Genomic DNA, 56819 nt, shown 5'->3' with positions numbered 1-56819 from the left:
TTTCTGATCACGATCGTCTTTCATCATCAGCCAGATCGGGAATAGATTCTGCGCAGTCAACTCCCAGCAGCAACGGTAGCCCCCATGTCCAGCCAACAACAAAAGCCCGCCTCCCCTGCCCTCGACACGCTGATCCAGCGCTCCGGCCTGCCCGGCCCATCCCTCAGCGAAGCCCAGGCCCATGCGCTGCTGCAGGCGCACTACGGCCTGGATGGCGAGCTGACTGCGCTGGGCAGCCAGCAGGACCTGAACTTCCGCGTGGACTCGGCGCAAGGGCGCTTCGTGCTCAAGGCTTGCCATGGCAGCTACGCCCAGGTCGAATTGCAAGCACAGCACGCCGCCCTGGCCTACCTGCGCGAGCAGGGCTTGCCAGTGCCGGCCGTGCAGGTTGCGCAAGCGGGCGAGACCTTGCTGGCGGTGGACATCGACGGTCAACCCCTGCGGGTACGCCTGCTCGAGTACATCGACGGCCAGCCACTGACCCGCCTCGCGCACATGCCGCCACGCCTGATGGCCGAACTGGGCAGGCTGTGCGCACGGCTCGACCAGGCCCTGGTCGACTTCGACCACCCAGGCCTCGAGCGCACCCTGCAATGGGACCCGCAACATGCCCAGGCGCTGATCGAGCACCTGCTGCCGGTGCTGCAGGACGCCGGGCAGCGCAGCCGCATCGAGCAGGCCACACGTCTGGCCAGCGAACACCTGGCCCCCTTGGCGGACCGGCTGCCGACCCAGGCCGTGCACCTGGACATCACCGACGACAACACCGTGTGGGCCCACGATGAACACCGCCAATGGCAACTGCAGGGGGTGATCGACTTCGGCGACCTGTCGCGCACCTGGCGCATCGCCGACCTGTCGGTGACCTGCGCGGCGTTGCTGCACCATGCCGAAGGCGACCCGCTGCGGATCCTGCCGGCAGTCAGTGCCTACCAGGCGCTCAACCCGCTGACCGAAGCCGAACTGCGTGCCCTGTGGCCATTGGTGCTGAACCGTGCAGCAGTGCTGGTACTGAGCAGCGCCCAGCAATTGGCCGTGGACCCGGACAACCAGTACACCCGCGACAATGTCGCCCATGAATGGGAAATTTTCGATACCGCCACTGCCGTGCCATTGAGCCTGATGCAAGCGGCCATTCTGCAGGCCGCCGGCCTGCAAGCCGACGCAGCGGACTTCACTGGCTGTACACCACTGCTGCCCGAGCTGGCCGGGCAGCCCGTCACCCGCATCGACCTGGGTGTGCTAAGCGTCCATTGCGAAGCCGGTAACTGGGAGCAAGCCGGCTTCGACCAGCATCTGCTGACCTCGCAGCCGGCGCCTGCCTGCAGCCTGCACGGGCAGTATCGCCTGTCGCAAACCCACATCGACCGCCCCGAAGAGCCTGCCACCTGCGCGCTGGGCGTAGAGCTGCATGTGCCCAACGGCAGCCTGGTACAGGCGCCCGAGGCGGGCACCTGGCAACGTCATGGCGACGGTCGCGGCTGCCTGCGCACACCTCACTGGGCCCTGTGGTTGCAAGGGCTGGAAGAGGCTCCGGCTGATGGCCAGGCGTTGGCCAAAGGGCAATCCCTGGGCAGCAGTTGCGGCTTCCTCAGTGTCCAGCTGTGCCTCGACACCCACATCCAGCCACCGTTCTTTGCCACACCGTCCCAGGCTGCTGCCTGGCTGGCCCTGTGCCCGTCGCCTGCCACGCTGCTGGGTTTCGATTGCGCTGCCGACCCCTTGCCCGACCCGCAGGCCCTGCTGGCCCGCCGTGACGCCAGCTTCGCCCGCTCGCAGAAACACTACTACGCGCAACCGCCGCAGATCGAACGCGGCTGGCGCAACTACCTGATCGACCTGCAGGGTCGCTCCTACCTGGACATGCTCAACAACGTCGCCGTGCTGGGCCACGGCCACCCGCGCATGGTCGCCGAATCGGCGCGCCAGTGGTCGCTGCTCAACACCAACTCACGCTTCCATTACGCCGCCATCACCGAGTTCTCCGAGCGCCTGCTCGACCTCGCTCCCGAGGGCTTCGACCGGGTGTTCATGGTCAACAGCGGCACCGAGGCCAACGACCTGGCAATCCGCCTGGCCTGGGCCTATAGCGGCGGCCGCGATCTGCTCAGCGTGCTGGAGGCCTACCACGGTTGGTCGGTGGCCACCGATGCGATATCCACCTCCATCGCCGACAACCCGCAGGCGCTGGAAACCCGCCCGGACTGGGTGCACCCGGTAGAGGCGCCGAACACCTTCCGCGGCCGGTTCCGCGGTGCCGACACGGCCGCCGACTACCTGCGCGACGTCGACGCCAAGTTGGCCGACCTCGACGCCCGAGGCCGCCAGCTGGCTGGCCTGATCTGCGAGCCGGTGTACGGCAATGCCGGGGGCATCTCGCTGCCGGCCGGTTACCTGCGCGAGGCCTATGCCAAGGTCCGCGCCCGCGGTGGGGTGTGCATCGCCGATGAGGTGCAGGTCGGTTATGGCCGCTTGGGCGAGTACTTCTGGGGCTTCGAGGAACAGGGTGTGGTGCCCGACATCATCACCATGGCCAAGGGCATGGGCAACGGCCAGCCGTTGGGCGTGGTGATCACCCGCCGCGAGATCGCCGAGGCCCTGGAAGCCGAGGGCTACTTCTTCTCCTCGGCCGGCGGCAGCCCGGTCAGCTGCCGCATCGGCATGGCGGTGCTGGACGTGATGCAGGAAGAAGGCCTGTGGGACAACGCCCGCGACACCGGGCGCTATTTCAAGGCGCGCCTGCAGGCACTGGTCGACAAGCACCCGCTGGCTGGCGCGGCCCATGGTTCGGGCTTCTACCTGGGGCTGGAGCTGGTACGCGACCGTGCAACCCTGGAGCCGGCCACCGAGGAAACCATGCTGCTGTGCGACCGCCTGCGCGAGCTGGGCATTTTCATGCAACCGACCGGCGACTACCTGAACATCCTCAAGATCAAGCCGCCGATGTGCACCACCCGGGCGAGCGTCGACTACTTCGTCGACAGCATCGACCGGGTGCTTGGCGAAGGGCTGTAAGGAATGGCGTAAGGGCTGAGGTGCCGGGTTTTAGATTTTCAGCGCCTGGGCGATCGAGCGCCGCCCGCGCGGCGCATCGCGAGCTGCGCTCGCTCCTACGTTTGTTTCGGGCCAATTTTTCCTGGGGGATTTGCGCGCGGACGCCTTGGCGCACGGCGCGATATTGCGTCGACCCCACAAGGCGGTCGCGCGCGCCCGCCACAGGCGTTACTGGCCAGAAACAAACGTAGGAGCGAGCGCAGCTCGCGATGCGCCGCGCGGGCGGCGCTCGATCGCCCAGGCGCTGAACATCTCCAGACCAACCTTTAGCAACCCAGATACATTCCCTCCACTCAATCCATTACTCTTTCTCACAACCTCCCCCGACAGTAGGTTTCAATCAGCATGGCCTTCAGCAGCGACTCCCTGGCAATTTTCCTCGCGGTGCTGGAAGCGGGCTCGTTCTCTGCCGCCGCCCGCAAACTGGGGCGTGTGCCGTCGGCCGTGAGCATGGCCATCGCGCAACTGGAGGCCGAGCTGGACCTGGCCCTGTTCGACCGGGCCACACGCAAGGCCTTGCCCACCAGCGCCGCCCTGGCCCTGGAGCCGCAGGCGCGGCAGGTGATCTGCCAGCTCAACCTGCTCGATGCGCAAGCCCTGCAACTGCATCAGGGGCTGGAAAAACGCCTGACCATCGCCATGGCCCCGGAACTTCAGACCGGCCGCTGGAGCCAGCCGCTGGAAACCCTGGCGAAGGAATTTCCCAGCCTGGAGATCGAAGTGCGCTCGGCGACCCAGACCGAGGCAGTGCGCTTGCTGCATGAAGGCAGCGTACAACTGGCGCTGGTGTTCGAACGCCCGGGGATCGATGAGCGCGAGTCCTTTCTCGAAGCCGGCAGCCAGTTGCTGGTGGCCGTGGCCTCGCCGCGCCATCCGGCAGGCAGCAACAGCGGTACACCACTGCCTGAGGAAGCGTTTGCCGAACAGCGGCAGATCATCGTGGCCTCGGGCAAGGCCACCGGCTCGGACCCGCGCATGGTGCTGTCGCGGCGCATATGGCTGACCGACAGCTACCTGGCGACACTCGATCTGGTGCAGTCCGGCCTGGGCTGGGCCTACTTGCCACAGCCGCTGGTGGAGCCGCTGATTGCCTCGGGGGCACTGGCCGAGGTGCGCTTTGACAACATGGCCAGCCGCTTGCGGCTGTGGGTGGACATCATCTGGCTGAAACCACGACCGTTGGGCTTGGGCGCCAGGCGTTATCTGGAGGTGATGCGTCAGCTCTTCGACAAAGAACCACCCAGGGCTTGAAACGGCGCGGGCCATGTGGGAGCGGGCGTGCCCGCGAAGCAAGCACCGCGGAGTTTGGCACCGGCTTTGCCGGTGTTCGCGGGCATGCCCGCTCCCACAGGGATCACATCAGGGCTGAGGTGCCACCAGGCGATACCCCACCCCGGCCTCGGTAATGATGAACCGTGGCGCCGTCGGGTCATCGCCGAGCTTCTGCCGCAAATGCCCCACCACGATCCGCAGGTAATGGGTATTGTCGACATGGGTCGGCCCCCAGATGTCCTTGAGCAGTTGCTGCTGGGTAATCACCCGCCCCGGATGCCCGGCCAGTTGTGCCAGCAGTGCGTACTCCTTGCGCGTCAGTGCAATCTCCAGACCATCCAGCGTCACCTTGCGAAAGGCGAAATCCACCACCAATGGCCCGAAGCTGGCCGTCACTTCGCTGCCACCCGACTGCGGCACCTGGCGCAGCAGCGCGCGCACCCGGGCAAGAAACTCCTGAATGCCGAATGGCTTGGTCACGTAGTCATTGGCGCCACCATCCAGCGCGTCGACCTTCTGCACTTCGCTGGCCCGCACCGACAGCACCAGCACGGGCACTGCGCTCCACTCGCGCAACTCACGCAGCACCTGCTGGCCATCCATGTCCGGCAGGCCGAGGTCGAGCACCACCAGGTCGGGCTTGGCCAGCGCGGCCTGGGCCAGCCCTTCGTTGCCGGTGGCGGCCTCGATCACCTTGTAGCCCTGGGAACTCAGGCTGATGCGCAGGAACTTGCGGATCTGCGGTTCATCGTCGATGACCAACAGGGTGGCGGATTGGCTCATGGGATTTCGCTTTCGGCTTCAGGTTGCTGGGGCAGCGGCAAGCATAGAGTGATGCAGGTGCCATGGCCATCGATGCCTTCGCTGACCAGGATCTGCCCACCATGGGCACCGATCATGCCCTGGCAGATCGCCAGGCCCAGGCCGGTGCCCTGGCCGCCGCGATCGCCGCGGGCAGCGGTGTAGAACATGTCGAAGATCTTCTCCCGTTCAGCCACCGGAATGCCGGGGCCCTGGTCGCTGACGGCGAAGTGCAACTGCTCGCCGTGCACCGATACCCGCAATTCCAGGCGGCCTTGCGCGGGCGAAAAGCGCGCGGCGTTTTCCAGCACATTGATCAACGCCTGCTCGATCAACGCGGCATGCACGAACAGCAGCGGCAGTTCAGCGGGCACGTCGGTATGCACGCGCAACGGCGCCAGTACCGCGCGCAGGCGGTTGAGGGCACTGCCGACGATATCGGCGGGGGCCACCCAGTCGCGGGCAAGCTTGAGGCCGCCGTGGCCCAGGCGAGTCATGTCGAGCAGGTTCTGGATGTAGCGGTCCAGGCGTTCAGCCTCGTTGCGCGTACCTTCGAGCAGCTCGCGGCGATCTTCGACGGGGATCGCCTCGCCCAGCGCCAGCAAGCTGTCGATGCTGCCGCGCATGGCCGTCAGCGGGGTGCGCAGATCGTGCGACACCGAGGCGAGCAAGGCGCTGCGCAGTTGCTCGGTTTCGCCGTGCAGGCGGGCGGCTTCGAGTTGTTCGGCCAGCCGGGCACGGGCCAGGGCCTGGGCCAGGGGTTGCCCCAGGGCCATCAACAGGCGCCGGCGCTGGGCGCTCAGCGGCTCGCCGGAACGCGGGCGCACGCCAAGCAGGGCCAGGGGTTGGTCGTCGACTGCCAGCGGCCACCACCACCAGCGGCCATTGGGCAAGGTATCGCTGCCGTGGCCGGCGGCCTGGCCGTGCTGCCAGGCCCACTCGGCGGCAGCACGTTCGTTGTCGCTCAAGGCCTGGGCTTCGCCGCTGGCCAATTGCAGCAGGCCTTCGCTGTTGCGCTCCAGCAGGCACACCTGCACGTCTTTCCAGCCATTGAGATGGCGACCGGCCGCGTTGAACACCGCCTGACGGTCGGTGGCCACGGTCAAGCGGCGCGACAGGTCGAGCAGTTGGTTGGTCTGCGCCTGGGTTTCCCGCAGGGCCTGCAGCTGGCTGCGCTGGCGGGCCGCGAGGTTGCCGGTGAGGGCCGCCATGAGCAGGAAGAACACCAGCGTCAGCACGTCTTCTTCGCGCTGGATGCTGAACGAGAAGTTCGGCGGAATGAACAGGAAATCGTAGGTCAGGAACGACAGCGCCGCACAGGCCAGCGCCGGGCCCAGGCTGCTGCGCACGGCCACCAGCAGCACGGCGGCGAGGAACACCAGCGAGATGTTGGGTAGCGCCAGCACGCTCGATACGCCCCAGGCCAGGCCCGCGGCCAGCGCCGTGGCCAGCAGCGCCAACAGGTAATGGCGCCAGACCCACACCCGGCTGACCGCCGCACGCGCCGGGCGTGCCTGGCTGTCGCGGTCGAGCACGTTGATCTCCAGACCATGGCTTTCGCGCAACAGCCGGGTAGCGACACCGGCACCGAACAGGCGCCGACGCAGCCGATCACGGGATTGCCCGACCAGCACCAGGCTGGCACGGCGCTCGCTGGCGTGCTGGATCAAGGTCCGCGCCACCTCGCCAGCGCGCAGCAACACCACCTCGCCACCCAGGCGCTCGGCCAGTTGCTGGGCCACCTGCAGGCGCTGGCGCGCAGCTTCGTCACGCAGCCGGCCGTTGTCGACGTGCACCAGGCTCCACGGCAGGTGGCGGCGCTGGGCAACACGGCTGGCGTGGCGCACCAGGCGTTCGGCCTGGTCATCGCCATCCACGCCCACCAGCAGGCGCCCGCGCAAAGCCGGCGCCGCTTCGCCGCGCAGGCGGTAACCGTGGGCCAGGTCAGCGTCGACCTGAGCGGCGGCGGTCTGCATGGCCAGCTCGCGCAGGGCGGTAAGGTTGGTTTGCGAGAAGTACGCGTCGATGGCCGCCCGTGCCTGCTCCGGCACGTAGACCTTGCCTTCGCGCAGGCGTTCGAGCAGTTCACGAGGTGGCAGGTCGATCAGCACCAGCTCGAATGCTTCCTGCAGCACCCAGTCGGGCAGCGTTTCGCGCACCTGCACGCCGGTAATGCCGCGGACCTTGTCGTTAAGGCTTTCCAGGTGCTGGACGTTGACCGTGGTGTACACGTCGATACCTGCGGCGAGCAGCTCCTGCACGTCCTGCCAGCGTTTGGCGTGGCGGCTGCCGGGGGCGTTGGTGTGTGCCAGCTCGTCGACCAGGACCAGGCTTGGCGCGGCCTGGAGCAGGCCGTCGAGGTCCATTTCCTCAAGGGTGACACCGCGGTACTCGCTGCGCAGCAGGGGCTGCTGGAGCAGGCCGCCGAGCAGCGCTTCGGTCTCGGCTCGGCCGTGGGTTTCGACCACCCCGGCCAGCACCTGCACACCTTGGCGTTGCTGGGCATGGGCGGCCTGGAGCATGGCGAAGGTCTTACCGACGCCAGGAGCGGCGCCGAGGAAGACCTTGAGGCGGCCGCGACCGCTGCGTGGGAGGTTGGCCAACAGCGCGTCTGCGCGGGTGGAGTCACTCATGTTTATTCCTGTTTCCTGCAATCAGCACACTTCAGGCGCAAACGCCGTAGCTGTGGGAGCGGGTTTATCGGGGCGCCGAAAAATCCGCTCCCACAGGTTCTCTGCTAGCCGTTCAAGTCATTTTTCAATGGCCTAGCTGGTCCAGGGCCTGGTTCAAGGCCAGCACATTGACCACCGGCGGCCCGATCAATGGGTGGAGGGTGGCCTCTTCCAGCAAGGCTTGCAAGCGCTCTACTGGCACCTGCCGCGCTGCGGCTACCCGGGGAATCTGGTAAGCCACCGCTGCCGGTGGCAAGTGCGGGTCCAGGCCGCTGCCCGAGGTGCTCAGCAGTGCCTGGGGCACCGGCCCCAACTGCGCCTGGTACAGCGTCGCAGCATCGCCTTTGACCCGTTCGGCCAGCGCCGGATTGCTCGGGGCCAGGTTGCTCGCGCTACTGGCCACGGTGGCAAAAGCACCCGCCGAAGGCCGTGAATGGAACCAGCCATCGCCCTGGAAATCCTGGGCAATCAAGGCCGACCCCCGCACCTGCCCGCGCTCATCGTGTACCAGGCTGCCATTGGCCTGCTCAGGGAACGCCAGCTGGGCAACTCCGGTCACCGCCAACGGGTACAGCGCGCCGGTGACCACGGTCATCAGCAGAATCAGGCTCAACGCCGGGCGTACGTAATGGTTCATGATGGCCTCCTCAGACCAGGTGCAAGGCATTGAGCAGCAGGTCGATCAGCTTGATCCCGGCAAATGGCACGACGATGCCACCCAGCCCGTAGATCAGCAGGTTGCGCCGCAGCAGGTGCGCCGCGCTCGCTGCCTGCACGCGCACACCCCGCAGCGCCAGCGGAATCAGCACGATGATGATCAGCGCGTTGAACACGATGGCCGAGAGGATCGCGCTCTGCGGGCTGGCCAGCTGCATCAGGTTGAGCACCCCCAGCTGCGGATAGATGGCGGCGAACAGCGCCGGCAGGATGGCGAAGTACTTGGCCACGTCGTTGGCGATGGAGAAAGTGGTCAGCGCCCCGCGGGTCACCAGCAACTCCTTGCCCACCTGCACCACGTCCAACAGCTTGGTCGGGTCGCTGTCCAGGTCGACCATGTTGGCGGCCTCACGCGCCGCCTGGGTACCATCGTTCATGGCCATGCCGACGTCCGCCTGGGCCAGCGCCGGGGCGTCGTTGGCACCGTCACCGCACATGGCCACCAGGCGGCCATCGTTCTGCTCCTGGCGAATGCGTGCCAGTTTCTTCTCCGGCGTGGCTTCGGCGAGCACATCATCCACCCCCGCTTCGGCAGCAATGGCTGCAGCGGTCAGCGGGTTGTCACCGGTCACCATCACCGTGCGGATGCCCAGCTTGCGCAGCTCGGCGAAACGCTCGCGGATGCCCGGCTTGACCACGTCCTTGAGGTGAATCACGCCGAGCAGGCGCTTGTCCAGGCACACCAGCAGCGGAGTGCCACCACTCTGGGCGATGCGCTCCACTTCACGGGCCAACGCGGCGGGCAGGTCGAGGCGCTGCATGCCGACGAACGCCAGCACCGCATCGACGGCACCCTTGCGGTAGCGGTGCTGCTGGAAGTCGATGCCCGACAGGCGCGTCTCGGCGCTGAAGGCGATTGCCTGGTACTGCCCGGGCGACGGCTCGATGAAGTCGTGCAACTGGCGCAGGTATTCGACGATCGACTTGCCCTCGGCGGTGTCATCGGCCAGCGAGGCAAGCAAGGCGCCCTCCCCCAGTTCCTTGGCGGTCACCCCTTGGGCGGCGTGCAGGGCGCTGCAGCGGCGGTTTCCGAAGGTGATGGTGCCGGTCTTGTCGAGCATCAGCGTATGCACGTCGCCGGCCGCCTCCACCGCTCGCCCGGAACGGGCGATCACATTCAGGCGCACCAGGCGGTCCATGCCGGCGATGCCGATGGCCGAGAGCAGCCCCCCGATAGTGGTGGGAATCAGCGTCACCAGCAGCGCGGCGAGGAAGATCAGCGGCAGGCTGCCACCGGCAAAACGGGCGAACGGCTGCAGGGTCACCACCACGATCAGGAAGATCAGGGTCAGGCCGATCAGCAGGATGTCGAGGGCGATTTCGTTGGGGGTCTTCTGCCGCTTGGCGCCTTCAACCAGGGCGATCATGCGGTCCAGGGTCGATTCGCCGGGGTTGCTGGTGATGCGGATCAGCAGCCAGTCGGACACCAGCCGGGTGTTGCCGGTAACGGCCGAACGGTCGCCCCCGGATTCACGGATGACTGGCGCAGATTCGCCGGTGATGGCCGCTTCGTTGACCGCCGCGATGCCTTCGAGGACCTCGCCGTCACCGGGGATCATCTCGCCGGCCACCACGCGCACCACATCGTCCTTGCGCAACGCCGTGGCAGCGACGCTCTCGAAACTGCCATCGCGTTTGCGCCGCTGCGCCATCAAACCCTGGCTACCGGCCTTGAGGCTGTCGGCGCGGGCCTTGCCACGGCCTTCGGCGAGGGCCTCGGCGAAGTTGGCGAACAGTACGGTGAACCACAGCCACAGGGCGATCTGCGCGGCAACGCCGGTGCTGACGCCATTGCCAGGCGCGAAACACAAAGCGGTAGTGAGGATGGCCGTCAGGGCGACCACCAACATCACCGGCGCGCGCTTGAGCTGACGTGGGTCGAGCTTGACGAAGGCCTGCACCAGCGCTGGGCGCCACAGGGCGGCGAAACGGGTCTGGTCCTTGGCGCTGTGCGAGGTTTTCACTTCGGGAATGGGCATGTTCATGGATGATTCCTCAGAAACCCAGGCTCAGTTGTTCGGCGATCGGCCCGAGGGCCAGGGTCGGCAGGAAGGTCAGGCCACCGACCAGCAGGATGGTTACCAGCAACAGGCAGGCGAACAGCGGGCCGTGGGTAGGAAAACTGTTCAGGCCCTGGGGCGCGCTCTTCTTCGCCGCCAGGCTGCCAGCCAGGGCAAGGATCGGCAGGATGTAGCCGAAGCGGCCAATCAGCATGGCCAGGCCGATCATCACGTTGTGGAACACGGTGTTAGCGCCAAATCCGGCGAAAGCCGAGCCATTGTTGGCGGTGGCCGAGGTATAGGCGTAAAGCAGCTGACTGAAGCCATGGGCGCCCGGGTTGCTTACCGCGCTGGCTGGCCCTGGCAGGCTGGCGGCGATGGCCGCGAGCACCAGTACGCCAACTGGCATCACCAACAGGGTCGCCACCAGCAGCTGCACTTCCCGCGCCTGCAACTTCTTGCCCAGGTATTCGGGCGTGCGGCCGATCATCAGGCCGGCCAGGAACACAGCAATCAGCACGAACAGCAACATACCGTAGAGCCCCGCACCGACGCCGCCGAAAATCACCTCGCCGACCATCATGTTGACCATCGCGACCATGCCGGTCAGCGGGTTGAGGCTATCGTGCATGGCATTGACCGAGCCGTTGGAGGCTGCGGTGGTGGTCACCGTCCACAGCACCGAACCGGTGGTGCCGAAGCGGCTCTCCTTACCTTCCATGGGCGCGCTCTGTTGCACCTGGGCGCTTTCCAGTGCCGGGTTCGGCTGAAGTTCCGACCACAGCGCAGTGGCGCCGCCAAGCAGGAACAGGCCGAACATGCAGGCAATGATTGCGCGGCTCTGGCGCAGGTCCTTGACGTAGTGACCAAAGGTGAACACCAGTGCCACCGGGATCAGGATGATCGAGGCCACCTCGAACAGGTTGCTCCAGGCCGTGGGGTTCTCGAACGGGTGCGCCGAGTTGACGCCGAAGAAGCCGCCACCGTTGGTACCCAGCTGCTTGATGGCGATCTGGCTGGCGGCCGGGCCCAGCGGGATGGTCTGGTCAGCCCCCTGCAGGGTCACGGCGTGGGCGTAGTCGGCGAAGGTCTGAGGCACACCCTGCCAGACCAGCAGCAGCGCCAGCAGCAGGCACAGCGGCAGCAGGCCGTAGAGGGTGGCGCGGGTCATGTCGACCCAGAAGTTGCCCAGGCTGGTGGTGGAACGGCGAGCGATGCCGCGGCACAGCGCGACCAGCACGGCCAGGCCGGTGGCGGCGCTGACAAAGTTCTGCACGGTCAGGCCGAGCATCTGGCTCAGGTAGCTGACCGAGGCCTCGCCACTGTAGGCCTGCCAGTTGGTGTTGGTGACGAAACTCACCGCCGTGTTGAACGCCAGCGACCATTCCTGGCCGGGCAGGTGCTGGGGGTTGAGTGGCAGGTAGCCTTGCAGCAGCAGCACGGCGAACAGCAACAGGAAGCCCGCCAGGTTGAAGGCCAGCAGGGCCAGGGTGTACTGCTGCCAGTTCTGCTCCTGGTCGGCGCGCACGCCGGCCAGGCGATAGCAGCCCCGCTCAACCGGCCCAAGCACGGGCGTCAGCCAGGTGCGCTGCCCTTCCATGACCTTGTAGTAGAAGCGCCCAAGCCAAGGTGCCGGCAACAGCACGATGGCGAAAAAAGCCACTAGCAAAGCGTAATCGTAACTGTGCATGGCCGCTCCCTAGCTGCGATCGGCGCGCAGCAGCGCCACCAGCAGGTAAACCGCCAACGCCACTGCCAGTAGCAGTGACAGACCGTCGAGCATGTACATGAGTGGAACTCCCCTTTTGGCGGCTTGTACCGCTTTGGGGGAATTGTCCGAGCGAGGGGCGTAAAGGGGCGAGACCAGGGGGTGGGGGTGGGAATAAAGAATGCGTAAAGATGAGATTTTTTGAATGCCTGCACTGGCCGCCCCGATTTACCCGCGAAGCGGCCAGTACAGGTTTACTGCTGGGCCTGCGCCGAATTGCGGCTCCAGTCCAGCAGCAGGCTGTAGCCGACCGCCAGCAAGGTCGGGCCGATGAACAGGCCGATGAAACCAAAGGCGATCAAACCGCCGAACACGCCGAGCAGCACGATCACCAGCGGCAGGTTGCCGCCGCGACTGATCAGGTACGGCTTGAGCACGTTGTCCACGCCGCTGATGACGAAGGTGCCCCAGATGCCCAGGAACACCGCCATGCCGTACTCACCCTTCCACACCAGCCAGCCGGTCGCCGGGATCCACGCCAGCGGTGGCCCCATAGGAATCAGGCTGAGCATGAAGGTCACCAGCCCCAGCACGATCGCCCCGGGCACCCCGGCGATCAGGAAGCCGATCAACGCCAGCAGGGCCTGGGCCGCAGCCGTGCCGATCACGCCGTTGACCACCCGTTGCACGGTGCCGGCCACCAGCTCCAGGTAGTAATCGGCACGCTCGCCCACCAGCCGGTTCAGCAGACGCAACACGAATGCCGACAGGCGCGGCCCGTCACGGTAGAAGAAGAACACGAACACCAGGCTCAGGGTCAGCTCCAGCACACCGCTGCCGATCTGCGCACTGCGCGCCAGCAACCAGTTACCGACTTGCCCCAGGTAAGGTTTCACCGACGCCAGCAGGGCTGCGCCTTGCTGGTCGAGGGATTGCCACCAGCTGACCAGGCGCTCGCCAACGAAGGGAATGCCGCCGAGCCAGTCAGGCGCATCGGGCAGGCCATCGACCTGCACGTCACGGACAAAGGCGGTGGCATCGCGGATGTGGTCGGCCAGGTTGAAGCCCAGCCACACCAGCGGCAAGGCGACGATCAGGATCCAGGCCGTGGTCAGCAGGCTGGCGGCCAGGGTTTCGCGCCCCCCCAGCAGACGCGTCAGCAGGCGCATCAGCGGCCAGCTGGCAAAGGCCAGGATGGCCCCCCACAACAACGCGGATATGAACGGTGCCATGACCCACAGGGCGGCACCGAGCAGCGCCAGCAGCAGAATCTGGATCAGCAGGCGGTCATTGTTGGCCATGGTGGCGCTCACTCAACGAATCAGTTCCAGGTGCAGGCCATCGGTAGGTGCAGTGCCGACTTCGAGCCGGCCTTCACGCACGCCAGCTTTGACCAGTTGTTCGCGCCAGGCCCCAGCCTGGGCGCCACTCAAGCTCGCGCGCAAGGTGCTGTCAAGGTTCAGACTGCGTGCCAGCAAGGTCACCCAGCTGTCCCTTGGCTCAGCCAGGTCAGGGTAGTCGAGCTTGCCGGTGTCGCGCATTTCCCGCAGCACGGTGGCGGCGGTGGGCAGTATTTCACCCAGCGGGCTGCTGGCGACGAACTCTTCCACATGCAGGTAGGCGCGGCGGTTACCACGGGTGACGCTGTACAGCGCAACCAGGGTGTCGGCCTCCTCGGCCGAGCGGCGCAGGAGGATGAACGCCTGCTGCTCGTCACCGCCGTTCAACCGGGCATTGGCGAACACATCGTTGGCCCACAGGCTGCCTTCGCCACAATCGCGGCCCTGGCACCAGAACAGCGGGTAGCCGCCGTCATGCTGCAGCGTTTCGCGGGCGCTGGTGAAGGCTTCGCGGGCACTGCGCTCGACCGGCAGCTCGTAAGTGACCGAGCTGACCTGGCCGCGGCTTTCGATCTTGTCTTCGACGCGCAGGCGGCCGCTGATCTTGCGCAGCGGGCCCATGGGGTAGACACGTTCCTGCTCCACGGCCGGGCGCTGGTCGACCACCTTGGCGTCCACCGGCACCGGCAGGCTGCCGGCCCAAAGCAAGGGGCTGGCCAGCACTAGGCAGGCGGCGAAGGCAGTACGGATGGAAACGGGCGCACTCATCGGCGACCCATGCGGCGCGGCGCGCCGGGTTGAAGCTCCAGGATATCTGGCAGTTGCATGGTTGTCTCCCTGTTCAACCCGCCCAGCCTCGGCACTTGCCCGGTGCAAGTCAAGCAAAGCCAAAGAAGCGATTGAAACAGTCTGCGACAAGGGCCGCACCCTGTTCATCGTTCAAGTGCAGGTGATGCCCGCCGGGCAACAGCGTCTGCGCAAAGGGTAGCTGCTCCAGCAGCTCGGTGTGGCGCGCCAGCATCCCGTCAGCGGCCACCACCAGGCTGGCCGGGCAACTCACCCGCCGCACGTAGGCCATGGCCTGGGCCTGGCTCAGGCGCACCGGCGAGGGCAAGGTCAGGCGGCTGTCGCTGCGCCAGCTGTAACCGCCGGGCACCGGCATCAGGCCGCGTTGGGCCAGCAGCTCGGCGGCTTCCCGACTGACCGCGACCATGCCCTTCATGCGCGCCTGCACGCCCTCCTCCAGGCTCGTGTAAACGGACTTGCGCTTGCCGTCCAGGCGCAGCTGGGCCTGAAGGGCCATGCCCAGGCGTTCAGCGGCATCCTGCTCGGCACCCGTGGGGGGAATGACTCCATCGATCAAGGCCAGATGGCTGACCCGGTCGGGCAAGGCACCGGCCAGCTGCACCGAAATGATCGCGCCCAACGAATGCCCGAGCAGGGCAAAACGCTGCCAGCCCAGCTGTTCGGCAACCCGCAGCACATCGTGGGCGTAATCGGCCAAGGCATAACCCGCGCCCAATGGACGGTGCTCGGAATAACCGTGCCCGGCCAGATCGAGGGCGACGATGCGCAGCCCGTTCAACCGCGGTGCCAGGCGGGCGAAGCTGTTGGCGTTGTCCAGCCAGCCGTGCAAGGCGATCACCGGCAGTCCATCGTCCGGGCCGAACAGGTGGGCGGCCAGCTCGATATGGCCCAGGCTCAGGCGGACTTCCTCGACCTGGGTGCTCATGCCTGGCTCCAGCGGTCGAACAGGCCCTTGATCAGGCTGGCGGTGTCGGTCGGCCGTTCCAGCGGGAACATGTGCCCGCCCGGCACGCTGTGATACTCGCCCCGAGGCATGCCGCGCACCGCCAGTGCATGGTGGCGGCGGATGACCGTGCTGCGCTCGCCACGCACCATCGCCAGCGGCACCTGCAACTGGCGCGCGGGCGCCGGGCTGGCGTGGGGGATGCTGCGGTAGATGCTGATTTCCGTGGCCGGGTCGAAGCGCAGGCGCAAGCCATCCTCGCCCACTTGCAGGCCATGCTCGAGGTAGGCCTCCAGGCAATCCGGGTCGAAGTGGCGAAACAGCGACTTGCTGGCAAAGTAGGTACGTGCGCTGTCACGGTCGGCGAAGGCTTCACGCCGCCCGAGGGTGCGGCCAGCCGGGGTGATGCGGTCGATGAAGCCGAAACGCTTGGCGGTGCGCAGCAGCCATTGGTCAGCACGGGTCAGCACCGGTGAGTCGAGCATCACCACGCCACGGTACAACTCGGGCCGACGCAAGGCCGCGTGCAGATGCAGCACGCCACCCAGAGAATGACCGACACCCCAGACCGGCCCCTCCTGCTGCGCCAGGTGGTGCAGCAGTTCATCGACCAGGTTCTGCCAGTTGTCGTCCACCGGAAAGCGCGGGTCGTGGGCATGCTGGGCCAGGTGACTGACCTGATAATCCGGCGCCAGGGCGGCGAACAGCTTGCCGTAGGTGGCCGAAGGAAAACCGTTGGCATGGGCGAAGAAGATCTGCTGCGACATGGCGCCTGGTCCGGACGGGGATGATGGCCCATTGTCGGCATCGCGCTGGCACACGGCAACGTCTGTAATTGTCATCGCCAAGGGCAATCAGGTCATGCCGACTTGTCGAAACTGGCCAGCGAACGGCGCAGGCATGCCTGCATGTAGGTAATCTGGCTCTCCAGTGCCTCACGGGCCAGGCGTTGGTCCTTGAGATCGAGCTGCAGGCGGCGCAAGGCCAGGCAGCTGGTCTGCAGCAGTTGAGACATACGCATGCAGGATTGCTGCAAGTCGTGCAGGTCCTGCTCGACATACAGGTTATCCAGTGGCTGCTGCTCGATCTTGTCGCGAATTCTGCCCATCAGGTGATAGAGCTTGGCGTCGGCTGCTTCTCTCAGCAGGCTGTACTGGGCGAAATCGAGTCGCTCGTTGCGCTGCACGGCTTCAATCGTGGGTTGCAGGTCCACAGAGCGCAAAAGCTCGTACATCAACCCGATCATTCGGCGCTCCCTGTCTTTTTGTTTAGCGGTGACTCCGGCGCCAAGCATCCATTGGATCCAAAATATTGGCAACTGACAAAAATGCCAGTTGCTCCCGCTCAGTCAGGCGCATTAAGCGCGCGCAACGTCATCAGCCCTGCCAGCGGCCAGCCACCTTCCAGCACCGCCAGACTGGCCGTGCTCATCCCTGCCGGCTGCTGTACATGGCCATGCTCCAGCATGCCGACCAGCGAACCCACCAGTGGCTGGTGACTGACCAGCAACACATGCTCCAGCCCCAGGCGCTCGATTTCGCCGATCACCTGCCGCACATCGCTATCGGGTGTCAGCCACGGCACGGTGCGCACAGGTTCGGCGAAGCCCAGGGTGTCATGCACCAGGGCCGCCGTCTGTTGCGCACGTACGTACGGGCTGGCAATAATCGCCTGCAACGGCTGGCCCAGCAGGTGCGCCGCACTGCGCAGCACCTGCTCGCGCCCATGGGCCGTCAGGCGCCGCTCGGCGTCGCTGTTGGCCCGCGGCTCCGCCTCGCCGTGGCGCAGCACCCACAGCTTCACAGCTTGGGCTCCTCGTCACGCACCGGGTGCGGCGCCGGCGCCACGGCATGTGGCGCTTCGCCTTGCGGCGCACGCGCTACCGGCCAGTCGGCGAATGGCCAGGGCTTCTGGTCAGTGTGGAAGGTACCGAAACGGCCGATCTGCGCCAGGTACTGGCTGAGGCTGTCACCAAAGTTCATCAGGCTGGCGCTCGGCGCGCCATAGATCAGGCGATAGATCAGCTGCACCAGCACCAGGCCGCCGAGCAGCAGCTCGGCCAGCTGCCAGACCACCAGGAACACCAGCATCCACAGCACCCGCAGGATGATCGACTCGCGCTGGGCGCGCTCGGGGGTATCGTTCATGTGCTGCTCCTTTGCTTAATTGAAACCGCTGATGGAAATGAAATCGACGTCGGTCTTGGGCTCGGCGCGCATCAGGCGTTCGATCACCTGGGTCAGCGTGCGGCCTTCGAACAGGATGGCGTGCAGCCCGGCCACCAGCGGCATGTACACCTGCACCTCCTCGGCCTTGGCCTTGAGCACCTTGAGCGTGTTGACCCCTTCGGCCACCTCGCCCAGGCGGCTGACCGCCTCGTCCAGGCTCAAGCCCTGGCCGAGGGCGTGGCCGACCTGGTAGTTGCGGCTCTTGGGCGACGAGCAGGTGACGATCAGGTCACCGACACCGGCCAGCCCGAGGAAGGTCATGGGGTTGGCACCCTGGCTGACGGCAAAGCGGGTCATTTCGGCCAGCGCGCGGGTGATCAGCATGCTCTTGGTGTTCTCGCCCATGCCCAGGGCTACGGCCATGCCGGCGATGATGGCGTAGACGTTCTTCAGCGCGCCGCCCAGTTCGACACCGAAGCGGTCGCTGCTGGCATAGACCCGGAAGGTGCGCCCATGCAGCACGTCCTGCACCTGTTGGCACAGTTGTTCGTCTTCACTGGCGACCACGGTGGCGGTCAGGGCGTGCTCGGCAATCTCGCGGGCCAGGTTGGGGCCGGACAGTACGCCGATGCGGGCCTGGGGCGCGATTTCCTCGAGGATCTGGCTCATCAGCTTGAAGCTGTGCGCCTCGATACCCTTGGTCAGGCTGACCAGGCATTTGCCGCGCAGCAGCTCGGCATGCGGCGCCAGTACGCTGCGCAGGGCACTCGAAGGCAGCGCAACGAAGATCAGGTCGCAGGCTTGCAAGGTGGCCAGCAGGTCGTTGACCGGCTCGACACCGTCCTGCAGGCGGATGCCCTTGAGGTAGCGCGGGTTCTCGCGGTTGACCCGCATCGCCTCGGCCTGCTCGGGGTCGCGCATCCATTGAAGCACCGACACGCCATTCTCGGCCAGCAGGTTCGCCACAGCGGTGCCGAAGCTGCCGCCTCCCAGAACTGCAACAGGTTGCTGTTCAGTCATATTCAATCCGTTAAAGCCATTAAGTTAAGTGGCGACCCAGCCATTATACGGCGCGCCTGCGACAGAACCAGTGGTGGGGCTGGTTCGCCCTGGGATATTCGGCGCCTGTGAGATCGAGCGCCGCCCGCGCGGCGCATCGCGAGCTTTGCTCGCTCCTACGTTTGTTTCGGGCCAGTAACGCCTGTGACAGGCGCGCGCGACCGCCTTGTTGGTACGACACGATATCGAGTCATGCGCCAAGGCGTCCGCGCGCAAATCCCACAGGATAAACTGGCCCGAAACAAACGTAGGAGCGAGCAAAGCTCGCGATGCGCCGCGCGGGCGGCGCTCGATCTCACAGGCGCTGAAACCCTCAAGACATGCCTCCCCCGCCCCAAACATCACGCCAGACCCGCAAATCCCCCGCAGCCCACTGGCAAAACCCTCCCGGTCGGTTACCATGCCTGTTTCAATCCTGAGACAAGGCTGTCCTGTGTTCCCTGGCCCGCCCCCCTACCCTCGCCTGTTACTCCTGACCGCCCTGCTCGGCGGCTCGGCCATGGCCGACGACTTGTTCATCGACAACTCCGACCTGCCGCAGGTTCTGACCGCCACACGCCTGAAACAATCCCCGGCAGCAGTGCCGGGCAGCATGACCGTGCTCGACAACGAACTGATTCGCGCCAGCGGCGCGCGCGATATTCCCGAACTGCTGCGCCTGGTACCGGGGATGATGATCGGCTATGGCGCCGGCAACCAGCCAACCGTCAACTACCATGGCAGCAACGTCAACGAAGCACGGCGCATGCAGGTGCTGATCGACGGCCGCTCGGTATACCGCGCCGGCCTCGCCACAGTGGACTGGAGCGACATTCCGGTGGCCATCGAGGACATCGAGCGCATCGAGGTGTTCCGCGGCCCCAACACCGTCAGCTACGGCGCCAACGCGCTGATGGCAGTGGTCAACATCCTCACCCGCAACCCGGCCGACAGCCACGGTACACGGATGAAACTGACCCGCGGCCAGGACGGCATCAACGACTATTACCTCAGCCACGGCTTCGGCTGGGACGGTGGCGACCTGCGCCTGTCGGTGTCCGGCCAGCAGGACGACGGCTTCGATGAGAACCAGTTCGGCCAGGACTATCGCGACAGCCGCCGCCTGAACCGCTTCAACCTCAGTGTCAGCCACGTGCTGGCACCGGACCAGACCCTGGAATGGCAACTGGCGGCCAAGGAAGGCAGTAACCAGCGGCCGTATACCTATCAGCCGGTGTTCCCCTACGTCACCCAGACCGGCGACAACGCCGACGTCAACGCCAAGGACTATGCCGGCTCGGTACGCTGGAACATAGACTTCAACCCCGAGCACAGCCTGTATGTGCAGGGATCGGCCCAGCATTTCGACCGCCAGCAGGTCTGGCGCGCCTGCGACGCCGCGCTGTCGTTCAGCCCCGAGCTGACCCGCTTGTGGCAGATGAACCCCGACTTCGCCGAAAAGGTCGCCCGCGGGGCGAACAACCCGCCGAGCAGCAGCAACCCTGAAGAACAGGCGCTGGTCGATGCGATCAAGGACCAGTGGAACAACCAGGGCGGCAAGAACGTGGTCTGCGGTGATGTCGACCAGAGCACCCGCGAAACCCGCTATGACCTGGAAGTGCAGGACACCCTGAGCCTCACCGACAGCCTGCGCCTGCTCAGTGGCATGAACTACCGCTATGATCGCGCCGATTCGCAGACCTACTTCAACGGCAGCATCGACGACCAGACCTGGCGCCTGTTCGGCCAGCTGGAATGGCGCGCCGACGAGCACTGGATTGTCCAGGGCGGTGCGATGCTCGAGGATTCGCGGCTGTCCGGCAGCTCCCTGACCCCGCGCATGGCGGTCAACTACCTGATCACCCCGCGCCACGGCCTGCGCGCGGTGTACTCCGAGGCGGTGCGCTCGCCAGACATGTTCGAGAACAACGTCAACTGGAGCTACACGGTCAAGAACCTGACCCCCGCAGCGTTCGGCCAGCGCAATGCCGAGTACTTCGTCAAGACCCGCGGCCCTGGTGACCTCGAACAGGAACGCATGCGCTCACGCGAGCTGGGTTACAACGGCTACTTCAGCGACATCGACCTGACCATGGATGTGAAGCTGTTCTACGACGAGATCACTGGAATGATCAGCGAGCCCCTGAAGAACAATCAGTACATCGCCAGTAACGCCAACAAGGCTCGCTTCACCGGCAGCGAGGCGCAGTTCGACTGGCGCCTGGCGCCCCGCGATCGCCTGCGCCTGACCTATGCCTATGTCGATGCCTGGGCCAGCAACCCCGCCGACAGCGCCAACACGGCCCGCAACAGTGGTTCGGCCGGGTGGATGCGTGAATGGGGTGAAGGCTGGTCCAGCGCGCTGTTCTACTACGGTGACGATGCGCTCAACCAGTATCGCTACGAGCGCCTCGACCTGCGCGTGGCCAAGCGTTTTCGCATCCAGGGCAGCAACCTGGAATTGGCCGCGCTGTGGCAACAACGCCTGGACGACGAGCCGACCACGTTGATTCAGAACCGTTATGACAGCCGCCATCGCCTGAGCGTCAGTGCGGAGCTGGAGTTCTGATGGCCCGGCTGCTGCGCCTGCTGCTGATCTGCCTGTGGCCACTGGGTTCGCTGTCCGCCAGCGAAATCCTGCTGGTTGGCGGTGAAGATCAGCCTGGCGTGCGCAGCTTCGTCGAAGCCCTGCAAGGCCGCCGCAGCCATGACCAGGTGCACTTTCGCAGCGTCGCCGAGCTGAGCCGCCCCGGCCAGCTCAAGGCTGACGTGCGCCTGGTGCTGCTCGACAGCGCCGCGCTGGAGTGGCGCCTGGCTGAAAACAGCGGGCCGCCTGCCCTGGCCATGCGCATCAGCCGGGTACAGGCTGAACAACGCCTGGGAAAGTCGCGCCCCGCGTACCTGACGCTGCTGTGGAGCGACCCGCCCCTGGCCCGGCAGTTGCGCCTGGCCCGTTACCTGTTGCCGCAGGCCCAGCGCATCGGTGTGCTGTACGGTGAGCACAGCCACTTCCTGCTCGACGAACTGCGCCAGGCGGCACGCCCGCTGGGCCTGGAAATCGTCGCCCAGGACTGGCCGGACCAGCGCGACAGCCGCCCCTTGCAGCACCTGCTGGCCAGCAGCGACGTGCTGCTCGGCCTCGATGACCCCGAGCTGTACAACTCGAAGACGGCGAAGAACCTGCTGCTCAGCAGCTATGGCCGGCAGATGGCGCTGATCGGCCCGAACGCCGGTTTCGTCCGCGCCGGCGCCCTGGCCAGCACCTACAGCGACCAGGATGACTGGCTGGCCGTGCTCGACCAGTTGCTCGACCAATCCCCGGCGCGCTGGCCGCGCAGCCTGTACCCGACACGCTACGGCGTCAGCGGCAACCAGCAGGTGGCGCGCGCCCTGGGCCTTGAACCGATCGATCCGAAAGCCACCGCCAAGGCCCTGGCCGAAGGAGAACCCACCCCATGAGCAAACGCCTGAGCTGGGACATCCACACCCGCACCCAGATCATCAGCCTGGGCCCGGCACTGTTGCTGACCTTGCTGTTGATCAGCTTCTTCACCTTCGTGCGAATCCAGGATTTGCGCCAGGAGCTGAACCACACCGGGCAGCTGATTGCCAATCAGCTGGCGCCTGCATCCGAATACGGCGTCATATCCGGTAACAATGAAGTGCTCGAAGGCCTGATGCGCGCCACCCTGAGCATTCCGCACGTGCGTTTCCTCGAGGTGCAGGACAGCCGCAACCACATCCTGGTGTACGTCGAGCAGCAGGACGAGAGCAATAACCGGGCGCAGCAGGTGGAAGTGTTCCAGGCGCCGATCCGTCTGCAGCAGATCCGCCTGGACAGTGACTTCCTGCAACAGGGCAAGGCGCCGGCACCGGCCATCGGCGACGACTACCTGGGCCGGGTGATCGTCGGCATGTCCGACGATGCCTTCAGCCAGCGCCAGCAGGAGATCGTGATCAAGGCCGGCATCCTCGCGCTGTTCGCCCTGCTGTTCACCTTCCTCCTTGCCCGCCGCCTGGCCCTGAGCCTGGCCAAGCCGATCAGCGACATGGGCCACGCGGTCAAGGCCATCCAGCAGGGTGAGTACAACGCGCCACTGCCAGTGGTCGACGACAGCGAGCTCGGCCACCTGGCGCGCCACATCAACAACCTGGCCAACGCCCTGGACCAGGCCAGCGCCGAACAGAAACGGGCCATCGCCCAGTTGATCCAGGCACGCGAGGAAGCCGAACAGGCCAACGGCGCCAAGTCGGAGTTTCTGGCGATGATGAGCCACGAACTGCGCACCCCCATGAACGGTGTGCTGGGCATGCTGCAATTACTGGAAACCACCCAGCTGACCAGCGAACAGGCCGAATACACGGCGGTGGCCAGCGAGTCCACCGGGCACTTGCTGAAAGTCATCAATGACATCCTCGACTTCTCGCGGATCGAACGCACCACGCTGGAGCTGGAGCACATCGACTTCAACCTGGGCGAGCTGATCGCCAGCAGCGTCCAGTCATTCCAGCACAGCGCCCAACAGCGCGGCCTGGAGCTGCACCTGCAACTGCCGGCGGAGGGCGCACAGCCGCAGGTGGTAGGCGACCCGACACGCATCCGCCAGATTCTGCTCAACCTGATCGGCAACGCCCTGAAGTTCACCGAGCGCGGCCAGGTTCAGGTCGAGGCGCGCTGGCAGCTGCTCGACCGGCAATTGCTGTGGTTCACCTGCAGCGTGCGTGACACCGGCATCGGCATCGACAGCGAACGCCTGGAAATGATGTTCGTCGCCTTCCAGCAAGCCGACAGCTCGATTTCGCGGCGCTATGGCGGCACTGGCCTGGGCCTGTCGATCGCCCGCACCCTGGCCGAACGCATGGGCGGCAAGCTGCGCGGCGAAAGCCGCGAAGGAATGGGCTCGACCTTCACTCTGGAAATGCCCCTGCCCCTGGCCAGCAGCGCACCGGCAACGCTGCCAGGCGCCTCAGCGAGCAGTACGCCGCTCGAGGTGGGTAAACGCATCCTGCTGGTGGAAGACAATCCGGTCAATCAAAGCGTCATCGAAGCCATGTTACGTAGCCTGGGGATGGAGGTCAGCGTGGCCCACGACGGTTTGCAGGCAGTGGAGCAGGTCAGCCAGCATCAGTTTGCCGCAGTGCTGATGGATTGCCGCCTGCCCCAGGTGGATGGCTACGAAGCCACCCGGCGTATCCGCCTGCTGCCGGCCTGCGGCCAATTGCCGATCATCGCCCTGACCGCCAATGCCTTGCAGGGTGACCGCGAGCGCTGCATGGCCGCCGGCATGAATGATTACCTGAGCAAACCGTTCCGCCGCACCGAGTTGCAACGGGTATTGCAGCGCTGGTTGCCTGGACGAACAGCGGCGACTGGCGATAAATGCTAAAGTGCGGCAGTCTTAAGTACTGGACAGGACCTAATTCGGACCTGAAAATAGACGTTTCAGTGCACACCTGTACTTCTTTCACCAGGTGCGCTGTGACTTTCACCACAACGCAATAGTCTACCTGTAGGCTGCCGTCCCAGAAGCAAGACGGGTCGGCCGGGAAGATTCATCCCCTGCCACAGGGGGTTATTGAGGAGCTCGCATGACCAAACAACACGCCTTTACTCGGGAAGACCTGCTGCGCTGCAGTCGCGGTGAGCTGTTCGGCCCAGGTAATGCGCAACTGCCCGCGCCGAACATGCTGATGGTCGATCGCATCACCCATATCAGCGAAGAAGGCGGCAAGTACGGCAAAGGTGAATTGGTCGCCGAGCTGGATATCACCCCGGACCTGTGGTTCTTCGCCTGCCACTTCGAAGGCGACCCGGTGATGCCAGGCTGCCTGGGCCTCGATGCCATGTGGCAGCTGGTCGGTTTCTTCCTCGGCTGGCAAGGCCTGCCGGGCCGTGGCCGTGCGCTGGGTTCGGGCGAAGTGAAATTCTTCGGCCAGGTACTGCCTACCGCCAAGAAGGTCACCTACAACATTCACATCAAGCGCGTCCTCAAGGGTAAGCTGAACATGGCCATCGCCGATGGCTCGGTCAGCGTCGACGGTCGCGAGATCTACACCGCCGAAGCCCTGCGTGTCGGCGTGTTCACCTCCACTGACAATTTCTAAGGGTTATTCGCATGCGCCGCGTCGTTATCACTGGTCTGGGCATCGTATCGTGCCTGGGCAATGACAAAGCTACCGTAACCGAAAACCTGCGCAACAGCCGTCCGGGTATCCGTTACAACCCGGAATACAAGGAAATGGGGCTGCGTAGCCAGGTTTCCGGGTCCATCGACCTCAACCTCGAAGAACTGATCGACCGCAAGGTCTACCGCTTCGTCGGCCACGCGGCTGCCTACGCCTACCTGGCGATGCAGGATGCGATCAAGGATTCCGGCCTGACCGAAGAGCAGGTGTCCAACCCGCGTACCGGCCTGGTTGCCGGCTCCGGCGGCGCCTCGACCCTGAACCAGATGGAAGCGCTGGACACCCTGCGTGAAAAAGGCGTCAAGCGCGTCGGCCCGTACCGCGTCACCCGCACCATGGGCAGCACCGTTTCGGCGTGCCTGGCCACCCCGTTCAAGATCAAGGGCATCAACTACTCGATCTCGTCGGCTTGCGCCACTTCCGCACACTGCATCGGCACCGCCCTGGAGCAGATCCAGTGGGGCAAACAGGACATCGTCTTTGCCGGTGGTGGTGAAGAAGAGCACTGGAGCCAGTCGTTCCTGTTCGATGCCATGGGCGCCCTGTCGACCAAGCGCAACGAAACCCCGGAACTGGCTTCGCGCGCCTACGACGCCGACCGTGATGGCTTCGTCATCGCTGGCGGCGGCGGCATGGTCGTGGTCGAGGAGCTGGAACACGCCCTGGCCCGTGGCGCCAAGATCTACGCCGAAATCGTCGGCTACGGTGCCACTTCCGACGGCTACGACATGGTCGCGCCGAGCGGCGAAGGTGCCATCCGCTGCATGCAGCAGGCCCTGTCCACCGTCGACACCCCGATCGACTACCTCAACACCCACGGCACCTCGACCCCGGTCGGTGACGTTGCCGAGATGAAGGGCGTTCGCGAAGTGTTTGGCGACAAGGCACCGAAGATCAGCTCGACCAAGAGCCTGTCGGGCCACTCGCTGGGCGCCGCTGGCGTGCACGAGGCGATCTACTGCCTGCTGATGATGGAAAACAACTTCATCGCCGGCTCCGCCAACATCGACGAGCTGGACCCGGAAGTCGCCGACCTGCCGGTACTGCGCAAGACTGAAGAAAACGCCAAGATCGACACGGTCATGAGCAACAGCTTCGGCTTCGGCGGCACCAACGCTACCCTGGTGCTCAAGCGCTGGACTGGCAAGTAAGACGCTGCTGCGGCAAGTGAAACGCCCCGACTGGTTCGGGGCGTTTTCATTTGTGTTGCCTGCACTGGCCTCTTCGCGGGTGAACCCGCTCCCACAGGGACCGCACAAGCCTTGAGAGCTGCTCAATCCCTGTGGGGGCTTGCCCCGCGAAGAGGCCAGTACAGGCTATAGACTATGGCTTGGGCAACACTGCCAGGAAGTTATCCCGAGCCACCATGTTGGCCACCTCTTCGGGCAGGGCATCGAGGAACGGCCTGAAGCCATGCATCTGCTCCCCCAGGCTGCCAAACCGCCCCACCACATCCGACCCCAGCATGAATCGGTCCGGATGGCGCTCGACCAGCGCCACCCACTCCTTGCGCGGTACGCCCTGCTCGTCCAGCAGATAGGGCTCCAGCACACTCCACGACAAATCCACATACAAATTCGGATAGTCCGCCAGCAAGCGCGTCAACACGGGCAACAGAAAGTCCATCCGCGCCTGGTGCCGATGGATCTCCGCACTGCTCCCGGCATGCGCCCAGATGAACCGGGTATGCGGATGATTGCGCAAGGGCTCTTCGATTTCGGCCAGGTACAGCGGATTGCGCTCGCGCTTGGAGGTGATGTTCGAATGCAGCAACACCGGCATATCGCGCTCGGCCGCCAGGTGATAGATGCGAGTCATCGCTTCGTTGTTGGCCCGTGGCGTATCGCCACTGGTCAGCGCAGTCAGGTCGTCATGCCGGGTGAACACTTCGCCGATTCCCTGCCACAGCCCGGGGTGGAGTTCGAGCATGCGCTCGATATGGCTGACGGCATTCTTGTCCACCGGGTTGAAGCCCGCCAGAAACGGGTGAAAACGCTTTCGCTGCTCGGCCGGCAGCTTTTCCAGCGCAGCAGCCACATAGGTATCGGTGGCGCTGTACCAATAGGCATCGGCGTCGTCGCCGGCGTAATAGCGCGGGCGCTTGGGCTCGTCTTCATGCCATTTCTTGGCCACCGGGATGCCGGAAATCATCGAATGCTCGACTCCTGCCTGATCCATGGCCTTGATCAGCGCCGGCATGCCCTCGGTCTCCTGAAAGAAATCCACATAGTGCAGATGGGCATCGCTGTAGCGGTAGTCACGGGCCTGGGCCATCTGGCATAGCCAGCCAGACAACAGCATGCAGGCCAGCACTCTGGCAATCATGGGCTACATCCTTTTCCTGGCATGAACAGGGTAGACCGGGCAGGCAGCGCAACGGTTCAGCATTACCCGGCAAACCGTTATGCTTGGGGCATTTCCTACCCACCTGGAGCCCGCCATGAGCAGCCCCCTGATCATCCGCCCACGCGCCGAATCGGTCGAGGGCCAGCCGATCCTGCGCCCGCTGCCCTCGGCCCAGTGCCGCAGCGTCGGCCCGTTCGTGTTCTTCGACCACATGCTCGAGACCGACTATGCGCCAGGCCATGGCATGGATATCCGCCAGCACCCGCATATTGGCCTGTCCACACTGACGTATCTCTTCGAAGGCGCGATCCTGCACAAGGACAGCCTTGGTTCAGAGCAGCGCGTACTGCCGGGTGATGTGAGCTGGATGACCGCCGGCAAAGGTGTGGCGCATGTCGAGCGTACGCCTGCGGACGCCCTGGCCCATGGCTCACGCTTGCATGGGCTGCAGGTGTGGCTGGCGTCGCCACGCGAGCATGAGCAAGGCGAACCGAGCTACAGCCACCATCCGGCGGCGAGCCTGCCGGTCAGTGACAACCTGGGCGTGCGCATCTGCATGATTGCCGGCAGCGGCTTCTGCATGGAATCACCGGTACCGGTGCTCTCCCCTACCCTTTACGCGGACGTGCTGATGCAGCCGGCCACTACCCTGGTGGTACCCGACGAACATGAGCAGCGGGCGCTGTATCTGCTCGACGGGGAGCTGTACATGAACGGTGAACCGGTCGAGGCCTGCAGCCTGATGGTGTTGCCGGCAGGGGAAGCGGTCACACTGTATGCCGAGGAAGAATGCCAGCTGGTACTGATTGGCGGCGAACCGCTGGATGGGCCGAGGCGGATGAACTGGAACTTTGTGGCCAGTGATGCGGAACTGATCGAGCACGCTCGGGCCAAGTGGGCTGCGGGGGATTGGCCGGTGGTGCCTGGGGAAACTTCGAGAATCGAGTTGCCTCGCTGATTTTGGGGCTGCTTTGCAGCCCATCGCCGGCAAGCGCGGCTCCCACAGGTACTGCACAGGCCTTGATGACAGTGCTGCCCCATGGGAGCCGCGCTTGCCGGCGATGGGCCGCAAAGCGGCCCCTGCGATGTCAGCGCTGGAACACTTCAGTAAGCAGGTTGTGCATCGAGCGGAACGCCCGCTCCGAGGTGCGACGGTCATACTGCATCTTGCCCGGCACATTGGCATTCGGGTCGGTGAACGAATGCACCGCACCACCGTAGCTCAGCAGTTGCCAATCCACCTTGGCCGCGTTCATCTCGGCCTCGAACGCCGGCAATTGCTCCTTCGGCACCAATGGGTCGGATGCACCGTGCAATACCAGCACCGAGCCCTTGATACGCTTGGCATCTTCAGGGTTCGGAGTGTCCAGCGTGCCGTGGAACGACACCGCCGCCTTCAGGTCGGCACCGGTACGCGCCAGCTCCAGGGCACAGCAACCACCGAAGCAGAAGCCGAAGGTTGCCACCTTGCCCGGCTCCAGCAGCGCCTTGGACTGCCCCAGCAGCTGGTCCAGGGCCTCTTTCATGCGCTTGCGCAACTCGCCACGGTCGTTCTTCAGCGGCATCATCGCCGCCCCGGCCTCATCGGCATTGGACGGGCGCACAGACTGCCCATACAGGTCGGCAATCAGCACCACATAGCCCTTCTCGGCCACTTCCTTGGCGATACGCTCGGCGCCTTCACCGATGCCCATCCAGTTCGGTGCCATCACCAGACCCGGGCGGCCCAGCGCTCCTGGCTCGTAGACCAGGCGGCTCTCATACGTCTTGCCGGACAGGTGATAGACCAGCGATTCGACGATTACCTTGCTCATCAAGCACTCCTTAGGCACTTTTTCATAAAACAACCCGCCATGAAAAAAGCCCGCCGAAGCGGGCTTTCCTGTACATCAACTCAAGCAGACAGCTCGACCAGCAGCTTGTTCAGGCGACGAACGTACGCCGCCGGATCCTTCAGGCTGTCACCCGCCGCCAGTGCGGCCTGATCGAAGAGGATGTGCGACAGCTCGGCGAAACGGTCTTCGCTCTGCTCGTTGTCCAGCTTCTCGATCAGTGGGTGAGACGGGTTGAACTCGAAAATCGGCTTCGAGTCCGGCACCTTCTGGCCGCTGGCTTCGAGGATCTGGCGCATCTGCAGGCCCAGGTCCTGTTCGCCGATGGCGAGAATCGCCGGCGAGTCGGTCAGGCGGTGCGACACGCGCACTTCGGCAACGCTGTCACCCAATGCACCTTTCAGGCGCTCGACCAGGCCTTCCTTGTCCTTGGCCACTTGTTCCTGGGCTTTCTTGTCCTCTTCCGAGTCCAGCTTGCCCAGGTCCAGGTCGCCACGGGCGACGTCGACGAATGCCTTGCCGTCGAACTCGCTGAGGTAGCTCATCAGCCACTCGTCGATACGGTCGGTCAGCAGCAGCACTTCGATGCCTTTCTTGCGGAAGACTTCCAGGTGCGGGCTGTTCTTGACCTGGGCGTAGGACTCGCCGGTGAGGTAGTAGATCTTGTCCTGACCTTCCTTGGCGCGCGCCAGGTAGTCGGCCAGGGCAACGCTCTGCTCGCCGCTGTCGTCCTGGGTGGAGGCGAAGCGCAGCAAGCCGGCGATCTTTTCCTTGTTGGCGAAATCTTCAGCCGGGCCTTCCTTGAGCACCTGGCCGAAGTTCTTCCAGAAGCCCTTGTACTGCTCAGGCTCGTTCTTCGCCAGCTTCTCCAGCATGTCCAGCACGCGCTTGGTCAGCGCGGTCTTCATCGAATCGATGATCGGGTCTTTCTGCAGGATCTCGCGGGACACGTTCAGCGACAGGTCGTTGGAGTCGACCACACCCTTGATGAAGCGCAGGTACAGCGGCAGGAACGACTCGGCCTGGTCCATGATGAACACGCGCTGCACGTACAGCTTCAGGCCGCGTGGCGCTTCGCGCTGGTACAGATCGAACGGAGCGCGGGCCGGCACGTACAGCAGCGAGTTGTATTCGAGCTTGCCTTCGACCTTGTTGTGGCTCCAGGCCAGCGGGTTCTCGAAGTCATGGCCGATGTGCTTGTAGAACTCCTGGTATTCCTCGTCCTTCACCTCGGAGCGGGAACGGGTCCACAGGGCGCTGGCGCGGTTGACGGTTTCCCATTCCTGCGCCGGCTGTTCTTCACCCTCGGCGGCTGCAGCCTGCTCCTTGGGCAGTTCGATCGGCAGGGCAATGTGGTCGGAGTACTTCTTGACCACGTTGCGCAGGCGCCAGCCATCGGCGAATTCCTGCTCGTCCTTCTTCAGGTGCAGGACGATGCGGGTACCGCGCTGAGGCTTGTCGATGGTAGCAACTTCGAACTCGCCCTCGCCCTTCGACGACCAGTGCACGCCTTCGGCGGCCGGCAGGCCGGCACGGCGGCTGAACACGTCGACCTTGTCGGCGACGATGAACGCCGAGTAGAAGCCCACACCGAACTGACCGATCAGGTGCGAATCCTTCTTCTGGTCACCGGTGAGGTTCTTCATGAAGTCGGCGGTGCCGGACTTGGCGATGGTGCCCAGGTGAGCGATGACATCTTCGCGGCTCATGCCGATGCCGTTGTCCTCGAGGGTCACGGTACCGGCGTTCTTATCGAAGCTCAGGCGAATCTTCAGGTCGGCGTCGCCCTCGAGCAGCTCTGGCTTGGCCAGGGCCTCGAAGCGCAGCTTGTCGGCGGCGTCGGAGGCGTTGGAGATCAGCTCACGCAGGAAGATCTCCTTGTTCGAGTACAGCGAATGGATCATGAGGTGCAGCAGTTGCTTTACCTCGGTCTGGAAGCCCAGCGTTTCTTTTTGAGTCTCCACACTCATGGTCTTCAAAACTCCGATCTGATGGCAATGGCGCCTGGCGGCCGACATGGCCTGCTTTAACGGCGGATGTCATGCAGATGGGGGCTGCCCGGACGATTTCAAGGGCTTTTCCGGTTCGATCTTGAAATGCGCTCGGGCAGTGGCGATTGGCGAATGCCGGTCAGCCTGCCAGGCAGTGATCGCCACGTTGGTCACGCGCCGGCCCTGGCGCCATAGCTGGCACTGGGCGTAGGTGTCGCGATAATGCCCGGCGCGCAGGTAGTCGATGGAGAAATCGATGATCTTCGGAATGCTCGCGCTCTCGCTGTAGATCAGCAGGTACAGGGCCGCAGACAGCTCCATGAAACCGGCGATGACACCACCATGGATGGCCGGCAGCAAAGGGTTGCCGATATTGTCCTGGCTGGCCGGCAGGCGAAACAGCAAGTCATCGCCGTCGCGCTGGCACTCGATACCGATCAGGCCGGCGTAAGGGATCAAGGCCAGCAAGGGGCCGTAGTCGCCGACCGCATGGGCCGCGTTCAACTGCTGGCGAACGTCTTCAGGGATCATGCTCCGCCCTCCTTCAGGCTGTTGCCGAAACGGATGCCACCCTTGATCTCCTGGCCCAGGCGCATGAAGGTCCCCACCACATGGCAGATCGGCTGGTCGGGGTCGTCCTGGTAGGCCGTGCCCCGGGTGAAGATCACATCGCGGGTCACTCGATAGCACTGGGCCTGGCCGTAAATCGGCTTGCCCGGCGCGGCGGCGTGCATGTAGTCGATACGCAGATCCAGCGTCGGGCACACCTCGAAGCGCGGCAACACACACAAGGTGGCCATGCCACAGGTGGTATCCATCAAGGTGGTCAACGCCCCGCCGTGTACCGCGCCGGTCTGTGGGTTGCCGACGATCGCCGGCGACCAGGGCATGACCAGTGTCATGCCGTCACTGTCGGCATGGGCCACGCGCATCTGCAATAGCTGGCAATGCTTCAATGCTGAAAGAAAACGTTCGGCCATGGCCTGCAAGCTTGAATCGTTCATACGCTGTTTCCGTGATCGCCGCCGTAACGGCATAAAACCAGTAAAAAGTCTATATAGAACGCGGCGTTATATATCTGTAACAGGCACGGAACTTATCCCGCATGGGTGAACTCGAAGGAACAACTCAGTTATTCACCAAGAGGAAACACCCCCATGCGTAAACCTTTTGCTTTTGCTCTGATGCTGGCTGCTGCCATGGGCCTGGCTGCTTGCGATAAAGCGAGCGAAGACAAAGCCCAAGACGCACAGCAACACGCCGAGCAAGCCCAGGAAAAGATGGGCGAAGCTCAGGATAAGATGAACGAGGCCGCCAAGGAAAACGCCGAAGCCGCCAAAGATCAGGCAGAAGCCGAGCAGAAGGCTGCCGAAGAGGCCGCTCCAGCGACTCCGGCACCGGAAACCGCGCCGGCCGAACCTGCCAAGCAGTAATTCAAGCAAAACAGAAAAACCCGACATCGTCGGGTTTTTTTGTGCCTGCCTTTATTGAGTTAAACGTTTCAGTTAATACTACTGGAACTTTCCCTCGGCACTTCTGTCGGTGCACTTTCGGTGGGTGTGAACACCATCACATCCAGCACATCGGAGTGGAATTCACGGCGATACAGAATCAGCACTACACCGACACTCACGACCATGAACAGCCAGGGGCTGATGAACCAGGTAAGCATGGCCATGCCGAAGTAGTAAGAGCGCAAGCCAAAGTTGAACTGGTTGGCTGCCAGCGACAGCACGCGTGCCGCACGCGAGGCAAAGGCCTTGCGCTCCAGTTCGTTGACCTGGCGCTCACCGATCATTGGCGCCGACCCCACCAGCACCGCGGCAAAGTTGTACTGGCGCATGCACCAGCTGAAGGTGAAGAAGGCGTAGACGAAGACCATGGCCAGGCACAGCAGCTTGATCTCCGACATGCCCTGGGATGCCTGCTGCACCAGTGGCAGGTCCGCGAGCAGCGACAGGGCGCGATCCGAAGCACCCAGCACGGTGAGAATGCCGGCGAGGATGATCAGGGTGCTGGAGGCGAAGAACGAGGCATTGCGCTCCAGGTTGCCGATCACGCTGGCGTCGGCGATGCGGTTGTCGCGCAGCAGCATGCGGCGCATCCAGTCTTCCCGGTACAGGTGCAGCACGCTGGCCAGGCACGCGGTATCGCGGCCCTTCCAGATGGCATAGCGGGTGTAGCCACCCCAGCACAGGGCAAACCAGCAGACAGCCAGGAGGTTGTGGAGATTGCTTTGAATGAAGTTCATGCAGAATTCCCGAGGGCCAGGTGCACAAAGAATAGTGACCGGGTTTCGACGCCTACAAGTGGCAAAAGGCACACACTGAAACGAAAAAGCCCCGCATCCTTTCAGATGCGGGGCTTTCGAGCCTCCACCTTTGGCGTGCACCCTACGGCTTGTGGCCGGTGCCGCCCTCAGGCTTCGCCTTGTGCCATCAGGCCAACGCTTCGCGCGGCTTGCCGAGCATGCGGTCGCAGGCCACGGCGCCAACCAGCGTCACCACCGAAGGCACCAGCCAGGCCAGGCCTTGATCGCTCAGCGGCAGGTGCGCCAGCACATCCGGCAGCACATGGGCAATGTCGCTGCCCTTGATCGCATCGACGATACCGAACACCAGCGACACCAGCATCACCGGAGCCAGGATGCGGGTTGGCGAATTCCACAGGTCCTTGACGAAGCTCAGGCCCACCACCACGATGCACGGCGGGTAGATGGCGGTCAGCACCGGGATCGAGAACATGATCAGCTTGGTCAGGCCCAGGTTGGAGATCAGCAGCGAGAAGCCTGCCAGGATCACCACCAGCGCACGGTACGACAGCGGCAGGATCTGGCTGAAGTACTCGGCACAGGCGCAGGTCAGGCCAACGGCCGTCACCAGGCACGCCAGGGCGATCAGTACCGCGAGGAAACCACTGCCCAGCGAGCCGAAGGTGTGCTGCACGTAGGCGTGCAGAACAGCAGCACCGTTGGTCGCACCGGCGGCGATTTCATGGCTGCCGGCACCCAGGCGGAACAGGCTGATATACACCAGGGCCAGGCCGACACCGGCGATCAGGCCGGCGATGATGGCATAGCGGGTGATCAGCTTCGGCGACTCAACACCGCGCGAGCGGATGGCGTTGACGATGACGATACCGAATACCAGGGCACCGAGGGTGTCCATGGTCAGGTAGCCGTCGGAGAAGCCCTTGGAGAAGGCAGCAGCGGCATAGGCCGGCTGGGCTTCACCGATGGTCCCGGCCGGCAGGGCGAAGGCAGCGATGCCCAGCACCGCCAGGGCGATGATCTTCAATGGCGCGAGGAAGCGGCCGACGGTGTCGAGCAGCTTGCCCGGGTACATGGATACGGCCAGTACCACGGCGAAGTACACCAGGCTGTAGATGAACAGCGCCGTCGGGCTTTCACCGGTCAGCGGCGCCACGCCCACTTCGAACGATACGGTCGCGGTACGCGGAGTGGCGAACAACGGGCCAACCGACAGGTAGCACACGGCCGCCAGCAGGCCACCGAAGAACTTGCCGATCGGGCTGCTCAGCGCGTCCATGCCGCCACCGACCTTGGCCAGGGCAACCACGGTGATAACCGGCAGGCCCACGGCAGTAACCAGGAAGCCCAGGGCCGCCATCCACACGTGCGGGCCAGACTGCAGACCGACGATAGGCGGGAAGATGATGTTGCCAGCGCCTACGAAAAGCGCAAACGTCATAAAGCCAAGCGCCAGGATATCCTGGCCTTTGAGAACTTTCATTTAAGGTAGTACCACACTGCTGAAATCGGGATTCGAGAGGGGATTTCCCTTTGGATGAGGGGAAATGCTGCCCGGCTTGATAGGCCAGACCCGTTTAGCGTGTCGTTCCCTTTTGGGGTACGGGCACAGAGTGAGCGCGTAGATTAACCGTTTTACCCGGCAAACGCACTGATACAGTGCTGCTTGTCCGATGTGCGTACATGTTTGTCGTCTGTGCGACCGGAGACAGTAGGAATTATCGCTGCATTGAAACTTTCGTCTGCGCGAAAATTCCTATCAAACCTATCGAATACTTCACATTACCTGTACCGGCCTCTTCGCGCCCCGACTTGCTCGCGAAGAGGCAAGTGCAGGAAACAACAACCCGAAAACGACAAAGGCCACCCGAAGGTGGCCTCTGTGCGCGTGGGGGGTGTAGCAGGTATTACTTCTTGGCTTCCCAGCCGGTCAGCTCGGCCAGAGCCTTGCCGATGTCAGCCAGGGAACGCACGGTCTTCACACCAGCGTCTTGCAGCGCGGCGAACTTCTCGTCCGCAGTGCCCTTGCCGCCGGAGATGATGGCGCCAGCGTGGCCCATGCGCTTGCCCGCAGGTGCGGTAACACCGGCGATGTAGGAAACGACTGGCTTGGTGACGTTGGCCTTGATGTAGGCCGCCGCTTCTTCTTCAGCCGAACCGCCGATCTCACCGATCATGACGATCGCTTCGGTCTTCGGGTCTTCCTGGAACAGCTTCAGGATGTCGATGAAGTTGGAGCCTGGGATCGGGTCGCCGCCGATGCCCACGCAGGTCGACTGGCCGAAGCCGGCGTCGGTGGTCTGCTTGACCGCTTCGTAGGTCAGGGTGCCGGAGCGCGAAACGATACCGACCTTGCCTGGCAGGTGGATGTGGCCTGGCATGATGCCGATCTTGCACTCGCCCGGAGTGATGACGCCTGGGCAGTTAGGACCGATCAGGGTCACGCCCAGCTCGTCGCACTTGACCTTGGCATCCAGCATGTCCAGGGTAGGAATGCCTTCGGTGATGCAGACGATCAGCTTGATGCCGCCGAAGGCTGCTTCCAGGATCGAGTCCTTGCAGAAAGGAGCCGGAACGTAGATGACCGAAGCGTCAGCGCCGGTGGCTTCCACGGCTTCTTTCACAGTGTTGAACACTGGCAGGCCCAGGTGGGTGGTGCCACCCTTGCCCGGAGTAACGCCGCCGACCATCTTGGTGCCGTAGGCGATGGCCTGTTCGGAGTGGAAAGTACCCTGCGAGCCGGTGAAGCCCTGGCAGATGACTTTGGTGTCTTTATTGATCAGGACGCTCATTACTTGCCCTCCGCAGCTTTGACAACTTGTTGAGCAGCGTCGGTCAGGCTGGTTGCCGCAATGATGTTCAAACCGCTTTCTGCCAGTACTTTAGCGCCCAGTTCGGCGTTGTTACCTTCAAGTCGAACAACAACCGGCACTTTTACGCCAACTTCTTTCACTGCACCGATGATGCCTTCGGCAATCATGTCGCAGCGAACGATGCCGCCGAAGATGTTGACCAGAACGGCCGCGACATTGCTGTCGGACAGAATGATCTTGAACGCTTCGGTAACGCGCTCTTTGGTAGCGCCGCCGCCCACGTCGAGGAAGTTGGCTGGCTTGCCGCCGTGCAGGTTGACGATGTCCATGGTTCCCATGGCCAGGCCGGCACCGTTGACCATGCAGCCGATGTTGCCTTCAAGGGCAACGTAGTTCAGTTCGAACTTGGCGGCGTGGGCTTCACGGGCGTCGTCCTGCGACGGGTCGTGGAAGGTCTTCAGCTTGGGCTGACGGTACATGGCGTTGGCGTCGATGTTGATCTTGGCATCGAGGCAGTGCAGGTCGCCGTCGGCCTTGATCACCAGCGGGTTCACTTCCAGCAGGGCCAGATCGTGATCCTTGAACAGCTTGGCCAGGCCAACGAAGATCTTGGCGAACTGTTGAACTTGCTTGCCTTCCAGACCCAGCTGGAACGCCAGCTCACGACCCTGGAACGGCTGAGCGCCAACCAGTGGGTCGATGGTAGCCTTGAGGATCTTCTCAGGAGTTTCGTGAGCGACTTTCTCGATGTCCACGCCACCTTCGGTGGAAGCCATGAACACGATACGGCGGCTCGAACGGTCCACTACAGCGCCCAGGTACAGCTCTTTGGCGATGTCAGTGCAGGACTCGACCAGGATCTTGGAGACTGGTTGACCGTTGGCGTCAGTCTGGTAGGTCACCAGATTCTTGCCCAACCACTGCGCAGCGAACGCCTTGGCGTCTTCCTTGCTGCGAACCAGCTTGACGCCGCCCGCTTTACCGCGACCACCAGCGTGGACCTGAGCCTTTACGACCCACTCCGAACCGCCGATCTTGTCGCAGGCTTCAGCCGCTTGCTCAGGGGTATCGACAGCGAAACCCTTGGAAACTGGCAGGCCGTATTCAGCGAACAGCTGCTTACCCTGATACTCGTGAAGATTCATGCTTTTTACCGTCTTCGTTAGGTACTGCGCTTCGGCGCTGCGCCATTGCTGGCGCCGCACCACCTGTGACCATTGACCCCGGGTTTTCCCGTGTAGCCTGGTCCGGCGGACGTTCCGCGGTGAGTCATGCACGCAAGACTCACGACGGGCAGCCCGCCGTGGTTTCTTATAATTAACGCTTCTTACGGTTGGCCACGTGAATGGCGCCGCCATTCACTGCCAGCGCTGCTTCATGCAGCGCTTCGGACAGGGTTGGATGGCTGAAGACCATCATGCCCAGATCCTCGGCACTGGTGCCGAATTCCATTGCGATTGCGCCCTGCTGTACCAGCTCGGCAGCCGATGGGCCAATCACGTGAACACCCAGGACGCGGTCGGTCTTGGCGTCGGCGATGACCTTGACGAAACCACCGGTGTCGTTGGCTGCCATCGCACGGCCGCTGGCCGCGAACGGGAAGGTGCCTACGTTAACCTCAACACCCTCGGCCTTCAAGGCTTGTTCGGTCTTGCCGACCCACGCGATTTCCGGGTGGGTGTAGATGACCGACGGGATCAGGTCGTAGTTCATCTGGGCCTTGTGGCCCTTGATGCGCTCGACGACCATGATGCCCTCTTCCGAGGCCTTGTGCGCCAGCATCATGCCACGCACCACGTCACCGATGGCGTATACGCCTGGAACGCTGGTCGCGCAGTAGTCATCGACGAAGATGTAGCCACGCTCGTCGATGGTCACGCCGCTGTCGGCAGCCAGCAGGTCGGTGGTCACCGGACGACGGCCGACCGCGACGATCAGCTTGTCGAAGGTGATCTTCTGCTCGCCTTCGGCGTTGGTGTAGGTCACTTCGACTTCGTTGCCGTTGACTTTCGAGCCGGTGACGCGCGCGCCCAGCTTGATGTCCAGGCCTTGCTTGGTCAGGGTCTTCTGGGCTTCTTTCGACACGGCGGTGTCGGCAGCCATCAGGAAGGTGTCCAGGGCTTCCAGAACGGTGACTTCAGCACCCAGGCGAGCCCATACCGAGCCCAGCTCCAGGCCGATCACGCCAGCACCGATCACGCCCAGGCGCTTCGGTACCGCTTGGAATTCCAGGGCGCCGGTGGAGTCGACGATGACGTTCTGGTCGACCGGAGCCGGCGGAATGTCGATCGGGCGTGAGCCGGAAGCGAGGATCACGTTCTCGGCTTCGATGACTTCGGTGGTGCCGTCAGCCTTGGTGACTTCGACCTTCTTGCCAGCCAGCAGTTTGCCGTGGCCCTGGATCGAGGTAACGCCGTTGGCCTTGAACAGGGTGGCAACGCCACCGGTCAGGTTCTTGACGATGCCAGCCTTGCGGCCAACCATCGCGGCGACGTCCATCTTCACTTCGCCAGTGGAGATACCGTGGACGTTGAAGCTCTCTTTGGCTTCCTTGTACTTCCAGGAGCTGTCCAGCAGCGCCTTGGACGGAATGCAGCCTACGTTCAGGCAGGTGCCGCCCAGGGCCAGCTTGCCCTCGGCGTCGGTGTACTTCTCGATACAGGCAGTCTTCAGACCAAGTTGTGCGGCCTTGATGGCAGCAACATAGCCGCCAGGACCTGCACCGATTACCACTACGTCGAATTTCTGGGTCATAAAAGATTCCTTATCAGCTACAAGCTACAGGCCGCGGACCGCGCGGCATGGCTTCTGGCGAAGCCAGGGCCGGCACGGTACGCAGCCAGAGGGTTAGATGTCCAGCAGCAGGCGAGACGGATCTTCCAGCAGGTTCTTGATGGTGACCAGGAAGGTTACCGCTTCCTTGCCATCGATCAGGCGGTGATCGTAGGACAGTGCCAGGTACATCATCGGGCGGATAACCACTTGGCCGTTGATGGCCATCGGACGCTGGATGATGTTGTGCATGCCGAGAATCGCGGCCTGCGGCGGGTTGACGATCGGCGTCGACATCATCGAACCGAAGGTACCGCCGTTGGTGATGGTGAAGGTGCCACCGGTCATCTCTTCGATGGCCAGCTTGCCGTCACGGGCTTTCTTGCCGAAGGTGGCGATGCCGTTCTCGATTTCAGCCAGGCTCATCGACTCGGCGTTACGCAGTACCGGAACCACCAGGCCACGGTCGCTGGACACGGCAACGCCGACGTCGGCGAAGCCGTGGTAGACGATGTCGTTGCCGTCGATCGAGGCGTTGACAGCCGGGAAGCGCTTCAGCGCTTCGGTGGCGGCCTTGACGAAGAACGACATGAAGCCCAGGCGTACGCCGTTGTGGGTCTTCTCGAACAGGTCCTTGTACTTCGAACGCAGGGCCATGACTTCGGTCATGTCGACTTCGTTGAAGGTGGTCAGCATGGCCATGTTCGACTGGGCTTCGACCAGGCGCTCGGCGATCTTGGCACGCAGGCGGGTCATCGGCACGCGCTTCTCGGTGCGGTCGCCAGCGGCAACCACAACCGGGGCAGCAGCGGCAGCAGCAGCGGCAGCAGCTGGCTTGGCAGCCGGAGCCGACTTCTTGTTGGCGACGGCGGCAACGACGTCTTCCTTGGTGATGCGACCACCTTTGCCGGTGCCGGCAACGGTCGCCAGATCGATACCGCTCTCTTCAGCCAGCTTGCGCGCGGCAGGCGCTGCGATCGGGTCGTCTTCGCCAGCGTCGGCAGCAGCGGCAGCCGGAGCAGCAGCGGCCGGGGCGGCAGCTGGAGCGGCGGCGGCAGCACCACCTTCAACGATCGAACCCAGCACTTCGTCGGACAGGACGGTGTCGCCCTCGCCCTTGACGATGGCACCCAGCACGCCGTCGGCGGTGGCCAGCACTTCCAGGACGACCTTGTCGGTCTCGATGTCGACGATCAGTTCGTCACGCTTGACGGCGTCGCCCGGCTGCTTGTGCCAGGTGGCAACGGTGCCATCGGCAACCGATTCCGGGAAGGTTGGGGCTTTGATCTCGATAGCCATTATCTGTGTTTCCTTAAATTCGGTTTCAGGTGCGCGAAGGCATTAAACAGTGAAGGCGTCTTGCAGCAGCTTTTCCTGCTGTTCGGCGTGCTTCGATGCGTAACCACAGGCTGGAGCGGCAGAAGCGTCGCGACCGGCGTATTCCAGGACCAGTGCCTTGTTGTGGCGGCCCAGGATACGGCGCATGTGGTGCTGGCTGCTGTACCAGGCGCCCTGGTTCATCGGCTCTTCCTGACACCAGACCGCATGCTTGAGGTTGGTGTAAGGCGCGAGGATTTCGACCAGGTCGTCCTCAGGGAACGGATACAGCTGCTCGATACGCACGATGGCGATATCTTCGCGGCCTTCGGCACGGCGTTTTTCCAGCAGGTCGTAGTACACCTTGCCGCCGCACAGGATCAGGCGCTCGACCTTGGCCGGATCGAGGCTGTCGATTTCCGGGATCACGGTCTGGAACGAACCTTCTGCCAGGTCTTCCAGGGTCGAGACGGCCAGCTTGTGGCGCAGCAGCGACTTCGGCGTCAGGACGATCAGCGGCTTGCGCAGCGGACGGATGACCTGGCGACGCAGCAGGTGGTAGATCTGAGCCGGCGTGGTCGGTACGCAGACCTGGATGTTGTGCTCGGCGCACAACTGCAGGTAACGCTCCAGGCGCGCGGAGGAGTGCTCCGGGCCCTGCCCTTCATAACCGTGTGGCAGCAGCATGGTCAGACCGCACAGACGGCCCCACTTGTGCTCGCCGCTGGTGATGAACTGGTCGATCACCACTTGCGCACCGTTGGCAAAGTCACCGAACTGGGCTTCCCAGATCACCAGCGCGTTCGGCGTGGTGGTCGAGTAGCCGTATTCGAAGGCCAGTACCGCTTCTTCCGAGAGGAAGGAGTCGTACAGTTCGAACTGCGGCTGGCCCGGGAACAGGTTCTTCAGCGGTACGTAGGTGCTGGCGTCCTTCTGGTTGTGCAACACCGCGTGGCGGTGCGAGAAGGTGCCACGGCCGATGTCCTGGCCGGTCATGCGGATCGGGTGACCTTCGAACTGCAGGGTGGCGTAGGCCATGGTCTCTGCATAACCCCAGTTGATCGGCAAGCCACCGGCCTGCATCTTCTGGCGGTCTTCGTAGATCTTCGCGACCTGGCGCTGAACCACGAAACCTTCCGGGATCTCCAGCAGCTTGGCCGACAGGTCCTGCAGGGTCTTGAGGTCGAAGCGGGTGTCGTGACGCGCGGTCCAGGCATGGCCCAGGTACGGACGCCAGTCGACGAACAGCTCGCGGTTCGGCTCCTTGACCAGGCTCTTCACCACGTGCAGGCCGTTGTCCAGGGCGTTGCGGTACTCGTCGATCTTGGCCTGAGCACGCTCAGCGTCGATACGACCGGCCTGGATCAGCGATTCGGCATACAGTTCACGCGTGGTGCGCTGCTTGCTGATCTGCTGGTACATCAGCGGCTGGGTGCCGTTCGGCTCATCGGCCTCGTTGTGACCGCGGCGGCGGTAGCAGACCAGGTCGATGACCACGTCACGCTTGAACTGCATGCGGTAATCGATGGCCAGCTGGGTCACGAACAGCACGGCTTCCGGATCGTCACCGTTGACGTGCAGGATCGGCGCCTGAATCATCTTGGCGACGTCGGTGGCGTACTCGGTGGAGCGAGCGTCCAGCGGGTTGCTGATGGTGAAACCGACCTGGTTGTTGATCACGATGTGCACGGTACCGCCGGTCTTGAAACCGCGGGTCTGCGACATCTGGAAGGTTTCCATGACCACGCCCTGGCCGGCGAACGCGGCGTCGCCGTGGATCGAGATCGGCAGCACCTTGTCACCCACGGTATCGTTGCGACGGTCCTGACGGGCGCGCACCGAACCTTCCACCACTGGCGAGACGATTTCCAGGTGGGACGGGTTGAACGCCATGGCCAGGTGAACTTCGCCACCGGGGGTCATCACGTTGGAGGAGAAGCCCTGGTGATACTTGACGTCACCGGAGCCCAGCTCGTTCATCTTCTTGCCTTCGAACTCGTCGAACAGCTCGCGCGGGTTCTTGCCGAAGGTGTTGACCAGCACGTTCAGACGGCCACGGTGGGCCATGCCGATCACGACTTCCTTGGTGCCATAGGAGCCGGAGCGCTGAATCATTTCGTCCAGCATCGGGATCAGGCTTTCGCCACCCTCGAGGCCGAAACGCTTGGTGCCTGGGTACTTGGTGCCCAGGTATTTCTCGAGGCCTTCACCGGCGGTCACGCGCTCGAGCAGGTGCGCCTGCACGTCGGCCGAGAATTCCGGACGGCCGCGCACGCTTTCCAGGCGCTGCTGGAACCAGCTGCGCTGCTCGGAATCGACGATGTGGGTGAACTCGGCGCCAATGGTGCGACAATATGTCTTCTGGAGTGCCTCGAAGATCTCGCGTAGGCTCGCCTCCTCTTTGCCGATGAACAGGTCGCCGGCACGGAAGGTCGTATCAAGATCGGCATTGGTCAAGCCGTAGTGATTGATCGACAGGTCTACAGGCGCAGGTCGCTGCCACAACCCCAACGGGTCGAGCTTGGCAGCCTGATGGCCGCGCATACGATAGGCCTGGATCAGTCGCAGAACTTCAACCTGCTTCTTCTCGTGTTCTGTGCTCACGCTCCCGGCGGAAACCGGTTGGGCGCGGCGCTGGTTCTTTGCCAGCAGTACGAAATGGTCGCGGATCGTCGAGTGCGATACATCGGTAGCGGTGCTGCCGTCGGCTGGCAACTTCTGGAAGTAAGTGCGCCACTCTTCTGGCACAGCGTTAGGGTCGTGCAGGTAGAGCTCGTAGAGCTCTTCCACATATGCAGCGTTACCACCTGAAAGGTGGGCGCTATCCCACATGCGCTGCATCACGCTTTCTTGCATGCTTGGTCACCCTCGGTTAGGGGACTGATCGGCAAGTGCCACAGCAAACCTGGAAAAGTCCGAATGAAGCGACTGAACCACGCCACTTGGATCCTGCTGATTTTCCGGGTACCAGCCCGGAAAGCCCCTGCTGGTCTCATATCTTCATAGGTATCGAGCGCGGGCTTTGTGGGCCCTTGCTCAGGTTTTACCTCAGTGCGGGCTCAGCGCCCGCACCTCGGCTTACTGCAGTTACAACGCTTTGAATCAGGTGCCGCTTTGCAGCAGCATGTTACGTACGTGACCGATTGCCTTGGTCGGGTTCAGACCCTTCGGGCAAACGTTGACGCAGTTCATGATCCCGCGGCAGCGGAACACACTGAACGGGTCATCCAGGGACGCCAGGCGCTCCTGGGTCTTGGTGTCACGGCTGTCGGCCAGGAAGCGGTAGGCCTGCAGCAGAGCGGCCGGGCCCAGGAACTTGTCTGGGTTCCACCAGAACGACGGGCAGGAGGTCGAGCAGCAAGCGCACAGGATGCACTCGTACAGACCGTCCAGCTTGTCGCGGTCTTCCGGCGACTGCAGACGCTCGATGGCCGGAGCCGGCGTGTCGTTCTGCAGGAATGGCTTCACCTTCTCGTACTGCTTGTAGAAGATGCTCATGTCGACCACCAGGTCACGAATGACCGGCAGGCCTGGCAGCGGACGCAGAACCAGCTTGTTGCCCTTGACCACGCCCGACAGCGGGGTGATGCAGGCCAGGCCGTTCTTGCCGTTCATGTTCATGCCATCAGAACCGCAAACGCCTTCACGGCAGGAGCGACGGTACGAGAAACCCTCGTCCTTCTCCTTGATCAGCGCCAGCACGTCCAGCACCATCAGGTCCTTGCCGCCGGTATCGACGTCGAACGACTCCATCTTGGGCGCCGAGTCGGTGTCCGGGTTGTAACGATAAACTTCGACTTTCAACATAGCAGCCACCCTTAGTAAGTCCGGACTTTTGGTTCGAAGGCTGGAACAGTCTTCGGCGCAAAGTTGACGCCACGCTTGGCGACGCGCTTCTCACCCGGGTAGTACAGGGTGTGGCACAGCCAGTTTTCGTCGTCACGGTCTTCGAAGTCTTCACGGGCATGCGCACCGCGGGACTCTTTACGGGCTTCGGCCGCAATGGCGGTAGCTTCGGCGACTTCCAGCAGGTTCTGCAGCTCCAGCGCTTCGATACGCGCGGTGTTGAAGGCCTGGGACTTGTCGTTGATCTTGACGTTGGCGATGCGCTCACGCAGGCCGGCCAGCTGCTCGATACCCTTCAGCATGTATTCGCCAGTACGGAATACACCGAAGTAGTTCTGCATGCAGCTTTGCAGCTCGCGCTTGAGGCTGGCAACGTCTTCACCAGTGGTGCGCTCGTTGAGCTTGTTCAGGCGGCTCAGGGCAACATCGATGTCGGTGTCGCTGGCGTCGAGGTGCTCGATGCCATCGCTCAGTGCCTTCTCCAGGTGCAGGCCGGCAGCACGGCCGAACACCACCAGGTCGAGCAGCGAGTTGCCGCCCAGGCGGTTGGCACCGTGAACCGATACGCACGCCACTTCACCTACGGCGAACAGGCCAGGGATGATGTGATCCTTGCCTTCTTCGTCCATGGTGATGGCCTGGCCATGAATGTTGGTGGCAACGCCGCCCATCATGTAGTGGCAGGTTGGAACGACCGGGACCGGCGCAACGACTGGGTCGACGTGGGCGAAGGTCTTGGACAGTTCGCAGATGCCTGGCAGGCGGCTGTGCAGCACTTCCTCGCCCAGGTGGTCCAGCTTCAGCAGTACGTGGTCCTTGTTCGGGCCCACGCCGTTGCCGGCGATGATTTCCTTGACCATGGAACGGGCAACCACGTCGCGGCCGGCCAGGTCCTTCGCGTTCGGCGCATAACGCTCCATGAAGCGCTCGCCGTGGGCGTTGATCAGGTAGCCACCCTCACCGCGGCAGCCTTCGGTGACCAGTACACCGGCGCCGGCGATGCCGGTCGGGTGGAACTGCCACATTTCGATGTCCTGCACCGGCACGCCTGCACGCAGGGCCATGCCGATACCGTCGCCGGTGTTGATCAGGGCGTTGGTGGTGGAGGCGTAGATACGACCGGCACCGCCAGTGGCCAGAACGGTGGCCTTGGACTTGATGTACATGGTTTCGCCGGTTTCGATGCAGATCGCGATCACACCGACGAAAGCGCCTTCCTTGTTTTTCACCAGGTCAACGGCATAGTACTCGTTGAGGAAGGTGGTGCCTGCCTTCAGGTTGCCCTGGTACAGGGTGTGCAGCAGTGCATGACCGGTACGGTCGGAAGCAGCGCAGGTACGGGCGGCCTGGCCACCTTTACCGAAGTCCTTGGACTGGCCACCGAACGGACGCTGATAGATACGGCCGGTTTCGGTACGCGAGAACGGCAGACCCATGTGGTCCAGCTCGAAGACCGCAGCCGGGCCTTCCTGACACATGTATTCGATAGCGTCCTGGTCACCGATGTAGTCGGAACCCTTGACGGTATCGTACATGTGCCAGCGCCAGTCGTCGTTCGGGTCGGCCGAAGCGATGGCGCAGGTGATGCCGCCCTGGGCGGACACGGTGTGCGAACGGGTCGGGAAGACCTTGGTGACTACGGCAGTCTTGTGACCGCCCTGGGCCAGCTGCAGCGCTGCGCGCATGCCGGCGCCGCCGCCACCGATGATGATGGCGTCGAAGGAAATGGTTGGAATGCTAGCCATGGATCAGATACCCCAGAGAATCTGCACACCCCAGACGAAGTAAGCGAACATCGCAACGCCGCATACCGCCTGGAACAGGAAACGAATCGCAGTCGCCGACTTGCCGAACGACATCGGCGTCAGGTAGTCGGTGGCGATGGTCCACATGCCGACCCAGGCGTGAGCGCCCAGGGCAACGAGGGCCAGCAGACTGAAGATCCGCATCGCGTTGTTGGAGAACAGACCATGCCACTGGGTGTAGTCGATGCCTGGGTGGCAGACCACGTAGCCGATCAGGAAAATGAAGTAAGCCGCGAGAACGACCGCCGATACGCGCTGCGCCATCCAGTCATAGAGGCCCGAACGCGACAGGTTCGTGACATTGGTTACCATACCCAAACTCCCACCAGAACGATCAGCACCACGGAGATGACGATCACGATTTTCGAGCCCAGCTTGCCGCCTTCCAGCGTCTCACCGATGCCCATGTCCATGATCAGGTGGCGTACACCTGCCACGAGGTGATAAAGCAGGGCGGACAGCAGGCCCCAGGTCACAAACTTGGCCAGCGGGCTGGTCAGACACGCCTTCACCTCACCGAAGCCTTCCTCGGAACCCAGCGACTTGCCCAGTGCATAAAGCATGATGGCAAGGCCGAGGAACAGGATGACGCCGGAGATACGGTGAAGAATGGACGTGTACGCAGTGACAGGAAGCTTGATGGTCCTTAGGTCTAGGTTTACAGGTCGTTGGCTTTTCACGGCTTTTTTCACACTGAAGAGCCCCTAGCGAATCAGGGCAAAGTTGTTGGTAAGTGTACTGGTCAGGTACCCACCACCCAGGGAACGGCGACCCCCAGCAGTTCGGGCTTGCAAGCCCCTGGGAGTCGGGTGCCGAGTATAGACAGTTAGGCTGCTTATGACAACGTGACGGGGTAGCCCAAATAGCGGATTGCCTTTAGTGAGCAAAAGGCGTAAATGGGCGAGAAATTCTAGAAAAATCAGGCTTCAGAGGCGCTTTCAACCAGCCTTTAGGCAAATTGACATTCGAATTTACTTCTCTATAGTGGTGCGGGCCCTGCGTGGGGGGCTGTCTGATGATTTCAAGCATTAATAGGAGGCCACATGGCTGACAAAAAAGCGCAGTTGGTCATCGAGGGCGCTGCCCCCGTCGAGCTGCCCATTTTAACCGGCACCGTTGGTCCTGATGTAATCGACGTCCGCGGGTTGGGGGCCACTGGTCACTTCACCTTCGACCCTGGTTTCATGGCGACCGCCTCGTGCGAGTCGAAGATCACCTACATCGACGGCGACAAGGGCGTGCTGCTGCACCGCGGCTACCCGATCGAACAGCTCGCCGAGAAATCGGACTACCTGGAAACCTGCTACCTGCTGCTCAACGGCGAACTGCCGAATGCCGAGCAGAAGGCCCAGTTCGTCAGCACCGTGAAAAACCACACCATGGTTCACGAGCAGCTGAAGTCGTTCTTCAACGGTTTCCGCCGCGACGCTCACCCGATGGCGGTGATGTGCGGCGTGGTTGGCGCACTCTCGGCGTTCTACCACGACTCCCTGGACATCAATAACCCGCAACACCGCGAAATCTCCGCGGTGCGCCTGGTCGCCAAGATGCCGACCCTGGCCGCGATGGTTTACAAGTACTCCATGGGCCAGCCGATGATGTATCCGCGCAACGACCTGTCGTACGCGGAAAACTTCCTGCACATGATGTTCAACACCCCGTGCGAGATCAAACCGATCAGCCCGGTGCTGGCCAAGGCAATGGACCGGATCTTCATCCTCCACGCCGACCACGAGCAGAACGCCTCCACCTCCACCGTGCGCCTGGCAGGCTCCTCGGGTGCCAACCCGTTCGCCTGTATCGCTGCCGGTATCGCCGCACTGTGGGGCCCGGCCCACGGCGGTGCGAACGAAGCCGTCCTGACCATGCTCGATGAAATTGGCGATGTCTCGAACATCGACAAGTACATCGCCAAGGCCAAGGACAAGAACGATCCGTTCAAACTCATGGGCTTCGGTCACCGCGTCTACAAGAACCGCGACCCGCGCGCCACCGTGATGAAGAAGACCTGCGACGAAGTCCTGGGCGAGCTGGGCATCAAGAACGATCCTCAGCTGGAACTGGCCATGCGCCTGGAAGAAATCGCCCTGACCGATCCGTACTTCATCGAGCGCTCGCTGTACCCGAACGTCGACTTCTACTCGGGCATCATCCTGAAAGCGATCGGCATTCCGACCAGCATGTTCACCGTGATCTTCGCCCTGGCACGTACTGTCGGCTGGATCTCGCACTGGAAAGAAATGCTCTCCAGCCCGTACAAGATCGGCCGCCCTCGCCAGCTGTACACCGGCGAGCTGCAGCGCGACATCGTCGAGCTGAAGGACCGCAAGTAAGCGCTGCGCGCCGAATGCAAAAAGGCTGCCCTCGGGCAGCCTTTTTTATTGCCGCTGAGCCGAACTCAGTTCTTCTCGGCCCGCTCACGCAACCCCTTGAGGGTATTGAACGGCGCCTCGACCACGAACTTGTTGGCCACCATGGCTGGCACGCTACCACCTGGCTCCGTGTGCACCTGGTAGGTCACCTCGGTGCTATCACCCTTGGGCACCAGCTTCCAGAAGCCCTGCACCTTTGCCACCCGCACAAAGCCCTTTTCTTCCGGAATGTAGGTCGGCTCTTCGACCAGATTGCGGGTCAAGCTGCCGTCAGCGCCCTTGACGGTAGTGACATGCAACACGGAATCACGCGGCGTCACCGGCCACGGCGTATTGAACTGGGTGTAGGTCCAGCTCTGTTCACCTTCGTGCTTGAGCAGCTTCTGCGATTTGCACTCGTGAATCCAGGCACAGGCTCCCACCACATCTTCCTGCAGCGCCTGGACCTTGGCCAGCGGCGCCTTGATAAGGGTCACGCCTTGGTAGGCCTTGTACTTGGAGCCCGGCACCTCACTGAGCGAGACCTTGATCCCCTCCTCGTCCTTGGCCACCTGCCAGTTCTCGGCCCAGGCAGCCGGCGCCAGCAGAACACCCATGCCACACAGCAGTGCAATACGCTTGAACGATCTCATCATGTTTATCCTTGTTGTCGAAGATCCAGCCTTTCACGCCGCCGTTATCTGCTCCCACCAGCCAAGAATCCTGATGGCCTCGTCGCGGTCATTGCCACACACCTCGATATCCGCCTTGAAACCGCCACACACCGCCGGCCTTTCGGGCTTGCCGAACAGGTCGCAGAGATTCTCCGCAGTCAGGTGCAGGCAGCGCTCGCCCGCCGGCTTGCCCTGAGGCATGCGCGGCATCGCCGAGCTGATGGACGGGGCGATGCAGCAGGCACCACAACCCTCACGACACTTCATGGCTAAATCAGGACTCCCTGGAACAAAACGGGACGAACGTCCCTGGATAGTAACCGCTCAAACATACGTTTGAAATTGCTGGCCCGATGAAATCTGCCGTGACCCGGCAGTCAGTTGGAGCTGCTCAGTTGCGGAACTGGAAATCGATTGCCGCACCTTCAACATCGTGGCGGCTTTCGTTACGCAGCTGCAGCTGCATCTCGTTGCTGATCAGGCGACCATTGAGCTGGAACGGGCTGTCGCTGGTTTCCGGCTTTTCCGTGAACATCGCGGGTAGCAAAGGTTTGCGACGGGTCGATGAATCGCCGACCTCAGGCTCGAGATTCTTGACCATGTCGCTTGGCAGACTCAGGTCCAGCTTGGCTTTGGGCAATGGTTGCGTGACCGCCTTGCTGACCGGCCTGGGTTTGGCTTTGGTCTTGCTGGCGGCCGGCTTGGACTTTGCTGCCGGTTTTGCTGGCGCCTTGCTTACAGCCTTGTCATGCCCCGCCTGCACTTGGGTGACAGCAGGCTGGGCAGCCTGAACCACACCATAAGGCAGGCAGAACGGGGCAATACAGATCATCAGGGCAGCACTTCGCAACAAATTCATGGACATCGACGGACAGGCGGGATTGGAAAAGTGCGTATGCTCTCTGTTCCGCCCGCTGCTGGCAAGCCTACAAAAGCGAGGGCTGCGATTCTCGGCACAATTGCTGGGCCAACAGCCCGAGCGTGATGACTGCCCGTTCGGCCTCCTTGTTCCAGGGAATGCCGCAGTTGAGCCGGATGCAGTGGTTGAACTGCTCGGTGTTACTGAAGATCAGCCCGGGCGCGATACTGATACCCTGCTCCAGCGCGCGCACATGCAGCTCCTGGGTATTGACCCGCCCTGGCAGGCTGACCCAGAGAATGAAGCCGCCGGTTGGCCGGGTCATCTGGGTACCCTCCGGGAAGTGCTGCTGCACCGCCAGCTGGTAGGCACTGAGGTTCTTGCGATACTCCTGGCGAATATAGCGCAGGTGCCGGTCGTAACCACCGTTCTCCAGGTACGCCGCCACGCCCATCTGCGTGACGCTGCACGCCGAGTGGGTGGTGAAGGTCTGCAGACGCTGGATTTCATCCTGGTAACGCCCCGCGACCATCCAGCCAACCCGCACCCCAGGCGAGAGCGTCTTGGAGAAGCTCGAACAGTAGATGACCCGGTCCAGCCGATCGAAGGCCTTGAGCGCCTTGGTCTTGCCCTGCTCGAACATCAACTCGCCATAGATGTCGTCTTCGACGATCTGGATATCGAAGTCCGATGCCAGGCGCAGCAACTGTTTCTGCCGCTCTTCCGGCACGGTGCCGCCCAGCGGGTTGCTCAGGCGGGTGGTCAGCACCAATGCCTTGATCGACCACTGATTCGCGGCCAGTTGCAGGGCCTCGAGGCTGATGCCAGTGGATGGATCGCTGGGGATCTCGATCACCTTCAACCCCAGCAGGTCGGCCAACTGCAGCAGCCCATAATAGGTCGGCGACTCGGCCGCGATCAGGTCACCCGGGCGTGTCAGCACCCGCAGCGACATCTGCAAGGCATCGACACAGCCATGGGTGACGATTACCTCACGCGGGTCGACCAGCACGCCGGCATCGCGCATGCGGATCGCAATCTGCCGGCGCAGCGGCTCGAAACCGGGGCTGAACATGTAGCTGAAGGCGCGCGGGCTGTGAAAGCGGGTGACCTTGGCGATCTGCTGGTGCAGCGCACGCACGGGCAGGTAGTCGACATGCGGCACGGCGGCACCGAACGGGAACACGCCATCGCGACGCGCCTCGGTCAACACCTGCTGGATGATGCTGGCACGGGTCACCAGGCCAGGGCGCTCGACCCGCGCGATATCCGGCGTCTGCGCAGTCAGGGCAGGCGTCTGGTGCACGTAGTAGCCCGATTGCGGCCGGGCACGGATCAGGCCCTGATCCTCGAGATTGGCGTAGGCCTGCAACACCGTGGCATGGCTGACGTTGAGCTGGGCGCTCATCTTGCGCACGGACGGTACGCGTTCGCCTGGCTGGTAGACACCGCGACGGATGTCATCGGCCAGTTGCTGGGCGATACGCTGGTACAACAGCAGGTTGGTCATGGCGGTATCTCGACGCGCAGGCGGCTTGTAATTCTTGTACGACTCACTGACGGTAGAGCATACCGTAACAGTTGCAAAGTGTACTGGGACAGATGGCAAGGTAGTCAACAATACAGTTGTGTGACATCTGTCTAAACAATCAAGCCTGCGCTGCCCGCGAACGGGCCGCAAAGCGGCCCCGTACGGCAATTCTCAGCGAGGCGCCGCGAGCTTGCCTTTGTCGTCCGAGAAGACGATTTCCACCCGCCGGTTCTGCGCCCTGCCCCGCTCCGAAGCATTGGCCTCGATCGGATACTGATCGCCGTAACCTTCAACCTGCAGGCGCTTCTCATCGATCCCAAGATCGACCAGCATGTCGGCCACTGACTGGGCACGATCGCGTGACAGCTTGAGGTTGTCCTCAGGCGTACCGGTGCTGTCGGTATAGCCTTCGATCCGCACCACGCGACGCGGATTGAGCTGGAGGAACTGCACCAGCTTGAGCACGGTGCGGCTGGCCGAGTTCTTCAGGTCGGCACTGCCGGTATCGAACAACACGTCACTCAGGGTCATCACCAGGCCTCGGTCAGCCTGCTCCGAGGCCAACGCGGCAATCTGGTTCTCCACCCATTTACCCTGCTGCTGCACGCTGGCCAACTTGGCCTCTCGCAGGGCCAACTGCAGACGCTGGCGTTCGAGGTCGAGCTTGGCCCGACGCTCCTCGTTCAGCGCCAGCTTGGCGTGCTCGCCGGCAATCTCGCTGTAGCGCTGGCTCAGGTAGGCATAATGGCGCACGTCGCTGCCCGTGCCGATGTAGCTGGACAGGCGCTCGGCGCGGGACAGCGACTCACCGGCACGGATCACATCACGCGGAGCACTGCGCAGCACATCGGCATCGTCCTTGACCTTCTGGAAGGCCACGGTCGCGTCATCCAGCGCCGCCGAACTGCGCTGGCTGGCGCAACCCTGCAAGCCGGCCGTCAGCACCAGCAATGCCAGCGCGGTTTTCCCATTGAGGCGCATCATGGCTGCACCTCCAGTTGCTTGCGCAGGCGCTTGACCCGCGACTGCAGCAGTTGAAGCTGCTCTTCGCTCTTCTGGTTCAGCACCTGCGCCTCGGCCAGGCGCGCGTCCAGCTCGGCCTGTTCGGCGCGCATGCGCGCGTCACGGTAGTCCTCGGTCAGCATGTTGGTCTTGGCCCGGGCGAACTTGTCTTCGGCCAGCTTCAATGCCTCGACCTGGTCGGTGGCACCGACTGCCTTGGCCTGCTCCAGCGCCTGCTCGGAAATTCGCATCTGCTCATTGGGCGCCGGGTCGTTGGCGCAGCCAGCCAGGCCGAGCATGGCCACGGCTAGAATCAGGGATTGGGTTCTCACGCACTCTTCCTAATGTTTTGGGGCGCCCGCCTGCACTTGCATCTGCGCTTTCCAGCGCTCGACATTACGTTGCAGCACGGCTTCGGACGCACCGGAGACCGGCAATTCTGTCAGCTTTTTCGCCAATTGCCCACGCAACCACGCGTCATTGCAGGCCGAATTGTGCGACACGGCCAGGTACAAGCCAGGGCGGTCCACCGGCAAGCCGCGAGCGATGAGGTTATTGCTCATGCCCAGGCTCTGGGTCATGGCCATGCCCGAGTAGCGCCCGGCCAATACATAATCGACCTGGCCCAGCACCAGTTTCTGGAAGGCCTGGGTGAGGTTCTGCGCTGGCACCAGCTTGAGCTGCGTCTTGGCAAAGGCAGTGAACGCCGGGGTCAGGCGCGCGCGTTCGGACAAGCCACCCTGATACTTGGCCAGGTCGGCCGGGCCGTCATACTCCAGCGTGGCGTCATGGCGGGTCCAGACCAGGTACTCATTGAGCTGCAAGGGCGGATGAATGTAATCCAGCGCGGTCAGCTGCTCCACTTGCATGGGGGTATCGAGCAGCAGGTCCATGCGCCCGCTACGCACCTCTTCCAGCGCCTGATCGCGCCGACCGGCACTGAGCACCTCGACTTTGACCCCCAACTCGCCAAGCACCTGGCGCAGCAGGTCGACATTGGCGCCAATCAGGTGTTTCGGGTCGTTCGGGTCCTGCCAGGAGTACGGGGGTGCATCCGGACTGCCAGTTGCCACCAGTCGTTCGCACTTGCCTGCCGCCATCACCACCGGCGACAGCAGCGCCACCATGCATGCCAGCACCCTGCCCGCTTCGCGCAACACCATCCCTTACTCCTTGCCCGGCAACAAAAAAGCCCGGCCCTCAGTACGAGGGCCGGGCTTCTTTATAAGTGAAGCCGGCGGATCAGACCAGCTTTTCCAGCTCTGGAACAGCTTCGAACAGGTCGGCAACCAGGCCGTAATCAGCCACCTGGAAGATCGGCGCTTCTTCATCCTTGTTGATCGCGACGATCACCTTGGAATCCTTCATGCCGGCCAGGTGCTGGATCGCGCCGGAGATACCGACGGCGATGTACAGCTGTGGCGCAACGATCTTGCCGGTCTGGCCGACCTGCATGTCGTTCGGTACGAAGCCGGCGTCGACCGCGGCGCGCGAGGCACCGACGGCAGCGCCGAGCTTGTCGGCCAGGCTGTACAGGTGCTTGAAGTTGTCACCGTTACCCATGCCACGGCCGCCGGAAACGACGATCTTGGCAGCGGTCAGCTCTGGGCGGTCGGACTTGGCCAGTTCTTCGCCAACAAAGGCCGAGATGCCGGCGTTATGCGCAGCCGCTACTGCTTCCACGGCAGCCGAGCCACCTTCGGCAGCCACGGCGTCGAAACCGGTGGTACGCACGGTGATGACCTTGATGGCTGCGCTCGATTGCACGGTGGCAATGGCGTTACCTGCGTAGATCGGGCGCTTGAAGGTGTCGGCCGATTCGACCGAGATGATCTCGGAGATCTGGTCGACGTCCAGCAGCGCGGCAACGCGCGGCAGAATGTTCTTGCCGTTGGTGGTGGCTGGGGCCAGCACGTGGCTGTAGCCCTTGGCCAGTTCGACGATCAGCGGCGCGACGTTTTCCGGCAGCACGTGGGCGTAGGCGGCGTTATCGGCAACCAGCACCTTGGCCACGCCAGCGATCTTGGCGGCGGATTCGGCGACGCCACCGACGTTCTGGCCAGCGACCAGCACGTGCACATCACCACCGATCTTGGCGGCAGCGGCGACAGTGTTCAGGGTGGCCGGGGCTACGGCACCGTTTTCGTATTCAGCGACAACCAGGATAGTCATTTAGATTACCTTCGCTTCGTTCTTCAGCTTCTCGACCAGTTCGGCCACCGATTTGACCTTGATGCCAGCGCTGCGGGCAGCCGGGGCTTCAACCTTCAGGGTCTTGTTGGTGGAGGCGAGGGAAACGCCCAGCGCGTCTGGAGTAACGGTCTCCAGCGGCTTCTTCTTGGCCTTCATGATGTTCGGCAGCGACGCGTAGCGTGGCTCGTTCAGGCGCAGGTCAGTGGTGACGATGGCTGGCAGGTTCAGTGCAACGGTCTGCAGGCCGCCGTCGATTTCACGGGTGACGTTCAGCTTGTCGCCAGCCACTTCAACCTTGGAGGCGAAGGTGCCCTGGGCGTAGCCGGTCAGCGCAGCCAGCATCTGGCCGGTCTGGTTGTTGTCACTGTCGATGGCCTGCTTGCCGAGGATCACCAGCTGTGGCTGCTCCTTGTCGACAACGGCCTTCAGCGCCTTGGCCACGGCCAGGGAGTTCAGCTCGTCAGCGGCTTCGACCAGGATGGCGCGATCGGCACCCAGGGCCAGGGCAGTACGCAGCTGCTCCTGGGCAGTGGTCGGGCCGACGGAGACGACAACGATCTCGGTCGCGACGCCCTTTTCCTTCAGGCGTACGGCTTCTTCCACGGCGATTTCGCAGAAGGGGTTCATGGACATCTTGACGTTAGCAAGGTCGACGCCGGAGTTGTCCGCCTTGACGCGAACCTTGACGTTGTAGTCGACCACTCGTTTGACAGCTACAAGAACCTTCATGGATTCCTCGTTACTCTCCGGTGAATAGATAGTCGCCTGGGGCAGAGCCCGGCGATGCGCGTGGGTACAAGGGCACCTCTAAAAACGTACCGGAAGGGGCAAAGTTCATGGTGACCGAACAGTCTTGTCGCGACTGTTGCGGCAAATACCCACGGGTCATTTTCTGTCGTGGCGTGTAAACTCCACTACAAACCGGTTTTCATACCGACAACCCTGCTCCACACCTGGTCTTTAGAGGTGTACCTGCGCCCGGCTGCAAGCCTACGGCGAACGTAAAACCGCTCGTATCTTGACCGTAACACCCAATCCGGTCAATACGGCAAATCGGTCACCTTCCAGCCGCGTTCCTGTGATTTTACTGGGCTCCGGCAAATTCAAACAAACGTTTGTATTGGACCCGCCAAGTGGTGTAGATATAATGCGCGCCAAGACAAAACGGTGTAGTCCGTCCATTGCGTAGCTACAGTTTCGCGCCAGTGAAGCGCCGCTGCACGCAAGCACCCATAAGACAAAGCAACAGCACGAGCCTTGATGAGTAGGAGAGAACCTGTGGAACGCGAATACATGGAATTCGACGTGGTCATCGTCGGTGCAGGCCCCGCGGGCCTGTCCGCCGCCTGCCGACTGAAGCAGAAGGCCGCCGAAGCCGGTAGCGAGATCAGCGTCTGCGTGGTGGAAAAAGGCTCCGAAGTGGGTGCTCATATTCTTTCCGGTGCGGTGTTCGAACCCCGCGCCCTGAACGAGCTGTTCCCCGACTGGAAAGCGCTCGGCGCACCGCTGAACACCGAAGTGAAGCGCGACGATATCTACGTGCTCAAGGACGCCGGCAGCTCGACCAAGGTCCCGGACCTGTTCGTGCCCAAGACCATGCACAACCAGGGTAACTACATCATCTCGCTGGGCAACCTGTGCCGCTGGCTGGCCCAGCAGGCCGAAAACCTGGGCGTGGAAATCTACCCTGGCTTCGCCGCCCAGGAAGCGCTGTTCGATGAAAACGGCGTGGTCCGCGGCATCATCACCGGCGACCTGGGTGTCGACCGCGAAGGCAACCCGAAGGACGGCCTGTACACCCCGGGCATGGAACTGCGCGCCAAGTACACCCTGTTCGCCGAAGGCTGCCGCGGCCACATCGGCAAGCAGCTGATCAAGCGCTTCGACCTCGACAACGAGTCCGACGTCCAGCACTACGGCATCGGCCTCAAGGAAATCTGGGAAATCGACCCGGCCAAGCACGAGCAAGGCCTGGTGGTGCACACCGCTGGCTGGCCGCTGGACGTGATGGCCAAGGACAACACCGGCGGCTCGTTCCTCTATCACCTGGAAAACAACCAGGTGGTGGTCGGCCTGATCGTCGACCTCTCCTACGCCAACCCGTACCTGTCGCCGTTCGACGAGTTCCAGCGCCTCAAGCACCACCCGGTGATGAGCCAGTACCTCGAAGGTGGCAAGCGCATCAGCTACGGTGCCCGCGCCATCTGCAAAGGCGGCTTCAACTCGCTGCCGAAGATGGTCTTCAACGGCGGCGCGCTGATCGGCTGCGACCTCGGCACCCTGAACTTCGCCAAGATCAAAGGCAGCCACACGGCGATGAAGTCCGGCATGCTCGCTGCCGAAGCCGTCGCCGATGCACTGATCGCCGGCAGCGAGGGCGGTGACCAGCTCAACGGCTATGTCAGTGCCTTCAAGGCCAGCTGGCTCTATGAAGAACTGTTCGCCAGCCGCAACTTCGGCCCGGCCATGCACAAGTTCGGCCCGCTGCTTGGCGCGGCCTTCAACTATGTCG

General features: G+C 63.2%; 50 protein-coding genes (1 of these 50 running past the window's edge). 11 read left to right on the top strand and 39 right to left on the bottom strand.

Features of this window, described 5'->3' with window-relative positions; translation table 11 throughout:
- The first annotated feature begins 84 nt into the window (after positions 1-84).
- Both OCX61_RS08280 and OCX61_RS08275 read left to right on the top strand, forming a co-directional pair.
- The gene (locus OCX61_RS08280; protein ID WP_261943353.1) at positions 85-3015 is read left to right on the top strand and encodes an aminotransferase; all 2931 of its coding nucleotides are present in this window, start codon (positions 85-87) and stop codon (positions 3013-3015) included.
- A 384-nt stretch (positions 3016-3399) separates the two neighbouring features.
- Positions 3400-4305 (top strand): LysR family transcriptional regulator, encoded by a 906-nt coding sequence (locus OCX61_RS08275; protein ID WP_261943352.1) that lies wholly within the window; start codon positions 3400-3402, stop codon positions 4303-4305.
- Between the two features lie 108 nt (positions 4306-4413).
- Here OCX61_RS08275 and OCX61_RS08270 read toward each other — a convergent pair whose 3' ends face one another.
- The 14 genes from OCX61_RS08270 to OCX61_RS08205 all read right to left on the bottom strand — a co-directional run bounded on the left by OCX61_RS08270 (position 4414) and on the right by OCX61_RS08205 (position 18502).
- Positions 4414-5109: a response regulator gene (locus tag OCX61_RS08270; RefSeq protein WP_261943351.1), complete on the bottom strand. Its 696-nt coding sequence runs from the start codon at positions 5107-5109 to the stop codon at positions 4414-4416.
- A complete protein-coding gene (locus OCX61_RS08265; protein WP_261943350.1) occupies positions 5106-7760 on the bottom strand; it encodes a DUF4118 domain-containing protein in 2655 nt (884 codons plus the stop codon). The genes OCX61_RS08270 and OCX61_RS08265 overlap by 4 nt, the downstream gene beginning before the upstream one ends.
- A 124-nt stretch (positions 7761-7884) precedes the next feature.
- Entirely contained in the window at positions 7885-8436 is a 552-nt protein-coding gene (kdpC, locus tag OCX61_RS08260; RefSeq protein WP_261943349.1) for a potassium-transporting ATPase subunit KdpC, read from the bottom strand.
- 10 nt (positions 8437-8446) lie between these two features.
- Positions 8447-10501, bottom strand: a complete 2055-nt coding sequence (kdpB, locus tag OCX61_RS08255; protein ID WP_261943348.1) for a potassium-transporting ATPase subunit KdpB — start codon at positions 10499-10501, stop codon at positions 8447-8449.
- Between the two features lie 10 nt (positions 10502-10511).
- The gene (kdpA, locus tag OCX61_RS08250; protein ID WP_261943347.1) at positions 10512-12206 is read right to left on the bottom strand and encodes a potassium-transporting ATPase subunit KdpA; all 1695 of its coding nucleotides are present in this window, start codon (positions 12204-12206) and stop codon (positions 10512-10514) included.
- A 9-nt stretch (positions 12207-12215) separates the two neighbouring features.
- On the bottom strand, positions 12216-12305 hold the full coding sequence (gene kdpF / locus OCX61_RS08245) for a K(+)-transporting ATPase subunit F (protein ID WP_033696222.1): 90 nt from the start codon (positions 12303-12305) through the stop codon (positions 12216-12218).
- Positions 12306-12478: 173 nt separating this feature from the next.
- The gene (locus tag OCX61_RS08240; protein ID WP_261943346.1) at positions 12479-13525 is read right to left on the bottom strand and encodes an AI-2E family transporter; all 1047 of its coding nucleotides are present in this window, start codon (positions 13523-13525) and stop codon (positions 12479-12481) included.
- 12 nt (positions 13526-13537) lie between these two features.
- Positions 13538-14332: a DUF4892 domain-containing protein gene (locus tag OCX61_RS08235; RefSeq protein WP_261943345.1), complete on the bottom strand. Its 795-nt coding sequence runs from the start codon at positions 14330-14332 to the stop codon at positions 13538-13540.
- Positions 14333-14441: 109 nt separating this feature from the next.
- On the bottom strand, positions 14442-15296 hold the full coding sequence (locus OCX61_RS08230) for an alpha/beta hydrolase (protein ID WP_261943344.1): 855 nt from the start codon (positions 15294-15296) through the stop codon (positions 14442-14444).
- A complete protein-coding gene (locus OCX61_RS08225) occupies positions 15293-16081 on the bottom strand; it encodes an alpha/beta fold hydrolase (protein ID WP_261943343.1) in 789 nt (262 codons plus the stop codon). Before OCX61_RS08225 ends, OCX61_RS08230 begins: the two co-directional genes overlap by 4 nt.
- Positions 16082-16173: 92 nt before the next feature.
- Positions 16174-16548, bottom strand: coding sequence for a hypothetical protein (locus OCX61_RS08220; protein ID WP_261944284.1), 375 nt, complete (start codon positions 16546-16548; stop codon positions 16174-16176).
- Positions 16549-16658: 110 nt separating this feature from the next.
- Positions 16659-17117: a phosphohistidine phosphatase SixA gene (gene sixA / locus OCX61_RS08215; RefSeq protein WP_261943342.1), complete on the bottom strand. Its 459-nt coding sequence runs from the start codon at positions 17115-17117 to the stop codon at positions 16659-16661.
- Positions 17114-17461 carry a DUF4389 domain-containing protein gene (locus tag OCX61_RS08210; RefSeq protein ID WP_261943341.1) on the bottom strand — a complete coding sequence of 116 codons (348 nt, stop codon included), beginning with the start codon at positions 17459-17461 and terminating at the stop codon, positions 17114-17116. The genes sixA and OCX61_RS08210 overlap by 4 nt, the downstream gene beginning before the upstream one ends.
- 15 nt (positions 17462-17476) lie before the next feature.
- The gene (locus OCX61_RS08205) at positions 17477-18502 is read right to left on the bottom strand and encodes an NAD(P)H-dependent glycerol-3-phosphate dehydrogenase (RefSeq protein WP_261943340.1); all 1026 of its coding nucleotides are present in this window, start codon (positions 18500-18502) and stop codon (positions 17477-17479) included.
- Between the two features lie 439 nt (positions 18503-18941).
- Between OCX61_RS08205 and OCX61_RS08200 the strand changes: the two genes are divergently transcribed.
- The 5 genes from OCX61_RS08200 (at position 18942) to fabB (ending at position 25857) form a co-directional block, all read left to right on the top strand.
- Positions 18942-21089 carry a TonB-dependent receptor plug domain-containing protein gene (locus OCX61_RS08200; RefSeq protein WP_261943339.1) on the top strand — a complete coding sequence of 716 codons (2148 nt, stop codon included), beginning with the start codon at positions 18942-18944 and terminating at the stop codon, positions 21087-21089.
- Positions 21089-21979, top strand: coding sequence for an ABC transporter substrate-binding protein (locus OCX61_RS08195; RefSeq protein ID WP_261943338.1), 891 nt, complete (start codon positions 21089-21091; stop codon positions 21977-21979). Before OCX61_RS08200 ends, OCX61_RS08195 begins: the two co-directional genes overlap by 1 nt.
- Positions 21976-23907, top strand: a complete 1932-nt coding sequence (locus tag OCX61_RS08190) for an ATP-binding protein (RefSeq protein ID WP_261943337.1) — start codon at positions 21976-21978, stop codon at positions 23905-23907. The genes OCX61_RS08195 and OCX61_RS08190 overlap by 4 nt, the downstream gene beginning before the upstream one ends.
- A 202-nt stretch (positions 23908-24109) precedes the next feature.
- Positions 24110-24625, top strand: coding sequence for a 3-hydroxyacyl-[acyl-carrier-protein] dehydratase FabA (fabA, locus tag OCX61_RS08185; RefSeq protein ID WP_012315334.1), 516 nt, complete (start codon positions 24110-24112; stop codon positions 24623-24625).
- A gap of 11 nt (positions 24626-24636) precedes the next feature.
- Positions 24637-25857 (top strand): beta-ketoacyl-ACP synthase I, encoded by a 1221-nt coding sequence (fabB, locus tag OCX61_RS08180; protein WP_050706509.1) that lies wholly within the window; start codon positions 24637-24639, stop codon positions 25855-25857.
- 172 nt (positions 25858-26029) lie between these two features.
- Here the strand turns inward: fabB and OCX61_RS08175 are convergent, their stop codons facing one another.
- Entirely contained in the window at positions 26030-27031 is a 1002-nt protein-coding gene (locus OCX61_RS08175) for an amidohydrolase family protein (RefSeq protein ID WP_261943336.1), read from the bottom strand.
- Between the two features lie 115 nt (positions 27032-27146).
- Between OCX61_RS08175 and OCX61_RS08170 the strand changes: the two genes are divergently transcribed.
- Positions 27147-28010 carry a pirin family protein gene (locus tag OCX61_RS08170; RefSeq protein ID WP_261943335.1) on the top strand — a complete coding sequence of 288 codons (864 nt, stop codon included), beginning with the start codon at positions 27147-27149 and terminating at the stop codon, positions 28008-28010.
- Between the two features lie 130 nt (positions 28011-28140).
- Here OCX61_RS08170 and OCX61_RS08165 read toward each other — a convergent pair whose 3' ends face one another.
- From OCX61_RS08165 to OCX61_RS08150, 4 genes are all read right to left on the bottom strand, one after another.
- Positions 28141-28866 (bottom strand): dienelactone hydrolase family protein, encoded by a 726-nt coding sequence (locus OCX61_RS08165; RefSeq protein ID WP_261943334.1) that lies wholly within the window; start codon positions 28864-28866, stop codon positions 28141-28143.
- Between the two features lie 80 nt (positions 28867-28946).
- Positions 28947-30854, bottom strand: coding sequence for a molecular chaperone HtpG (gene htpG / locus OCX61_RS08160; RefSeq protein WP_261943333.1), 1908 nt, complete (start codon positions 30852-30854; stop codon positions 28947-28949).
- A gap of 69 nt (positions 30855-30923) precedes the next feature.
- Complete coding sequence (locus OCX61_RS08155; protein WP_261943332.1) at positions 30924-31406, bottom strand: PaaI family thioesterase; 483 nt, start codon at positions 31404-31406, stop codon at positions 30924-30926.
- Entirely contained in the window at positions 31403-31879 is a 477-nt protein-coding gene (locus OCX61_RS08150; RefSeq protein ID WP_261943331.1) for a PaaI family thioesterase, read from the bottom strand. Before OCX61_RS08150 ends, OCX61_RS08155 begins: the two co-directional genes overlap by 4 nt.
- A 153-nt stretch (positions 31880-32032) precedes the next feature.
- Here OCX61_RS08150 and OCX61_RS08145 point away from each other — a divergent pair, with 153 nt between their 5' ends.
- Positions 32033-32308: a hypothetical protein gene (locus OCX61_RS08145; RefSeq protein ID WP_261944283.1), complete on the top strand. Its 276-nt coding sequence runs from the start codon at positions 32033-32035 to the stop codon at positions 32306-32308.
- A gap of 68 nt (positions 32309-32376) precedes the next feature.
- On the opposite strand, the gene OCX61_RS08140 is transcribed toward OCX61_RS08145, so the two are convergent.
- From OCX61_RS08140 to sdhC, 11 genes are all read right to left on the bottom strand, one after another.
- Positions 32377-33126 (bottom strand): DUF599 domain-containing protein, encoded by a 750-nt coding sequence (locus OCX61_RS08140; protein ID WP_085673076.1) that lies wholly within the window; start codon positions 33124-33126, stop codon positions 32377-32379.
- 187 nt (positions 33127-33313) lie between these two features.
- A complete protein-coding gene (brnQ, locus tag OCX61_RS08135) occupies positions 33314-34627 on the bottom strand; it encodes a branched-chain amino acid transport system II carrier protein (RefSeq protein ID WP_261943330.1) in 1314 nt (437 codons plus the stop codon).
- Between the two features lie 424 nt (positions 34628-35051).
- Positions 35052-35936, bottom strand: a complete 885-nt coding sequence (sucD, locus tag OCX61_RS08130) for a succinate--CoA ligase subunit alpha (RefSeq protein ID WP_016393102.1) — start codon at positions 35934-35936, stop codon at positions 35052-35054.
- A complete protein-coding gene (gene sucC, locus OCX61_RS08125; protein WP_011534748.1) occupies positions 35936-37102 on the bottom strand; it encodes an ADP-forming succinate--CoA ligase subunit beta in 1167 nt (388 codons plus the stop codon). Before sucC ends, sucD begins: the two co-directional genes overlap by 1 nt.
- Positions 37103-37274: 172 nt before the next feature.
- Positions 37275-38711, bottom strand: coding sequence for a dihydrolipoyl dehydrogenase (gene lpdA, locus OCX61_RS08120; protein ID WP_003254207.1), 1437 nt, complete (start codon positions 38709-38711; stop codon positions 37275-37277).
- A gap of 93 nt (positions 38712-38804) precedes the next feature.
- The gene (odhB, locus tag OCX61_RS08115; RefSeq protein WP_261943329.1) at positions 38805-40028 is read right to left on the bottom strand and encodes a 2-oxoglutarate dehydrogenase complex dihydrolipoyllysine-residue succinyltransferase; all 1224 of its coding nucleotides are present in this window, start codon (positions 40026-40028) and stop codon (positions 38805-38807) included.
- A gap of 42 nt (positions 40029-40070) precedes the next feature.
- The gene (locus OCX61_RS08110) at positions 40071-42902 is read right to left on the bottom strand and encodes a 2-oxoglutarate dehydrogenase E1 component (protein ID WP_261943328.1); all 2832 of its coding nucleotides are present in this window, start codon (positions 42900-42902) and stop codon (positions 40071-40073) included.
- 246 nt (positions 42903-43148) lie between these two features.
- Entirely contained in the window at positions 43149-43853 is a 705-nt protein-coding gene (locus OCX61_RS08105; protein ID WP_012315348.1) for a succinate dehydrogenase iron-sulfur subunit, read from the bottom strand.
- A gap of 11 nt (positions 43854-43864) precedes the next feature.
- The gene (sdhA, locus tag OCX61_RS08100) at positions 43865-45637 is read right to left on the bottom strand and encodes a succinate dehydrogenase flavoprotein subunit (protein WP_261943327.1); all 1773 of its coding nucleotides are present in this window, start codon (positions 45635-45637) and stop codon (positions 43865-43867) included.
- Between the two features lie 3 nt (positions 45638-45640).
- Positions 45641-46009 (bottom strand): succinate dehydrogenase, hydrophobic membrane anchor protein, encoded by a 369-nt coding sequence (gene sdhD, locus OCX61_RS08095; RefSeq protein WP_027921320.1) that lies wholly within the window; start codon positions 46007-46009, stop codon positions 45641-45643.
- Positions 46003-46389 (bottom strand): succinate dehydrogenase, cytochrome b556 subunit, encoded by a 387-nt coding sequence (gene sdhC / locus OCX61_RS08090; RefSeq protein WP_012315350.1) that lies wholly within the window; start codon positions 46387-46389, stop codon positions 46003-46005. Before sdhC ends, sdhD begins: the two co-directional genes overlap by 7 nt.
- A 351-nt stretch (positions 46390-46740) precedes the next feature.
- Here sdhC and gltA point away from each other — a divergent pair, with 351 nt between their 5' ends.
- A complete protein-coding gene (gltA, locus tag OCX61_RS08085; protein ID WP_054899921.1) occupies positions 46741-48030 on the top strand; it encodes a citrate synthase in 1290 nt (429 codons plus the stop codon).
- Between the two features lie 65 nt (positions 48031-48095).
- Here the strand turns inward: gltA and OCX61_RS08080 are convergent, their stop codons facing one another.
- The 9 genes from OCX61_RS08080 to OCX61_RS08040 form a co-directional block, all read right to left on the bottom strand.
- The gene (locus OCX61_RS08080; protein ID WP_261943326.1) at positions 48096-48701 is read right to left on the bottom strand and encodes an START domain-containing protein; all 606 of its coding nucleotides are present in this window, start codon (positions 48699-48701) and stop codon (positions 48096-48098) included.
- 33 nt (positions 48702-48734) lie between these two features.
- Complete coding sequence (locus OCX61_RS08075; RefSeq protein ID WP_159411396.1) at positions 48735-48989, bottom strand: YkgJ family cysteine cluster protein; 255 nt, start codon at positions 48987-48989, stop codon at positions 48735-48737.
- Between the two features lie 124 nt (positions 48990-49113).
- Positions 49114-49581 carry a hypothetical protein gene (locus tag OCX61_RS08070; RefSeq protein ID WP_261943325.1) on the bottom strand — a complete coding sequence of 156 codons (468 nt, stop codon included), beginning with the start codon at positions 49579-49581 and terminating at the stop codon, positions 49114-49116.
- 67 nt (positions 49582-49648) lie between these two features.
- Complete coding sequence (locus OCX61_RS08065; protein ID WP_027921315.1) at positions 49649-51091, bottom strand: aminotransferase-like domain-containing protein; 1443 nt, start codon at positions 51089-51091, stop codon at positions 49649-49651.
- 192 nt (positions 51092-51283) lie between these two features.
- Positions 51284-52093, bottom strand: coding sequence for an OmpA family protein (locus OCX61_RS08060; protein ID WP_510177793.1), 810 nt, complete (start codon positions 52091-52093; stop codon positions 51284-51286).
- Positions 52093-52446 (bottom strand): DUF4398 domain-containing protein, encoded by a 354-nt coding sequence (locus OCX61_RS08055; protein ID WP_261943323.1) that lies wholly within the window; start codon positions 52444-52446, stop codon positions 52093-52095. The genes OCX61_RS08060 and OCX61_RS08055 overlap by 1 nt, the downstream gene beginning before the upstream one ends.
- Before the next feature lie 9 nt (positions 52447-52455).
- A complete protein-coding gene (locus tag OCX61_RS08050; protein WP_261943322.1) occupies positions 52456-53277 on the bottom strand; it encodes a substrate-binding periplasmic protein in 822 nt (273 codons plus the stop codon).
- A gap of 79 nt (positions 53278-53356) precedes the next feature.
- Positions 53357-54286 (bottom strand): electron transfer flavoprotein subunit alpha/FixB family protein, encoded by a 930-nt coding sequence (locus OCX61_RS08045; RefSeq protein WP_261943321.1) that lies wholly within the window; start codon positions 54284-54286, stop codon positions 53357-53359.
- Positions 54287-55036, bottom strand: a complete 750-nt coding sequence (locus OCX61_RS08040) for an electron transfer flavoprotein subunit beta/FixA family protein (RefSeq protein WP_051099306.1) — start codon at positions 55034-55036, stop codon at positions 54287-54289.
- Positions 55037-55585: 549 nt separating this feature from the next.
- On the opposite strand from OCX61_RS08040, the gene OCX61_RS08035 reads away from it, so the two are divergent.
- Positions 55586-56819: the 5' portion of an electron transfer flavoprotein-ubiquinone oxidoreductase gene (locus OCX61_RS08035; RefSeq protein WP_410011095.1), read on the top strand. It continues 431 nt past the right edge of the window; 1234 of the gene's 1665 nt are visible here — the first part of the coding sequence; the start codon lies at positions 55586-55588; its stop codon lies off the right edge, out of view.

This window comes from Pseudomonas sp. LRP2-20 (assembly GCF_024349685.1).
Lineage (GTDB): Bacteria > Pseudomonadota > Gammaproteobacteria > Pseudomonadales > Pseudomonadaceae > Aquipseudomonas.
The sequence above is the reverse complement of the archived record's forward strand: the minus strand, read 5'-3'. Positions and strand labels throughout refer to the sequence as shown.

Excerpts from the sequence above, each read along its gene's own strand:
- OCX61_RS08280 (WP_261943353.1), top strand. The coding sequence starts at position 85 with ATGTCCAGCCAACAACAAAAGCCCGCCTCCCCTGCCCTCGACACGCTG.
- OCX61_RS08275 (WP_261943352.1), top strand. The coding sequence starts at position 3,400 with ATGGCCTTCAGCAGCGACTCCCTGGCAATTTTCCTCGCGGTGCTGGAA.
- OCX61_RS08270 (WP_261943351.1), bottom strand. The coding sequence starts at position 5,109 with ATGAGCCAATCCGCCACCCTGTTGGTCATCGACGATGAACCGCAGATC.
- OCX61_RS08265 (WP_261943350.1), bottom strand. The coding sequence starts at position 7,760 with ATGAGTGACTCCACCCGCGCAGACGCGCTGTTGGCCAACCTCCCACGC.
- kdpC (WP_261943349.1), bottom strand. The coding sequence starts at position 8,436 with ATGAACCATTACGTACGCCCGGCGTTGAGCCTGATTCTGCTGATGACC.
- kdpB (WP_261943348.1), bottom strand. The coding sequence starts at position 10,501 with ATGAACATGCCCATTCCCGAAGTGAAAACCTCGCACAGCGCCAAGGAC.
- kdpA (WP_261943347.1), bottom strand. The coding sequence starts at position 12,206 with ATGCACAGTTACGATTACGCTTTGCTAGTGGCTTTTTTCGCCATCGTG.
- kdpF (WP_033696222.1), bottom strand. The coding sequence starts at position 12,305 with ATGTACATGCTCGACGGTCTGTCACTGCTACTGGCAGTGGCGTTGGCG.
- OCX61_RS08240 (WP_261943346.1), bottom strand. The coding sequence starts at position 13,525 with ATGGCCAACAATGACCGCCTGCTGATCCAGATTCTGCTGCTGGCGCTG.
- OCX61_RS08235 (WP_261943345.1), bottom strand. The coding sequence starts at position 14,332 with ATGAGTGCGCCCGTTTCCATCCGTACTGCCTTCGCCGCCTGCCTAGTG.
- OCX61_RS08230 (WP_261943344.1), bottom strand. The coding sequence starts at position 15,296 with ATGAGCACCCAGGTCGAGGAAGTCCGCCTGAGCCTGGGCCATATCGAG.
- OCX61_RS08225 (WP_261943343.1), bottom strand. The coding sequence starts at position 16,081 with ATGTCGCAGCAGATCTTCTTCGCCCATGCCAACGGTTTTCCTTCGGCC.
- OCX61_RS08220 (WP_261944284.1), bottom strand. The coding sequence starts at position 16,548 with ATGTACGAGCTTTTGCGCTCTGTGGACCTGCAACCCACGATTGAAGCC.
- OCX61_RS08210 (WP_261943341.1), bottom strand. The coding sequence starts at position 17,461 with ATGAACGATACCCCCGAGCGCGCCCAGCGCGAGTCGATCATCCTGCGG.
- OCX61_RS08205 (WP_261943340.1), bottom strand. The coding sequence starts at position 18,502 with ATGACTGAACAGCAACCTGTTGCAGTTCTGGGAGGCGGCAGCTTCGGC.
- OCX61_RS08200 (WP_261943339.1), top strand. The coding sequence starts at position 18,942 with ATGCCTGTTTCAATCCTGAGACAAGGCTGTCCTGTGTTCCCTGGCCCG.
- OCX61_RS08195 (WP_261943338.1), top strand. The coding sequence starts at position 21,089 with ATGGCCCGGCTGCTGCGCCTGCTGCTGATCTGCCTGTGGCCACTGGGT.
- OCX61_RS08190 (WP_261943337.1), top strand. The coding sequence starts at position 21,976 with ATGAGCAAACGCCTGAGCTGGGACATCCACACCCGCACCCAGATCATC.
- fabA (WP_012315334.1), top strand. The coding sequence starts at position 24,110 with ATGACCAAACAACACGCCTTTACTCGGGAAGACCTGCTGCGCTGCAGT.
- fabB (WP_050706509.1), top strand. The coding sequence starts at position 24,637 with ATGCGCCGCGTCGTTATCACTGGTCTGGGCATCGTATCGTGCCTGGGC.
- OCX61_RS08175 (WP_261943336.1), bottom strand. The coding sequence starts at position 27,031 with ATGATTGCCAGAGTGCTGGCCTGCATGCTGTTGTCTGGCTGGCTATGC.
- OCX61_RS08170 (WP_261943335.1), top strand. The coding sequence starts at position 27,147 with ATGAGCAGCCCCCTGATCATCCGCCCACGCGCCGAATCGGTCGAGGGC.
- OCX61_RS08165 (WP_261943334.1), bottom strand. The coding sequence starts at position 28,866 with ATGAGCAAGGTAATCGTCGAATCGCTGGTCTATCACCTGTCCGGCAAG.
- htpG (WP_261943333.1), bottom strand. The coding sequence starts at position 30,854 with ATGAGTGTGGAGACTCAAAAAGAAACGCTGGGCTTCCAGACCGAGGTA.
- OCX61_RS08155 (WP_261943332.1), bottom strand. The coding sequence starts at position 31,406 with ATGATCCCTGAAGACGTTCGCCAGCAGTTGAACGCGGCCCATGCGGTC.
- OCX61_RS08150 (WP_261943331.1), bottom strand. The coding sequence starts at position 31,879 with ATGAACGATTCAAGCTTGCAGGCCATGGCCGAACGTTTTCTTTCAGCA.
- OCX61_RS08145 (WP_261944283.1), top strand. The coding sequence starts at position 32,033 with ATGCGTAAACCTTTTGCTTTTGCTCTGATGCTGGCTGCTGCCATGGGC.
- OCX61_RS08140 (WP_085673076.1), bottom strand. The coding sequence starts at position 33,126 with ATGAACTTCATTCAAAGCAATCTCCACAACCTCCTGGCTGTCTGCTGG.
- brnQ (WP_261943330.1), bottom strand. The coding sequence starts at position 34,627 with ATGAAAGTTCTCAAAGGCCAGGATATCCTGGCGCTTGGCTTTATGACG.
- sucD (WP_016393102.1), bottom strand. The coding sequence starts at position 35,936 with ATGAGCGTCCTGATCAATAAAGACACCAAAGTCATCTGCCAGGGCTTC.
- sucC (WP_011534748.1), bottom strand. The coding sequence starts at position 37,102 with ATGAATCTTCACGAGTATCAGGGTAAGCAGCTGTTCGCTGAATACGGC.
- lpdA (WP_003254207.1), bottom strand. The coding sequence starts at position 38,711 with ATGACCCAGAAATTCGACGTAGTGGTAATCGGTGCAGGTCCTGGCGGC.
- odhB (WP_261943329.1), bottom strand. The coding sequence starts at position 40,028 with ATGGCTATCGAGATCAAAGCCCCAACCTTCCCGGAATCGGTTGCCGAT.
- OCX61_RS08110 (WP_261943328.1), bottom strand. The coding sequence starts at position 42,902 with ATGCAAGAAAGCGTGATGCAGCGCATGTGGGATAGCGCCCACCTTTCA.
- OCX61_RS08105 (WP_012315348.1), bottom strand. The coding sequence starts at position 43,853 with ATGTTGAAAGTCGAAGTTTATCGTTACAACCCGGACACCGACTCGGCG.
- sdhA (WP_261943327.1), bottom strand. The coding sequence starts at position 45,637 with ATGGCTAGCATTCCAACCATTTCCTTCGACGCCATCATCATCGGTGGC.
- sdhD (WP_027921320.1), bottom strand. The coding sequence starts at position 46,009 with ATGGTAACCAATGTCACGAACCTGTCGCGTTCGGGCCTCTATGACTGG.
- gltA (WP_054899921.1), top strand. The coding sequence starts at position 46,741 with ATGGCTGACAAAAAAGCGCAGTTGGTCATCGAGGGCGCTGCCCCCGTC.
- OCX61_RS08080 (WP_261943326.1), bottom strand. The coding sequence starts at position 48,701 with ATGAGATCGTTCAAGCGTATTGCACTGCTGTGTGGCATGGGTGTTCTG.
- OCX61_RS08075 (WP_159411396.1), bottom strand. The coding sequence starts at position 48,989 with ATGAAGTGTCGTGAGGGTTGTGGTGCCTGCTGCATCGCCCCGTCCATC.
- OCX61_RS08070 (WP_261943325.1), bottom strand. The coding sequence starts at position 49,581 with ATGAATTTGTTGCGAAGTGCTGCCCTGATGATCTGTATTGCCCCGTTC.
- OCX61_RS08065 (WP_027921315.1), bottom strand. The coding sequence starts at position 51,091 with ATGACCAACCTGCTGTTGTACCAGCGTATCGCCCAGCAACTGGCCGAT.
- OCX61_RS08060 (WP_510177793.1), bottom strand. The coding sequence starts at position 52,093 with ATGCGCCTCAATGGGAAAACCGCGCTGGCATTGCTGGTGCTGACGGCC.
- OCX61_RS08050 (WP_261943322.1), bottom strand. The coding sequence starts at position 53,277 with ATGGTGTTGCGCGAAGCGGGCAGGGTGCTGGCATGCATGGTGGCGCTG.
- OCX61_RS08045 (WP_261943321.1), bottom strand. The coding sequence starts at position 54,286 with ATGACTATCCTGGTTGTCGCTGAATACGAAAACGGTGCCGTAGCCCCG.
- OCX61_RS08040 (WP_051099306.1), bottom strand. The coding sequence starts at position 55,036 with ATGAAGGTTCTTGTAGCTGTCAAACGAGTGGTCGACTACAACGTCAAG.